A 55108-nucleotide genomic window follows, 5' to 3' on the forward strand; every position below is an offset into this window, starting at 1 on the left:
GAGCGCCGCCGGCCACCGTGCGCGGAGGTCACCCGCAGCAGCTGTGCTTCGCGGGCCCGGCGGGCTTCGGCCCGCTGTCGTACTCGTCGTGGCGGCGCCACCAGAAGCCGTTCTCGTTGCGGCCGAGCGGCGCGCGGTCGAGCCACTGGTACATGCCCCACAGCGCGTCCACACCCCGCTCGTACGCCGAGTACGTGTGGTAGACCTCCCCGCCGTCGCGCACGAAGGCGCTGACCCCCGGGCCCTCCTGCCGGTAGGTCGCCCAGTCCGTGCCCACGCTCGCGGCGATCTCGTCGAGGAAGGGGGTCTCCACGCCCTCCGGCGGACGGAAGTCCACCGTGCGGAAGTTGTAGTCGACGGCCCCCGACTCCCACTGCTCCCGGGTGTGCGAGGTCTTGAAGTCGTAGGCGAAGTCGCCGCCGGCGGTCGACACCCAGGGGAAGCTCCAGCCCATCCGTTCCTTGTACCGGCTCAGTTCGGCGAGCGGTGCCTGCGAGACGGCGCACAGCGTGACGTCGTGATGTGCGAGGTGGACGACGGAGCCGTCGAAGCCGTCCGCGATGGCCGAGCAGGACGGGCACCCCGCCGTGTACTCGGGGCCGAACATGAAGTGGTAGACGATCAGTTGGGAGCGTCCCGCGAAGAGGTCCGGGAGGGTCACGGTGCCATGGTCCGACTCGAAGCGGTACTCCTTGTCGATCCGGACCCAGGGCAACTCCTGGCGCTGCCGAGCCAGTTCGTCACTGCGCCGGGTCAACTCCTTCTCCGCTTCGAGCAGTTCCAGCCGTGCCGAGAGCCACTCCTTACGGGTTCCGGTCCGATGAGCGGTCATGACCTGCCTCCTCTCGCTCCGCCGCCTCGGCGACGCGTTTGATGTTCGCCAGCCTCCGGTCCCACTCGCTCGCGAGTGCGGCCATCCACCGCGCCGTCGCGTCCAAGGGCGCGGGGCGCACCGCGTACCGCACCTCCCGCCCGACCCGGCCGCCGGTCACCAGCCCGGCGGCGTCCAGGACGGCGAGGTGCTTGACCACCGCCTGCCGGGAGACCGGCAGGCGTTCGGCGAGGGTCGTGGCGGTGGCCTCGCCCTGCGCGGCGAGCAGTTCGAGCAGGTGCCGCCGGGTCGGGTCGGCGAGCGCGACGAGGACGTCGTCGAACGCCGCGGCGGCACCGTCACGTGCCTCCGTCACACCGACCGTTCCGCGCGCGTCTTGAGGGCGTCGAGCTCCAGCGGCCAGCCCTCGGTGTGCTCCTTGTGGTTCTGGGCGCGCAGGTCCTCGGCCCCCGCCAGCTGTGAGAACCCGCTCTCGACGACCCGCAGCCGCGTCCGGTCGCCTTCCTGGGCCAGCGTGAACTCCACCAGGGTGCTGTTGTCCTCGCGGAGCTCCTCGCCGGGGAACGCGCTGGTCCAGCGGTACGACAGGTACGTGGGCGGCCGGACCTTCTCCACCCGCACCGGGAAGTCGCCGTGCTCGGGGTTCCGCGCCACCATCGTCTCGCCCTCCCGGGCCACGGTGCCGGGCAGGTTGGCCTTGTCCGCCACCCAGAAGCCGGGCTGCGCCACCAGCGACCAGACGCGCTCCAGGGGTGCCTCGATCAGCGTCTCGCGTTCGATCCGGTCCTCGCTCATGGCCGTACTCCTTCTTCGTGGTCGTCATCGGGTGCAACTCCACGGTTGCACGTCCAGGCTCTACACGCAACCCCGGAGTTGCACGTCACTTCCGGGCCGCCCGGATCTGCTGTCAGCCGATTCCCCTGGGCGTCCGGAACCGCCGCTGCTTCGCTGGGGGCATGGAGATCCTGATTCTCGGCGGTACCGCCTGGCTGGGACGCGAGCTGTCGCGCCAGGCGATCGGGCGCGGCCACCACGTGACCTGCCTCGCCCGGGGCGCCAGCGGCGAGGTCGCGGACGGAGCGGAGCTGGTACGAGCGGACCGGCACGAGCCCTCGGCCTACGAGCCGCTGGCCGACCGGACCTGGGACGCGGTGATCGAGGTGTCCTGGCAACCGGGGTTCGTCAGGCAGGCGCTCGACGCGCTGGGCGCCGGGGCGCGGCACTGGACGTACGTCTCGTCCATCAGCGCCTACGCCTCGCACGCCCTGCCGGACGCCGACGAGTCCTCGCCCCTGCTCGCCGCCACCGACCTCGCCGAGGCCGGCCGCGCGCTCTACGGCGAGGCGAAGGTCGCCTGCGAGCAGGTGTCGGCCGCCGCCGTGGGGGACCGCCTCCTCGTCGCCCGCGCCGGCCTCATCGGAGGCCCCGGCGACGACAGCGGACGGTCCGGCTACTGGGCGGCCCGCGCCGCACGCGATCCGCACGCCCCGCTCCTGGTCCCCGCCACGCCCGCCCTGCCCACGCAGGCCGTGGACGTACGCGATCTCGCCGCCTGGCTGCTGGACGCCGCCCGGGACGGGACCACCGGCACGTACGACGCCGTCGGGCCGGCCGTACCGCTGGGGGAGTGGATCGGACTGTCCCGCTCCCTGGGCGGGCACACCGGTCCCGTCGTCACCGCCGACCCGGACTGGCTGCTCGCCAACGGCGTGGCCGAGTACATGGGGGAGGAGTCGCTGCCGATGTGGGTGGCCGACCCGGACTGGCAGGGGTGGTCGGCCCGGAGCGGGGCCGCGGCGCGGGCGGCCGGTCTCACCCACCGGTCCCGGGCGGATCTGCTCGCCGACACCCTGGCGTGGGAACGCGAACGAGGACTGGGCCGGCCCCGCCGTGCCGGCCTCAGCGCACGGCGCGAGCGGGAGTTGCTCGACGCGCTGGGGTGAGCCCTCGGCGGGAGCCCGCGGCCCGCGTCGGACGCCTGGCCGTGGGACCGCCGCGGGTCAGCGGCTCAGCAGCCGTCGCAGCCACGCCAGCCGGGCCGCGCGGGCCTGCCGGGACAGGGCCGCGTCCGGCACCAGCGCGTCGAAGCCGTGGAAGCCGCCCGGCCACACGTGCAGCTCCGCCTCACCGCCCGCCCGCCACATGGCCTCCGCGTAGGCGATGTCCTCGTCGCGGAAGGTCTCCGCGGAGCCCACGTCGAGGAAGGCGGGCGGCAGGCCGCTCAGGTCCTCCGCCCGGGCCGGGGCGGCGTAGGGGGAAACGTCGCCGGAGCCCCGCCGCTCGCCCAGCAGCGCCGTCCAGCCGGTGTCGTTGGACGCCCGGTCCCACATGCCCCGCCCGGCCATCTGCCGGGCCGAACAGGTGTCGTTGCGGTCGTCGAGCATCGGAGACATCAGCATCTGCCCCAGCAGCCGGGGGCCCTTCTCGTCGCGGGCGCGCAGCGCCAGGGCGGCGGTGAGCCCGCCGCCGGAGCTCTGCCCGGCCACGACGATCCGGTCGGGATCGCCGCCGACGAGGGACGCGTTGCCGACGGTCCACTCCAGGCCCGCGTAGCAGTCGTCGACCGGGGCCGGGTGCGGGTTCTCGGGGGCGAGCCGGTACTCGACCGAGACCACGACCAGCCCCAACTCCTCGGCCCAGTCCAGCGCCTCGTCGACGCCGAGCCGGTTGTGGCCCGTGACCATGCCTCCGCCGTGCACGAAGTACACGACGGGCAGCGGGCCCCGGGCGGCGGCCGGGCGGCAGACGAGCAGGGAGACCGCGGGCGCGCCGGGGGGACCGGGGACCTCGCGGTCCTCGACGGTGAAGGTTTCCTCGCGGCTCAGTGCCTCGTCGGTGGGCCGGAGCGCGGCCCCGACCTCGCGGCTGCCGGGCACCAGCTCGGGCGTGAGGGGGGACGGCGCGAACTCCGTGAGCGCGACGGCGAGTTCCCTGTCGAAGGGCGGGGGTGTCATGGTCACGGCTCACACTCTCCAGGTCGCGGCGCGCGTCCCGCGGAGCGACGCGCGGATCGGCCGGATCGCGGTGGGGGCGACGACCGGCCCGGGACACCTTCTGTGCTGCCCCGTCACGAGGCGGTCATGTCGGCGGCCCGCCGACGGCCCGTGCGGACTGTCCGGCCGCCGGAGACCCGCTGCGCTCCGGCGCCGGACCTGGTGAGTGATCCCCCTCTGTCAGCCGTCAGCCGTCAGCTGCCGGCGAGCAGTTCGAGGGTGTCGATGACCCGGTTGGAGAAGCCCCACTCGTTGTCGTACCAGGCGACCACCTTGATGTGGCGTCCGTCGACGCGGGTGAGGGCCGAGTCGAAGATCGAGGAGGCCGGGTTGCCGGTGATGTCCGAGGACACGAGCGCGTCCTCGGAGTACTCCAGGATGCCGGCGAGGGGGCCCTCCGCAGCGGTGCGGTACGCGGCCAGCACGTCCTCGCGGGTCACGTCGCGGGCCACGGTCGTGTTGAGCTCCACGATCGAGCCCACGGGTACCGGCACCCGGATCGAGTCACCGGACAGCTTGCCGTCCAGGTTGGGCAGCACGTGCCCGATCGCCTTGGCGGCACCCGTCGTCGTCGGCACGATGTTGGAGGCGGCGGCGCGCGCACGGCGGGCGTCGCGGTGCGGGCCGTCCTGGAGGTTCTGCTCCTGCGTGTAGGCGTGCACCGTCGTCATGAAGCCGTGCTCGATACCGGCGAGTTCGTCGAGCACCGCGGCCAGCGGGGCGAGCGCGTTGGTCGTGCACGAGGCGTTCGAGACGATGGTGTGCGCCGCGGGGTCGTACGCGTCGGTGTTGACGCCGAACGCTAGCGTGACGTCCGCGCCGTCCGAGGGCGCGCTGACGAGCACCTTCCTCGCGCCCGCGTCCAGGTGGGCCCGCGCCGCCTCGGCGGACGTGAAACGGCCGGTCGCCTCCAGCACGAGGTCGACCTCCAGTTCCGCCCAGGGCAGCTTCGCCGGCTCACGCTCGGCGAGCACCTTGATGCGCCGGCCGTCCACGATCAGGGTGTCCCCGTCGACGGTCACCGGCCGGCCCAGCCGCCCGGCCGTCGTGTCGAAGGCGAGCAGCCGCGCGAGGGCGGCGGGCTCGGTGAGGTCGTTCACGGCCACGACCGTGAGGTCGGTGTCGCGTTCGAGCAGCGCGCGCAGCACGTTGCGTCCGATGCGGCCGAATCCGTTGATGGCGATACGAGTCATGAGTGGTGTCCCTTCGTCTCCCCACCAGGTTGGCTTGCGTCCGCGCGGCGTGGCAGCGGCGCGAATGCCACGATCCGAAAGGATCGCGCCAGGCACCTGACGGTCCCGGTGCGAAGGTGGGTCAGGTGCCTACCGGTCCTGGGCGAAGGTGCGCCGGTACTCGCTCGGGGTGGTGCCCAGGACGCGCTGGAAGTGCAGCCGCAGATTCACCCCGGTGCCCAGGCCGACGTCCGCGGCGATCTGCTCGACACCGCGCTGCGAACGCTCCAGCAGCTCCCGTGCCATGTCGATGCGGGCGCGCATGACCCACTGCATGGGCGTGTAGCCGGTGTCCTCCACGAAGCGGCGTGAGAGCGTGCGCGGCGAGACTCCCGCGTGCCGGGCGAGGACCGTGAGGGTCAGGGGATCGCCCAGCCGGTGCAGCGCCCACTCCCGGGTGGCGGCGAACCGCTCCCCGAGCGGCTCGGGCACACTCCGCGGCACGTACTGCGCCTGCCCGCCGCTGCGGTAGGGGGCCGCGACCAGCCGCCGGGCCGCGTGGTTGGACGCGGCCACCCCGAGGTCGCCGCGCAGGATGTGCAGGCACAGGTCGATGCCCGAGGCGGCGCCCGCCGACGTCAGCACGCTGCCCTCGTCGACGAAGAGCACGTTCTCGTCGACCCGGACGAGCGGACGCTTCGCGGCGAGGGCCCGCGTGTAGTGCCAGTGGGTGGTGGCGCGTCTGCCGTCGAGCAGCCCGGTGGCGGCGAGCGCGAAGGCACCGGTCGAGATGGCGGCGAGCCGCGCGCCCCGTGCGTGGGCTGCGGTCAGGGCGTCCAGGACCGCCCGCGGCGGGTCGTCCCGGTCCGGGAAGCGGTACCCGGGCACGAACACGATGTCCGCCCAGGCGAGCGCTTCGAGACCGTGGGCGACGGCGTACGACAGTCCGTCCCCGCCGGTCACGAGCCCGGGCGCGGCGCCGCACACCCGCACCTCGTAGGGCATGCTCGCCCGGGTCGTGAACACCTGGGCGGGGATGCCCACGTCGAGCGGTTTCGCACCCGCCAGCACAAGGACGGCGACGCGTTTCAGTGGGGAATCCGGCACGGGAGAAGCGTACGAGGGGTGCGGCGCCGAGCCGCTCGCCCCCACCGGCGACGGGAAGCCCGTCAGCCGGGGGACGAGTCCCCTTCCACTGTCCCGCCCGCGCCGGGACTCAGAGCCAGCCGTTGCGGCGGAAGGTCCGGTGCAGGAGGGCGGCGGCGGTCACCATGACGGTGATCGCGAGGGGATAGCCGTACGTCCAGCTCAGCTCCGGCATGTGCGCGAAGTTCATGCCGTAGATGCCGGCGACGAGGGTGGGGGTGGCCAGGATGGCGGCCCACGCCGAGATGCGGCGCATGTCGTCGTTCTGCCAGGTCCCGACCCGGGCGAGGTGGGCGTCGAGGACGGAGTTGAGCAGCTCGTCCAGGGAGCGCACCTCGGTGTCGGTGCGGTGCATGTGGTCGGACACGTCGCGGAAGTACGGCAGCATCTCCTCGGGCCACTCCGCACGGGGCCCGGCGAAGTCCTGCACCACGGGCACCAGCGGCTGCACGGCGTCGAGGAACTCCAGGACCTCCCGCTTGAGCGAGTAGATCTGCTCGGTCAGGTCCTCGCGGCCGGATGCGAAGACGCGGCGCTCCAGCGTCGTCAGGTCGGTGCGGACCTGCACGGACGCGTCGATGTAGGAGTCCACGACGGTGTCCAGGACGGCGTGCAGCACGGCGGCGGGCCCGAACCGCAGCATCTCCGGCGCGTCGCCCAGCCGCCGGGACGCCTCGGCGATGGGATCGGCCGCGCCGTGGCGGACGGTCAGCGCGAACCGGGGGCCGGTGAAGACCATGACCTCGCCGGTCTCCACGTCGCAGCCGTCCTCGACGTACCAGAGCGTCTTCAGCGCGACCACGAGCACGTCGCCGTAACGCTCCCGCTTGGGGCGCTGGTGCGCCTGGACGGCGTCCTCCACGGCCAGGGGGTGCAGCCCCAGCGGAACGGCCAGTTCCTCCAGGTCGGCCGGGTCGGGATCGTCCATGTGGACCCAGCAGAACTCGTGCTCCCCGACCCGCTGCACACTTTCCAGCACGGCCTTCAGGCCGCCGTCGGTCCGGTCGCAGTCGACCTGCTCGGGTGCGTCCTGGGACGCGCGGTAGACAAGACACCTCATGACACACACCTGCACCGACGCGGCGATTGCATGCCTGTGAGGTCGAACGGGACGTCGCGAGGCCCCCTTGCGGGGGATGCGCCGTACCGGCATTCCGCCACCGGAACCGGGCAGCCGGAAACGACGGTCCGACTGAGGAGGTCAGATGGTGGATGCGCGCACCCTCGCCTACAAAGGGCTCGAATTGATGCCCACCTGGTTCCAGGTCCTGGCGGTCGTACTCGTCGTGATCGGTATCGCCCTGGCGGCGGTCCGAGGAAACCGGCGCTGAGGACGCCCGACAGCGTACGGGGACGCCCGTCCGCGCTCAGGCTTCCGCGAATCCCTCGCCGGCGCCCTCGGCCGGGCCGCCGCACGCGTCCCGCAGGGCCGTGCGGGCCCGCGCGCGCAGCCAGGCGTGGGCCGGGTCGTTGTCGTAGCGCCGGTGCCAGGCGAGGTGGACGGGGATGCCGGGCATCGGCAGCGGCAGTGGCCGGACCACGAGGCCGAGCCCCTCCAGCAGGGGGCGGCTGACGAGTTCGGGGACCGCCACGACGAGGTCGTGATGGCGCACGAACTGCAGCGCCGTGGCGTTGGTGGGGGCGGCGGCCACCACCCGTCGGCTCATGCCCCGGGCCTCCAGCGCGTCGTCCAGGGGGTCGCGCAGCCGTCCCCGCCGGGAGACGGTGATGTGCTCGGCGGACGCGTAGTCCTCCAGGGTGAGCGGTCCGTCGTGGCACAGGGGATGCGCCGGGCGCAGGACGAGGACGAGCCGGTCCTGGCCCACGACCTCGTGGCGGAATTCGGGCGCGGACGGTTCACCGGCGCCGGCCTCCAGGTCGACGTCCCCGCGCCGCGGGTCATGGGTGTCGGTGGCAGCCTCGGCGAGGAAGCGCAGTCGCGCCCCGGGAGCGTCGGCACGCAGCGCGCGGAGCAGGGCGGGACCGGCCGCGGCGGCGAGGGCGTCGTGCCACTTCAGGACGAACGTCCGCCGCAGCGCCGCCAGGTCGACCTCGGTGTGCGGGGACAGGACGGCTTGCGCCTGCTGCACCAGCTCGTGCACGGTCGCGCGCAGGGCCAGGGCACGCGGGGTGGGGGTCATCGTCCGGCCGGTGCGGACAAGGATCTCGTCCCCGGTGGCCCGGCGGATGCGGCCCAGGGTCCGGCTCATGGCGGGGGTCGAGACGTGGAGGCGGGCGGCGGCGTCCGTCACGCTGCCTTCCTCCAGCAGCGCGTCGAGCGCGGTGAGCAGATTCAAGTCCAGTTGCATCGTGGTAAATCCAGTCATAACTAGATTGCATTTGATGTTAATGATGCCTGGTCCTAACGTCGAAGGCGAGCGGCCGGGAGGCCGCGTCCCCCTTCGTCTGGAGCGCTCATGAACGCCTTCTCCGACTCCCGTACCGCCGCCGCCACCGAGCCCGCCGAGCCCACCGGGCTCGAAGCGGTCCTGGCGGACGCCGTGACCGCCTTGCGGACAGCCGGCGCGCACCTGCGTGAGCGCCACGACCTGGCCGCCCGCCCCGGCGACCTCGACGAGATCGTCCGCGCCATCGACGCCAACGACGAGGCCGTCCTGGCACTCGTCCAGCAGCCGCTGCTCGCCGCGCGTCCCGGGTCCCGGTGGGCGGAGGACGAACTGGCCGGCGGCCCGCTGCCCGAGGGCGAGTGGTGGGTGGTGGACGCGGCCGAGGGCAACATCAACCACATCCACGGCATGACCGAGTGGGGCGTGACCGCCACTCTGGTGCGCGACAACGTCCCGGTGCTGACCGTGGTCCACCTGCCGCTGACCGGCGACACCTACACCGCGCTCCTCGGCCGGGGCGCCTTCCTCAACGGCGAGCGGCTGCGCGCGTCCGCGAAGACCGACCTGAAGGCGGCGCTGGTGGGCACCGGCCAGGCCAAGCCGGGTGAGGCCGAGGAGGCACTGCGCCGCATGGGGGCCTCGGTGACGGCCATGCTGCTGAACGCCCTGGTGGTGCGGGTCTCGGTGCCCGCCACGATGCAGCTCATCCACGTCGCGTCCGGCCGCATGGACACCTTCTGGCAGTTCTCCGACGTGCGCTCGGGCCTGCTGCCCGGCGCGCTGCTGGTCTCCGAGGCGGGCGGCTCGGTCACCGGGACGCGGGGCGAGCCGTGGACCCTGGGCGACCCGGACTTCCTCGCCTCGGCGCCCGGCGTGCACGGCCAGGCCGTGGCGGTCCTGTCCGGCCTCGGCTGACCCGCACCGCCCGCCCGACCCGGGCCGGGCCGCCCAAGCTCCGGCTCGCCCACTCCCACCGCCCTCACGACTGGAGACCTCGTGAAGATCGCCGTACTCGGTTCCACCGGAAGGACCGGCCGCCTCGTGGTCGCACGTGCCCTGGAGCGCGGGCACGACGTCATCGCCCTGGCCCGCACACCCGAACAGGCCGGGACCCACGCCTCGGGAAGCCTGCGAGTGGTCCGGGCCGACGTGACGGACCCCGGCAGTGTCGCCGCCGCCGTGGCCGGAGCGGACGTCGTGGTCAGCGGCCTCGGTGTCACCAGAAGACAGGACCCCTCGGTACTCGTCGACGGCGCCCGCCAGATCGCCTCGGCCGGACCCCGCGTCATCTGGCTGACCTCGCTCGGCATGGGAGCCACCGCGGGAGCGCTCGGCGCAGTCAACGGAGCCCTGCTCCAGCGCATCCTGCGCCATGAGTGGGAGGCCAAGGACCTCGCGGGCCGCGCCGTCCGCGAGGCCGGCGGGACCACCGTGCACGCCGGGCCACTCACCGACCGTCCCTACCGGGGCGACGGAGAGCTGGTCCGCGCGGCGGGGTTCAAGCCCCGCCGGCTGCCGCCCAGGGCGCCGCGCGCGGGGATCGCGGCCCTCATGGTCGCGGAGGCGGAGACACCGCGCTTCGCGGACACGGACACCATCGCCCTCTTCGAGGCGGATCCGCGCTGAACCGGCGTCACGTCACGCGAACGGCGGGCGGGCACGGGCGAACGGCCCTCGCGCGTCACGCCCGAAGCGCGTGCGAGCGGAACGGTCGTCCGGCGGCCGGATCACCCCGTGCCGAGCCGTCCCGTGGGCAGGAAGGTCACGCCGTCGGCCGAGGACCCCTCGGACGTGCCCGGGAAGACCCAGTACCCGTTCTCCTCACGCGGACGGTTGAAGCCGACGTAGCCCACGACCAGTTCGTCCCGGCCGTCGGCGTCCAGGTCGGCGAGCGCCACGTCCCAGCCGAGGTAATCGCTGTCCGCCTCGTGCGAGGGGCCTCCCGGCAGGTCCAGGACATGGCGGTCGAAGGAGCTCTGCGCCCGGGCCGACGGACCCCGGTCCCCACCCAGATGGACGGTGACCCTCCCGACCGGGTGGCGGCGGCCGTACGACGCCTCCACGAGGTCGTCACGGCCGTCGCCGTTCACGTCGCCCACGGCCGCCGCCCGCAGCGCGGGAACCCTGGCGGTCCGGCCGGTGGCGTCCAGGAAGCCCGCGCCCCCGAACCGTGCGGTCGTCCCCTGGAGCACGTCGTCGGCGCCGTCCCCGTCGAAGTCCCCCAGGGACAGGGGCCTGGCGTCGAGCGGTTCACTCCAGGGCGCGATCCCGGGCGGGGAACCGGCGTGCGCGAAGCCCTCCGTCGTGCCGACGTACAGCTCCACATGGTCGGACGCCGCGGGTTCGTCGGCCTCGTCGGCGGGGTCCGGGTCGCCGACGACCGACTCGGCGAGCAGGTCCGTACGCCCGTCACCGGTGAAGTCGCCCCAGACCACCTGGCGCGTGCTGACCGTCCCGCCGAGCGAGAGGTCCACCGCCGTCACGCGGGCCGGGTTGCCGTCCGCGCGGAACGGGCCGCGCAGCACGAAGAAGGTGTCGCACCGGTGCTCCTGCGAGAGGTCCCACAGGCTGTCCGGCGGCCGGAACGCCAGCGCGTCCGGGGTGCCGTCCCCCTGGACGTCGGTGACCCCGGCGGCGTCGAACTCCGGCAGTGTGCGCGACAGTTCGGCGACGCTCCCGATGCCGTGCCTGCCGCCACGGGCGAGGTACTGCACGACGCGCGATTTGCGCTTCCCCTTCTCCAGACCGTGCACGACGACGTCCGCACGGCCGTCGCCGGTCAGGTCCGCCGCGGGCAGCACACCCCCTGACCCGCTGCGGGGACTGCCGTGCCCCTCCTGCACGAGGGCGTCACCCCGGCTGCGCAGGGAGACCCCGCGGGACGGTGTGACCCCGCCGCCCTTCGACCCGGGCAGGTAGACGGGGTTGCGTCGCCAGCCGCCCCCGCCGACGGGCCGGTACCAGCCGTCCACGAAGAGGTCCGTGACACCGTCCCCGTCAAAGTCGCCGGGCCCGGAGGCGGCGCCGGACGCCTTCACACGCGCGTCCGTCTGCGCCCCGGTGGCCTTCGGCGGGGTGACGCACTCCCTCGGCACCTTGCCGTCGGCACCGTCACGCCGTACCTCCCCGCCGTCGCCGGCGCAGTTGCCGCGCGTGACACACGCCTTCGGCGCCGCGCTGCCGGCACGGTCACGCGGGGCGTTGCCGTCGTCGGTGCAGCCGTGGCCGCCTGCCGCCAGGAGGACGAGGGCACAACTCAGGGCGAGAAGTCGTGGACGCGGACGCATCGCACGAGTATGCGCTGCGCCCTGTCACGGGCCAAGACGGGTCCGTGAAGCTGTGCCGCCCACCATGTGCGGCCCGCCGCCCGGGGTTTTGGTTCCGGCGGTGGAAGCGGGCGCGGGCGGTCCGTGTCCGCCCGTCGCTCGTCACTTCTCGCGTCGGCGTTGCGACACTGGTGGGGTGACCGACACGGAACGGCAGACGGAACGGCTCCTGGAACGGGCCATCCTCGACCTGCTCGAACAACGCCGGCCGACCGCCACGATCTGCCCCTCCGACGCCGCGCGGTCGGTGTACGAGGGGGACGGCGACGGTTGGCGCGAGCTGATGGAGCCGGCGCGCCGGGCGGCCCGGCGGCTGGTGGACGCAGGCGAGGTGGAGATCACGCAGGCGGGGCGCCCCGTCGACCCCGCGACCGCCCGCGGCCCGATCCGTATCCGCCGCGTCCGCTGACCCGGCCGGGCGGCGGGCCGTTCAGTACGCCGCGCCGTCCCGGCGCAGGAGTGCCTCCAGGGACGTGGCGGGGTGACCGGTGAGGCGGGGGATGTCGTCGGTGACACCGTCGAGCTCCCCGGCGGCGACGGCCGTGTACGTCGACACCCAGGCGTCGAGCTGCCAGTCGGGTGCGCCGTAGCCGGCACGGGAGCGGTAGGCCTCGTCGAGCGTCTCGGGCTCGTAGCGGACGGCGCGGCCGGTCGTCTCGGTCAGTACGGCGGCGATCTCCGCGAACGTCAGGGACTGCGGCCCGGTGAGGTCGTACTGGGCTCCGGCGTGCTCGTCGGCGTGGGTGAGGACGGCGGTGGCGGCGTCGGCGATGTCGTCCTGGGCCACGACGGCGGCACGCCCCGCTCCGCCGGGACCGCGGATGACGCCGTCCTCACCGACGAGTGCGGGCGCGAAGTCGGCGTAGAGGTTGTCTCGCAGGAAGGTGAACCGCAGGCCGCTCGACCTGATGTGCTGCTCGGTGCGCCAGTGGTCCCGGGCGAGAGTGAAGGTCGCCTCCGGAGCCGCCCCGAAGAAGGAGATGTACACCAGGTGTCCGACACCGGCCTCGGCGGCGGCGTCCACGAAGGCGCGGTGCTGCTCCAGCCGGTCGGGGGACTCGGAGGCGGAGACCATCAGGACCCGGTCGATGCCGCGCAGGCCCCGTACGACGGCGTCACCGTCCGCGAAGGCACCGGGGACGACGGTGGCGCCGGGCAGCGAGGGCGCCCGCTCCGGAGTCCGGGCCAGCAGGGTCTGGGGGATGCCGGCCTCGGCCAGCCGTCGGGCGACGCGTCCGCCCAGGCGTCCGGACGCGCCGGTGACGGCGTACGTGGCTTCGGTCTTGGCCATCTGGCAGATCCTTCGTTCCGGGAGAGGTCGGCGGTGCACCCCGACAGGCCGATGATCGTACGGCGGCGACCCGACGGCACGCCGGGCCGAGCGGTCGTCCCCGCCCGCCGGACCGCGCGACGCCGGCTCGATCCGAACGACCGGGCTCTAAGCGTCCAGGGGGCGCAGGAAGCGTCGCTCGTAGCGCTTGATGCAGCCGGTCGTGCGGGCCAGCTCCAGCGCCTCCTGGCACTCCGGGTCGGTCGCGCTGTCCGTCCGGTACCGCTCGTACGCCGCGAAGCCGGGGAAGGAGAACAGGGCGTACGCGATGTCGCTGTCGCCCTCGCTGGGCAGGAAGTAGCCGTGGTGGGTCCCGCCGAAGCGGTTGACGAGCCCGACCCAGCGGCGGCCGTACTCCTCGAAGTCCTCGATCTTGTCCGGGTCGATCTCGTACTTCAGATGAATGGTGATCATGAGAGCGATTATGGGACAGGGGGGATTGGGCTCGGTCGTCCGACGGTGCCGGGGCTGTCCCGCACGGCTGCGAGCATCGTGAGGCGGGGCCGGGCCGAGCCGAGTACCTTGACCTCGGCGACGGACCGCGAAGGCCCCCTGTTACGTTCCCGGGGGCCGGGCGGAAGCGGCGCCTCCGGCCGGCTGCGGATTGGTGTCGAGAATTCCGGTGTTCTTCGGCATCGGGGGTAGAGGCTGGACGGAAACGGTCATGGCTCAGGAAGCGGGCGGATCGCGTGGATGAGGCTGCCCAGGAAAGGGCTCGGCTGAGGGATGACCGACTGGTCAGAGCCTCTGAGGCGTACGAGGGCAGACCCGGCGACATCGCCCGGGCGCGCGAGACGGCACGTGTTTTTCTGAAGAGAGTGCAGGCCGAGCACGGGTTTCCCGTGTCCGACCGCGCCATGGACATCGTCCAGCTGGTGGTCAGCGAACTGCTGACGAACGCCTGCAAGTACGCGCCGGGCCCTTGCCTGCTCGACGTGGAGCTGGTGGCGGGCCGTGTGGAGGTCACCGTCTGGGACAGCGCTCCGGTACTGCCGGTGGCGCGGGCCGCCGATCCGGGCCGCGTCGGCCAGCACGGCCTGGAGATCGTCATGGCCGTCAGCCAGAGCTTCGAGGTGCATCGTGAGCCCGTGGGCAAGCGGACCGTGGCGGCGGTCGTGCTCGCGGACGACCCGGACGGGGACGTGACCGGCCACAGCCCCTGAGAAGCCGGCAGCCACCGGGAAGCCCGCGGCCCCTGAGAAGCCCGGCACGCGTCACGTGGCGCGTCGCCCACACCGGGCGCCGTACGCGGCCGCCGGACGCACGGCGCCGACGGTGACCGGCGGGCCGGGACACTCCGAGCGCGCGTCGGCGCAGCGCCCGTACCCGGGCCGCCGACGGCACCCTCACGCACGTGCGGTACCAAGGTCCGTATGAACGATCAGACCCGGCCGGCCACCGTGCGCGTGTTCATCGCCCTCGCCCCGCCCGACGCCGCGAAGGACGAGCTGGCCCGGGAGCTGCGGTCCGCCTGTGCCACGCACCCCCACGTGCGGTGGAACCGTATCGAGGACTGGCACATCACCCTGGCGTTCCTCGGGGAGCTGCCCGCGGCGACGGTTCCGGTGCTGCGCCCGCCCCTCGCCGCCCTCGCCGCGGACCGCGCCCCGCTCTCCCTGGCACTGCGCGGCAGTGGCAGTTTCGACGACCGGGTGCTGTGGAGCGGGGTCGACGGGGACCTGGACGGACTGCACGAACTCGCCGCCGACGTGCGTACGCTCGTCCGGGACTCCGGCATCTCCTTCACGGAGCGACCCCTGCGCCCCCACCTGACGCTGGCCCGCGCCCGCAGGGGAGACGCGTCCTCGGCGGGCGAGATCGCCGACGGGATCGCCGGGTTCACCGGCCGTCCCTGGCGGGCCGAACGCCTGCACCTGGTCGGCAGCAACGGCGGCCGAGGTCACGGACCGATCCACTACCGCGACATCGAGGCGTGGCCCTTCGGCACCGCGAGGACCTCCGAAGTCGGGGAGCCGACGGCCGACTGACCCGAGCGGCCGGGCGGCGGTACCGGTGCCGGGTGCCGCCCGGCGCGCTCGCGGGCAGACTCGTGCACGTGACAGCAGACGCGCGACCGGACCGCACCCCCGACGGGCGGTTCATCATCGTGGGCGGACGGCGCTGGCGGGCCACGGACCCCCGCATTCCCGAGGACGTCGCCGCCCGGCTGCGCTCGCACCTGATGGCGGCCCGGCGAGCGATCGCGGCCGCCCGGCGCGCCGAGGACCGTGAAGCCGAGCGCGCCGCCCGCGCCCGCGTCCAGCTGGCCAAGGTGGCCCTGGGGGAGCGCGGCACACCCTGGTGGGAGCAGAGCGACCCGCAACGCCGTGTCCGCTGGAGCGAGGGCCTGGCGGAACTCGACGGGCCGACGCACCCCGGCTGACGCGCTCGACGCCCCGGCCCGCACGGCAACCGGCCCGGGACCGGGAGCGGTTGCTCGCGGTCCCGGGCCGGTCCCGGGAGGCAAAGGGGTGGCGGTGTTGTCATGCCTCCCTGTTGCGAGGCGCGCACAGGGCCCAGATGACGAACCCGTTGATGGTGATGAGGGCCAGCGCCCAGAACGGCGCGTACGGCAGCCACAGGAAGTTCGCGAGCATGCTCAGGCCCGCGAGCGCGACGCCGACGACCCTGGCCCATGTGGCGCCCTGGAAGAGGGCGCATCCCGCGAGGAACACGACGACGCCGAGGATCAGATGGACCCAGCCCCAGCCGGTCAGGTCGAACTGGAAGACGTAATTCCGGGTGTTGACGAAGACGTCGTCGTCGGCGATGGCGGAGATGCCCGCGAAGATCGCCATGAGACCGCCGAAAATCATCAGCACGGCGGCGAAGACGGTCCACCCGCCGACGAATGCGCCCGTCTCCGACCTCTGTCCCACATGGGGGCGGGCTTGGCTCGCATGACTCGTCATGGTGCGCTCCTTCGATGGGTCCGACGGCCCGAAGCGCGAGTCCTCTACGCCGAACGGGCTCTCTCCAATCTGTACCTGGACAAGGCGTCCCGCATCTCAGAGGCGAAGGGCCTGGTGGGGGCCCGAGGGTGGGGTGACACGGGCTGGGCGCGCCGGGTGACGGAGGCTCGCCTTCCGTCAGGTGAAGGCCCGTCGGCGGTCACCGGTCCGGACCCCCGTCCGGCGCGGTCACCGCCGCCGGGCCGGGCCTCTGTCCGGGGTGGTCATCGGCCGCCGTTCGGGACCGGCGACTTGCGTGGTCACCCGCCGCCCGCCCGGACCGGTGACCGGCGTGGTCATCGGCCGCCGTTCCGTGGCGTAGGGTGGAGTCAACGACGCGGGGTGGAGCAGCTCGGTAGCTCGCTGGGCTCATAACCCAGAGGTCGCAGGTTCAAATCCTGTCCCCGCTACTCGAAGACGAGGGCCCGGCAGCTGTGCTGCCGGGCCCTCGCGCATGCCCGGGCCGTGGTGGCGGCCCGCCGGGTTCAGGCCTGCGCGTCCTCGTCGAAGCTGGCGTAGTAGGCGGCGGCCATGTCCTCCTCGCCGTGGCCCTGTGCGGCGGCCCGGGCCAGGCGCGCGGCGCCCGCCTCGGCGACGTCCAGGCGGACACCGCTGCCCCGGCCCGCCTCGACGATCAGGCGGGCGTCCTTCGCGGCGGTGGACACGGCGAACGCGGGCGGAGTCAGCCCCCCGTCCAGGATGAGGCCCGCCTTGGCGTGCAGGTAGCCCATGTCGAGCGGGCCGCCCGCGATCGCGTCGAAGAAGCTCTGCGGGTCCACGCCGAGTGCCTGCGCCAGGGCGAGGACCTCGCCGGTCGCGTTGGTGGCCGCGAGGACCCAGCTGTTGGCCACGAGCTTGAGCCGGGTGGCGCTGCCCTTCGCGCCGTCCTCGCCGGTCCACACCGTACGGGCGCCGACGGCGTCGAAGACGGGCGTCACGGCGTTCCGTCCCTCCTGCGGGCCCGCGGCCAGGATCAGCAGCTGCCCGGCCTCCGCGGGCTGCCGGGTGCCGAGCACGGGGGCGTCGAAGAAGGCGAGCCCGTGCTCGCCCGCGAGGGCGGCCAGGCCGGCGATCGCGTCGACGCCCGCCGTCGTCGACTGCACCCAGGCCGCGCCCTCCGTGAGGGCGGGAGCCGCCTGCCGCATCACGTCGAGGACGGCTTCCCCGTCGTACAGCATCGTCAGGACGACGTCGGCACCGCGTACGGCGTCGGCGGGAGTGTCGGCGATCCACGCGCCGTCGTCGGCAAGGGGCTCGGCCTTGTCCCGGGTGCGGTTCCAGACGCGGACGGTGTGTCCGGCCCGGGCGAGGTTGCGGGCCATCGCCGCGCCCATGATGCCGGTGCCCAGGACGCTTACGGTGAGCTTGTCGGTCATGACATCAACTTCCTGATCCGAGTCGTGCGTTGGCTGTCTTCCGTGCCTTGCGGGCCGGTGCTCGCCCGGCCGCGCGGTCCGGGGTCTCCCGGGCCGCCGTGTCACGTGTCGCGGGGCACTCGGCCGGTCAGCCGGCCGCCTGGTCGTTGTCCTTGTGGCCGCCCCAGCCGTGCCAGCGGTCGATCTCGATCCAGCCGCTGACCCGGGCGCGGTCGCGCTGCGTGTACGGCCGGCCCAGATAGTGCTGGGACAACCGGTCGATGTCGGCCAGATCCGTGTCGTCCCGCAGCTCCGTGACGCGCCCGATGAGGGTGACGTGGGTGTACCAGTCGTCCCCGTCGAGCACCGTCAGCGTGACCCTGGGGTCGTGGCGCAGATGGTCGAGCCGCTTGCGGCCCTCGTCCATGTTCACCAGCACCCGGCCCTCGTCCCAGAGGTACCAGGTGGCCGTCGAGACCGGCTGGCCGTCCGGGCGCAGGGTGGTGATCACTGCGGGGTGCGGCCTGCTCAGCATGGCGACCGTGGCCTCGGGCAGCGGCGGCTTCGACATGGGGTCTCCTCTTCCTCACGTTCTCTCAGGTGGGGTCTTCGCGCCGTGGCGACCGACCGCACCGGGTGATCGACAGGACGCCGTTCCACGCTGCCACACGAGCGGTACGACGTGATGTCCCGGTAGCCGTGTCGGCGCCCGGGAATCGCGACGAGGTGGTCGCATGGACGGTCACCTGACGGGCTGCAGACCGCGTACCCCGGTACGGGTGTGAGCTGCCGGTCCTCCGGCGCCTTCCCGAAATGGTTGACCGGAACACCACGACTGAAAGAACATCCATGGTTTTGCGCAAGACTTGCAGCGACTGGGAGAGTTGCCGACCTCAACGTCCCTAGTCAGCAACGGTTTTCGCGCTGTTGCAAGACACCGTCCCTCTGGAGAGTCGAGACATGTTCTTTCCGCGCCGTCTCCCCCTCGCCGCCTGCCTGGTGACCGTCCTCGCGGCGCTCCTCGCGACCCTGGCGCCGGCTCGCCCCGCGCGCGCGGCCGACGCCTCGGACGGGAGCACGTCCGTCCCCGACTGCGTGCGCCTCTACCCGAGTTGGCGGTACACCACGGTCGACAACGCCTGCGCGGAACCGGTGACGCTCACCGTGGAGTACACCGACGGCCAGTCCGTCCCGTGCCGGACCCTGCTGCCCGGTGACCTGGCGACGTTCCCCGGCTACGGTCCCCAGCTCAACTACGTCACGGGCCTCCGGACCTGCCCGACCGAGTCCGCGTCCAGGTGAGTCCTGACCGGGGCGGCCCCGGGCCGGCCCGGAAGCCGGAGTGAGCGGCAACTCACGCGTACGAGACGCGGGTTGCCGCTCATTCGTTCAGAGGCCGCGCAGCCAGTCGTCCAGGAGGCGGTAGTCCGGGTCGGTGAGCCCGCGTTCCGGGGCGACGCGGTGGAGGAGGGCCCGTTCGTCGTGGTGGGCGGACACGTGGGCGCGGTCCCTGTCGGTGATCTCGTCGTCGACCCAGGCGAAGGGCCGCCCGGCCGCCATGTGCAGGATCGCCCGGGTCTTCCAGTGCAGTCCCTTCCGCGCGTCCCGCTCTTCCTCCTCGGACGGCTCGGGCCATGGCAGCACCGGCAGTCGGGGCAGTCCGAGGCGGGGCGCGACGCACTCGTTCGCCTCCTCCATCCAGGTCGTGGCCCACACCAGCTCGCAGGGCAGGCTCCGCAGTCTCGGCCCGTGGGCGGGGTCCAGCCGGGCGAGCAGGGGATTGGCGTCCGGCGCCGAGGCGGTGGGGTCCGGCGCGAACGCGGGGTATCCGCCCCCGTGCGGGGCCGGTGAGCCGCCGAAGGGGATCAGGGGGCCGTCGACGTCGAGGAAGAGGACGGGCAGGGGCGCGGGACCGGGCATCGGGGAAACATAGCCGCTCGCGGTCCGCGCCGACACATGGAGGCCGCGGGCAGGACCGGCCCCGGTGGCGTTCAAGCCGTGAAGCCGACGTGGCGGGACCCGTGACGGGGTCCTCGCAGGTCACGTGGCCCAAGTCGTCCCTCGTCAGCGGCCCCGCGACGGAGCCGATGCAAATAAGTCATGTCGGAGGGGTTGCCGTCGCGTTGCCTCATTACTTAAATCAAACCCTGAACTAAGTAGCCGCGTACGACCGTTCACGCTGTCCGGGTCCATGGACCCGGTCCGGTGACGCCTTGCGGTGCACACCCCGGGCGAGGTGTTTGTCATGCCTCGATCATGGTGCGGCACCGGAACCCGCTCTCCTTCATCCGCACGGAGTGGACCACATGAGATTCAGATCCTGGGGGATCGCGCTCGCCACAGCGGCAGCGCTGGTGACCATCCCCGCCCAGACGACACCGGCGAGCGCGGCGGAGTCCCTGCTCTCGCAGGGCAAGACCGCCACGTCCTCCTCGGACGAGAACGCCGGCACCGCCGCCTCGTACGCCGTCGACGGCAACACCGGAACCCGCTGGTCGTCGGCCGGCACCGACACCCAGTGGCTCCAGGTAGACCTGGGCGCGACGGCCACCCTCACGAAGGTCGTCCTCAACTGGGAGGCCGCCTACGGCAAGGACTACCGGATCCAGGTCTCCGGCAACGGAAGCACCTGGACCGACATCAAGACCGTCACCAACGGCGACGGCGGGACCGACACCCTCGACGTCTCCGGGCAGGGCCGCTACGTACGCCTGTACGGCGTCTCCCGTGCCACGCAGTACGGCTACTCCCTCTGGGAGTTCCAGGTCTTCGGTGACGCCGGCGGCACGACGCCCACCGCCTGCGGCACCGCCAACGCGGCCAAGGGGAAGACGGCCACCGCCTCCTCCACCGAGAACGCCGGCACGTCCGCCGCGAACGCCTTCGACGGCGACAACGGAACGCGCTGGTCGAGCCAGGCCTCCGATCCGCAGTGGGTCCAGGTGGACCTCGGTTCCGCCCAGGACATCTGCAAGGTCGATCTGAACTGGGAGGCCGCCTACGCCAAGGCGTTCAAGATCCAGGCGTCCGCCAACGGCCAGGACTGGACGACGCTGAAGGACGTCACCAACGGCACCGGCGGCACCGCCTCCTACGACGTGAGCGGCTCGGGACGCTACCTCCGCGTCCTCGGTACGACACGCGGCACCGTGTACGGCTACTCACTGTGGGAGGTCGCCGTGCACACGGGCTCCGGCGGCAACCCGCCGATCGAGGGCGGCGGCGACCTGGGCCCGAACGTCATCGTCGTGGACCCCGGCACGACCAACCTGCAGGCCAAGTTCGACCAGGTCTTCAGCAAGCAGGAGTCGAACCAGTTCGGCTCCGACCGCTACCAGTTCCTCCTCAAGCCCGGCACCTACAACGGCATCAACGCCCAACTCGGCTTCTACACCTCGATCTCCGGACTCGGGCTGAACCCCGACGACACGAAGATCAACGGTGACATCACCGTCGACGCGGGCTGGTTCAACGGCAACGCCACCCAGAACTTCTGGCGCTCGGCCGAGAACCTGTCCATCAAGCCCGTCAACGGCACCGACCGCTGGGCCGTGGCGCAGGCCGCGCCGTTCCGCCGCATCCACGTCGAGGGCGGCCTCAACCTCGCTCCCAACGGCTACGGCTGGGCGTCCGGCGGCTACATCGCCGACTCGAAGATCGACGGCACGGTGGGCCCGTACTCGCAGCAGCAGTGGTACACCCGGGACAGCTCCGTGGGCGGCTGGACCAACGGCGTCTGGAACATGACCTTCTCGGGCGTGCAGGGCGCGCCGGCGACCAACTTCGACACCGGTCCGTACACCACGCTGGACACCACGCCGGTCTCCCGCGAGAAGCCGTTCCTCTACCTCGACGGCAACGACTACAAGGTCTTCGTGCCGGGCAAGCGCACCAACTCCCGCGGTGTGTCCTGGCCGGCCAACGCGGGCGGCACGTCGCTTCCGCTCAGCCAGTTCTACGTCGTCAAGCCCGGCGCGACGGCCTCGACCATCAACGCGGCGCTCGCGCAGGGCCTCAACCTCCTGTTCACCCCCGGGGTCTACCACCTCGACCAGACCGTCAACGTGACCCGCGCCAACACCGTGGTCCTCGGCCTCGGACTGGCGACCATCGTCCCGGACAACGGCGTCGACGCCATGCACGTCGCCGACGTCGACGGCGTACGGCTGGCCGGCTTCCTCATCGACGCCGGACGCACCAAGTCCGACACGCTCCTGCAGATCGGCGGGGCCGGCGCCTCGGCCGACCACGCCGCCAACCCGACCACCATGCAGGACGTATTCATCCGCATCGGCGGCGCGGGCCCCGGCCTCGCCACCAACTCGGTGGTCGTCAACAGCGACGACGTCATCGTCGACCACACCTGGGTCTGGCGAGCCGACCACGGCGAAGGCGTCGGCTGGGAGACCAACCGGGCCGACTACGGCCTCGTGGTCAACGGTGACGACGTCCTCGCCACCGGTCTGTTCGTCGAGCACTTCAACAAGTACGACGTGCTCTGGAACGGCGAACGCGGCCGGACCATCTTCTACCAGAACGAGAAGGCCTACGACGTGCCCAGCGCGGCCGCCGTCACCCACGACGGGATCGTCGGGTACGCCGCCTACAAGGTGGCGGACACCGTCGACACCCACGAGGCCTGGGGCCTGGGCAGTTACTGCAACTTCACGTCGGACCCGACCATCGTGCAGCAGCACGGGTTCCAGGTGCCGGTGAAGACAGGCGTCAAGATGCACGACATCCAGGTGGTCTCCCTCGGCGGCAAGGGCCAGTACGCCCACGTCATCAACAACACGGGAGCGCCGACCTCGGGAACGGACACGGTTCCTTCCAAGATCACCCTGTTCCCGTGACACCAGGTGACCGGCCGGCCGGCTGACGGACCCACCGGCTGACCGGCCCCCGGGGCCCGCCGCACCCGCGGCGGGCCCCGGATCCGTTTCCGGAGGACGGGATCAGTTGGTCCTGCGCTCCGGACCCGCCAGGATCCGGCTCTCCAGCGCCTCGTACTCCTTGCGCTGCCGCTCCGCGCTGCGGCGTCCCGAGAGCATCGTGCCGAGCCAGCCGAACGCGAAGCCGACCGGGATGGACACCAGGCCGGTCGTCGTGAACGGGAACCAGTTGAAGTCGACGTCCGGGAAGGCGGCCATCGGCGTCCCCGACACCAGCCTGGTCCCGGGCATGAGCAGCAGCACCGTGACCGAACCCCCGATCAGCGTGCACAGCAGGCCCGTTCGCGTGTAGCGGCGCCAGAAGAGGCTGTAGACGAGAGCCGGGGCGATGGCCGAGGCGCCCAGGCAGAAGGAGACGGTCGCCAGCGGCTGCAGACTCCGGTCCTGGACCAGACTGGCCAGCAGGATCGCCGGCAGGCCGACGACGACCGCGCAGACCCGGGCGAGCCCCATCTCCCGCCGCGGCGCGAGCGGCTTGTCACGGCTGCCGAAGACGTCGTGTGCCAGCGAGTTGGCGCAGGCGAGGATCATCCCCGCCACCGAGGCGAGCAGGGTCAGGAAGATCGCCGTAGTGACGGTGGTGAACAGGAGGGTCTCGGCCCTCGACAGATGTGCACCGAGCACCGCCCGTGACCCCAGCAGATACGCCGTGTGGCCCCTCGGGTCGGCCGCGGTGAGACCGGCCCGGCCCACCAGGGCCGCCGCACCGACGGCCACGACGGTGATGATCACCACGAACAGCGCCACGGACGACACCGCCCACGACATCGCGCGACGGACCTGCCCGGCACTGTCCGCCGTGAACATGCGCATCGTGACGTGCGGCAGGCACGCACCGCCCAGCACGATGGCGAACTGCGAACTGATCATGTCGAGTTCGCTGTGCGGGCCGCCCGCGAACTGGAGTCCGGACCGCAGGTACGCCGAGCCGCCTCCACTGCCGCCCGACGCGGCACTGAACAGCGCCCCCAGATCCCATCCGAAACCGCGCAGGATCAGCACGGTGACCACGGCGCCCGAGCCCAGGAGCATGACCATCTTCAGGATCTGGACCAGCGCGGTGCCCTTCATTCCGCCGATGGCCGCGTAACTGATCATCAGCGCGCCCACGCCGATGACGCACCCGGTCTCCATCGTGCGGCCGGAGAACCCGAGGATGTACGCCAACAGGTGCCCGGTGCTGGCGAGTTGCACCAGCATCATGGGCATCAGCGAGGCGATGGTGACCGCACACGTGGTGATGCGCACGGCACGCCCCGGCATCCGCCGCGCGAGCGCGTCGCCCATGGTGAAGCGCCCGGTGTTGCGCAGGGGTTCGGCGAGCAGGAACATCAGCAGCACCAGGGACAGCAGGGTGCTCAGGGCCAGCACGATGCCGTCGTAGCCGCACAGGGCGATGACCCCGCCGATGGTGAGGACGGTCGCCGCGGAGATGTAGTCGCCGGCGATGGCGAGGCCGTTGCGCATCGGCGGCAGGGAGCGGTAGCCCGTGTAGAACTCGTCCAGGTCGTCGTGGTCCGGGCCCGTCATCACGCACAGCAGGAGCGTCACGGTCACGACGGCGAAGAAGGCCACGAGCGACCAGGACTGCGCCGCGCCGCCGAAGTCCGTCATCGGCCCGGCTCCGGCGGGCCGAGCCGCCCTCTCCTGCGGCGCAGACGGCGAGCGAGCGGGTCGACGTAGCGGCGCGCCGTGAGTTCGTAGAGGACCACGGCCAGCCAGGTGACGGGGAGCTGGAGCAGACCGATCAGCATGCCGGTGGTCAGGCCGCCGGTGACGGGGTCGGTCATGACGGAAGGGGCGAAGGCGGAGAGGCACAGGAAGGTGGTGAAGTAGCCGAGTGCCGCCAGGGTCGCCACCCGGCGCTGCCAGCGGTACGCGCGCCGGAGGACGCGCAGGTCCCTGTGGTGGCCGACCGGCGAGCGCAACGAGGACCAGCCGCGTAAGGGCTCGGCCGAGGGCTGCTGGTCGCGGGGGACGGGGGAGGCGGAATGCCGGGCGCTGTGCGGTCGGGCTGGGTACGACTCGGACGGGTCGTAGGACATCCCGGTTCTCCTAGCACGGCTCGGGTCCGGTGGGTACGGACCGCGGGAGGTGGGGGGAGCGGTTTCGATTTCAAGTTCGAGTCACCGCACGCTATTCGGGGAAATGCGCGGCTCGCCGGACTTTCCGCGAACTGGCTGGTCGGACCGGCCGCACCCCGCTGACCTCGCATGTTGGCCCTGTGAAGGCTGAGGTTCCTGCGGCTCAAGGGGCCGACGAAGCCCTCGCGCCGACGTCTGCGGACGGGCGGCGCGCGGGGGGCTGCGAGGTCCCCGGGGCGGGTGGTGCCGACGGTCGAGAGGGGGCGGCCGGCCTTCAGCGGCCGGCCGGTGCGGGGGAGCGGGTGTGCGTCACGGGCGCCAGTACAGCGACGGGTCGGGATGGTCGGTGAAACCGAGGGCGCGGTAGAGGGGTTCGCCGTCCCGGGAGGCGTACAGGTCCACGCGGGCGACCTCCCGTTCCCGGAACCAGCCGAGCAGACCCCGCATGATCGCCCGGCTGTGGCCGCGCCGCCGGTGCGCGGGGTCGGTGACCACGCCGATCACGTGGCCGATCCGGCCGTTGCGCAGATGCGGTCCGGGCAGGCGCTGCTCGATCGTGCCGATGCCGCAGGCGGCGAGGCCGTCGTCGCCGCGCACGACGAGGATGCGCACGTCCTTCGCCGACACCTGTTCCTCCAGTACGGCGGCGAGGGCCGGCTGCCAGTCACCCTCCGCCGAGGGCGAGTTGAAGAAGTCGCCGCCGAGGGTCTCGAAGAGCAGGGCCCGCAGGCGTACGAGTTCGGGCACGTCGTCCGCGGCTGCCTGCCGCACCAGTGACATGTAATAAGCGTAGGTGTCCTTAGGGTGTTACGTCCAGGGTGTCGGGGCTGCCCTTCGACCGGGGCGCGATGCCTCGGACGCGCAGGTCCACGGCGGAGGGCCGGGGTCCTGGACCGTGGGGCGCGTTGCCGCCCCGGTGCGGCAACGCCTCACGTGTGCCGACAGGTGCGGCAGGAGATTTCTGTGAATTCCAGGGGCGGTTGAACACGCCGGGGTCCCCCTCCGTACAGAAGGTGGCCATGCCGGCCCGGCAACGAAGCGGTAGGAGTACTTCCTTGGGACGCAACACGCGGAGACGTCCGACAGGTGCACGACGCGCCAGCTTTGCGGCGGTCGCGCTGATGTTGGGCGGAGGCGGACTGATGGCGGTGAACGTGTACGCCACGGCCTCCGAAGGGGACGCGGCGGAGCCGGACCGGAGCCGGACCGCGCAGGTCCTGGCAGCCGGAGGGGCAACGATCGACTGCCCGGACGTCGGCAGCCGGCTGACGGCGACACCCGACGGGGCGAAGGCGGAGGTGGACAAGGAACTCGCCCTGTTGGACCAGCAGATCACCGAGGCGTACGCGCAGTTGCAGGACGCGACGCGGGACGGCGGGCAGGACGCCTCCTTCGCCGACAACGCGATCATGACGCCGCTGAAGGACAAGCGGGCCGCGACGATCGAGCGGATCGCGGTCGCCATCGACCGGGTGGGCGACCGGCCGCAGGGCCTCGACGCCTTCGCGCCCTGCACGCTCCGCGCCTCCGGCAACCAGGACCAGCAGGGGAACGGGCAGACGGAAGAGCCCGGTTCGGAGGGTCAGGACGACGCAGGCGAGCAGGACGGCCAGGGCCAGGACCAGGAAGGCCAGGACCAGGGCGACGGCGGCAACGGGGGCCAGGCGGGCAACGGCCCCGTCGCCGCCGACTTCCAGGACATCAACACCGTCCAGCCGAACGTGCGCACCCCCGACCCGCAGGGCGACGCCTCGCGCGGCACCTTCGGCACCAGCTGCGGCGTGAACGCGAACGGCCTGTTCAACTCCGACAACGTCATCGTGGCGCCGGGTGTCTCCAACGGCGCCCACCACTTCCACGACTACGTCGGCAACCAGGCCAACAGCGCCTTCGCGAGCGACGACGACCTCGCCGGCGGCGAGACGACCTGTGAGGACGAGGGCGACAAGTCCTCCTACTTCTGGCCCGTGCTGCGCGTGCAGAACGGCGCCCAGGAACAGGACGCGGACGCGCCCGGCGGCGGCGTCGAGGGCAACGCGGGCGAGATCGTCACGCCCAAGCAGGTCACGATGACGTTCGTGGGCAGCCCGCGCGGCGAGGTCACGGCCATGCCGAGGCTCCTGCGCATCATCACCGGGGACGCCAAGGCGTTCGTCAACGGCACCGCCAACGCCAACGCGTCGTGGAGCTGCACCGGGTTCGAGGACCGGCAGCTGAAGGACAAGTACCCGCTGTGCCCGCAGGGCAGCGACGTGGTGCGCACCTTCAAGTTCCAGAGCTGCTGGGACGGCCGCAACATCGACAGCGCCAACCACCGTACGCACGTGGCGTTCGCGGACGCCGAGGGCAACTGCGCGGGCGGCTTCCGTGCCATCCCGCAGCTCGTGCAGCGCATCGTCTACGACGTCGACGCGCCCAGCCTGGAGGACGGGGGCAGGACGACCCCGCTCTTCGGCGTGGACTCGTTCCCCGAGCAGCTCCACAAGCCGGTCACCGACCACGGCGATTTCATCAACGTCTTCGACGAGGACCTGATGCGGGAGATGGTGGACTGCATCAACGACGGCCGTAAGTGCGGCGCGGGAGCCGGTGGCGGCGGCGGTGGCGGCGAGGAGCCGGAGCCGACCGAGAAGCCGGAGCCGACCGAGAAGCCGGAGCCGACCGAGAAGCCGGAGCCGACCGACAAGCCGGACCCGACGCAGAAGCCGGAACCCACCGCGACGGCCCCTTCCCAGGCTCCGTCCGGCGGTGGCGACAAGGACGACCCGGCGGACACCGGTACCGACCCCGCCCCCAGCAAGCCCGCCGAGGAGCCGGCGGGCGGCTCGGGCGGCGACGAGGCGACGCCCAAGGCCGACACGTCGCCCTCGGCCGTCCACCGCGACCCGGTCACCACCTCGGACGAGGCCGGCAGCGAGGCGAGCGCCGTCCCCGGGCCGGAACCGACCGAGGTCGCGCAGGGTGAGCAGTCCGGTGGTTCGCAGGCCGAAGCGCAGGCCACCGGCGGCCTCGCCGACACCGGAGCCCAGCTGTGGCCGGCGGCGGCCGGGGCGGTGCTGCTGATCCTCGGCTTCGTCCTGCTGCGGCGCGTCAACCAGAGGTAGGGCCGCAGGCCGGCCAAGGGCGAGCGGAACCGCGCGGCGGTCCCGCTCGCCCTTGGCCTTCCTCCGACGCGACCGGACAGGCCCGGAACGGGGACCGCCCGATCATCGTGTGAGATGAAAGACCGATCACCGGCGCGAGGTCACACGTAAAACGCCGCTGATGGCACCATGGGCGTATGGATGTGGCGAGCAGGAACAATGTCGTGGTCACCGGCCGCGAGGACGGGCCGGTGATCGTGCTGGCGCACGGCTTCGGCTGCGACCAGAACATGTGGCGCCTGGTCGTACCGGCTCTGGCCGAGCGGTTCCGTGTGGTGCTCTTCGACTACGTCGGCTCCGGTTCGTCGGACGTGTCCGCCTGGAGCGAGGAGCGCTACGGCTCCCTGGACGGCTACGCCCAGGACGTGATCGACATCTGCGAGGAGCTGGACCTGCGGGACGTGACGTTCGTGGGTCACTCCGTGAGCGCCATGGCCGGAGTCCTCGCCGCCGCCCGGGCCGGGGAGCGGTTCGCCAGGCTGGTCCTGCTGGTGCCCTCCCCCCGCTACATCGACGACGGTGACTACAAGGGCGGTTTCAGCGCCGAGGACATCGACGAACTGCTGGAGTCGCTGGACTCGAACTACCTGGGCTGGTCGGCGACCATGGCGCCGATCATCATGGGCAACCCCGAGCGGCCGGAACTGGGGGAGGAGCTGACCAACAGCTTCTGCCGCACCGACCCCGACATCGCCCGGGTCTTCGCCCGCACCACGTTCCTGAGCGACAGCCGCGCGGAGCTGGCCTCGGTGCGGCAGCCGACGCTGGTCCTGGAGTGCGCCCAGGACGTCATCGCCCCGCAGGGCGTCGGCGCCTACGTGCACGCGTCCATCGCCGGCAGCCACCTGGTCACGCTGGACGCCACCGGTCACTGCCCGCAGCTGAGCGCACCCGAGGCCACCGCCGAAGCGATCATCACCTTCGCGGCGCCGTCCCGATGACGTGCCGCACGGATCAGGATGCGGAACCACCCGGGCACCCCGATAAGCAGCCGGAGAGCACCACAAGAGCCCATGACGACCGCCCGGCCGACGCGGCGTTCAGCGCGTTGCTGGAGGACGATGTGGAAGATCTGTACGAGAACGCGCCCTGCGGTTATCTGTCCACCCTCCTCGACGGGCAGATAGCCAAGGCGAACGGGACCCTGCTGAGCTGGCTGGGCCGCAGCCGCGAGGAGACGGTCGGCCGCCTGTACTTCGCCGACCTGCTCACCGTCGGCGGCAAGCTCTACCACGAGACACACTTCGCGCCGCTGCTGCGTATGCAGGGCGAGGTGAACGGCATCGCCCTGGAGCTCAAGGCGGCCGACGGCACCCGTCTGCCCGTGCTGGTCTCCTCCAAGGTCAAGAAGGGCGGCGACGGACAGCCCCTGCTGATCCGTACGACGATCGTCGACGCCCGGGACCGCCGCGCCTACGAGAACGAGCTGCTGCGACGCCGGCGGGAGGCGGAGGAGGCCCGTGAGGAGACCGAGCGGGCCCGGCGGGAGGCGGAGCGCGACAAGGAGCGCCTGCAGAGCGTGCTGGCCGTCCTGCAGCGCAGCCTGGTCCCGCCGTCCCTGCCCCAGGCCCCCGGGATGGAGGCGGCCGCCTACTACCACACGGCTTCCGCGGACCAGCTCGGCGGCGACTTCTACGACGTCTTCGCCCTGGGCGACGGCCGTTGGGGCTTCTTCCTGGGCGACGTGTGCGGCAAGGGCCCCGAGGCGGCCGCGGTGACGTCGCTGACCCGCTACACGCTGCGCGCGGCGGCGATGCACGACGCGGACCCGGTCACGGTGCTCACCACCCTCAACACGGTCCTGCACCAGCACTACATCCGCGGCGACCCCCGCTACTGCACCGCCGTCTTCGGCACCCTCACCCCCCACGCGTCCGGCGTGACCGTGCACCTCGCCAGCGGCGGTCACCCGCCCGCGATCCTGATGCGGGCCGACGGCGTCGCCGAGTACCTGCCGACACCGGGCGGTCTCCTCGTGGGTATCCTGCCGGACGCCCCGTTCAAGGACGTCACACGGGAGCTGACAGCCGGGGACACCCTGCTGCTCTACTCCGACGGCCTGACCGAGGCCCGTATCGGCCCCGAGGGCGCCCGCTACGGTGACGAGGCCCTGCTCGACTTCACCACCGACCTGGCGCCCGCCGGCGCCGACAAAGCCGTCTCCGCCGTCACCACCCTGCTCGAAAGCTTCGGCGACGGACTGGACGACGACACCGCCGTCCTGGCGATCGGCATCCCCGCACCCACCACATCCGACGAAGAACTGACGTGACAGAGCTGACCACCACCATCCGGAACACCCCGACCGGACCCGTGATCACCGTCGGGGGCGAACTCGACCACTACAGCGCCGGACAACTGCGCGAGACCATCCGCGGCCTGACGCTGCGACCGGGGCAGCTCCTCGCCCTGGACCTGCACCGTCTGACGTTCTGCGACTCCAGCGGCATCTCGGTCTTCGTCGCCGCGCACCGCCAGGTCCTGGCCGCGCAGGGCCGTATGGCCCTCGTCGCCGTGCCCGCCATGATCACCCGGACCCTCGGGATCGTCGGCCTCGACCAGGTCCTGGACGTCCACCCGGACCTGGAGCAGGCCGTCCGCTCACGCTCGGCGTGAGCGGTAGCGGTCCCCTGCGGTGACGCTCGGCGTGAGCGAGAATCAGGCCGTGCGGTGACTCTCGGCGTCCTCCGCTCAGGGTAGGCGTGAGCGCGAGGCGGACCGCGCGCTGATCACGCCGCCGGACCGCCGACTTCGCGCGACAGTCCCGTCACGGTCCCCGACCCGGCGGCACGCCCCCGGAGACGGAAGGCGAAGCGCTGCCCCTCCTCCAAGGGGACGGCACGCTCCAGCCCGATCGTCACGGCGGCCACGTGGAGCGGCGCCGGCGTGTCGAGACCCGGGGGCAGCGTCACGGTGCCGGCCACCGCGGTGAAGCGCAGGTGGCACCACAGGACACCGCCCGTGGGCAGCTCCGTACCGCCTTCCGCCTCGGGCAGCAGGACGATGTCGGCGGTGAAGACCGCGTGCGCGCCGATCGAGCCGGGCGCGGCCAGCACCTGCCCCCGCTCCAGGGCCGAGGTGACCGAGCCGGGAAGCAGCAACCCCAGGTTCGAACCCTCGCCGGCCTCCTCGACGTGCTGTGCGCCGAGCCTGATGCCGCCGACGCGGGCGAGGGCGCCGGCACCGGACCCGACGACTTCCACCTCGTCGCCGGTGCGGACGCGGCCTCGTTCCACCAGGCCCGTCGCCATGACCGACCTGCCCTGCCGGAGAGGGAAGACGTCCTCGACGGGCATCAGGAACGGACGCGAGACGGCGCTCACCGTTCACGCCCGGCGAGTCCGCGGGCCGGGGCCGGCCGAGGCGTCACAGCCGGCTGAAGGGCTCGGCGTACTCGAGGGTGCCCCGTACGGCGGGGTCGTACGCGGTCAGGGTGCGGACCTGGAAGTACTCACCCCAGGCGGGGTCCGGCGGGTCGATGCCATGGTCCGTGCCGGCGCGGAAGCCGTAGCGGCGGTAGTAGGCGGGGCTGCCGAGGAGGCCGACCAGGGGCTCACCGAGGGCGTCCGCTGCGCCGAGCACGGAGTGCACGAGCGCGAGACCGACGCCGCGCCGCTGGTGGGCGGGGTGGACGCTGAGCGGGCCGAGGCCCAGGACGGGTGCCGTGCCGACGTGCGCGCGCGTGCAGACCACGTGGCCGATGACCTCCCCGTCGTCGTCCAGCGCCACGAGGGACAGCGCGGGCAGCCAGCCGGCACAGTCACGGAGGGCGTCGAGCAGGGTCACCTCGACGGGGACCGGAGTGTCCGGTGCGGCGAAGGCGGCGGCGGTGACGGCACGCACGGCAGCGGTGTCGGCGGGCACCTCGCGTCGGATCAGCACCGGCACAGTCTGGGGCAGCCGGAACCGGGGCGCAAAGGAATGGGGGCGGGTCTCGCCGCCGGTGGACTCCGGGCACGTGTTCGAGCTGTCGTGGAGGCGGCAGCGGATCGCCCCGTGTGAGTCCAACCGTGGGCTTCTCCTCGGATGCGCCCATCCGCGCGCTGCCGAGCCCGTCCGTCCCCGCTGGTGTCCCCGGCCGTCCCGCTCGGGACCGCCGCGCGGCGTGCCGGCGCCTGACCCTCCCTCATGTCGAGTTGCGCGGCGGCTCCGTGGCTGATGTATGCTCGATCTTGAGCGTGCCGCCGAGTTCATCGGAGCCGCGTCTCGCGTCGATGGTCCAAGGAAAGGCGCCCCGCTTCCTGCGGGGAGATGCAGGTGCAAGGCCTGCTCGGCGCTCGATGAAGCCCCATCCCGGTTCTCCGGGGTGGGGCTCTTCTCTGTGCGCTCCCGCCGGTGCACCGGAGTGGCGCAGTCCGTGGACCGGCGGTTTCCCGCCGTCCTCCACCGTTCGGCCGCGCGCGCGATCGTCCCCGTCCTACTCTCCCTCGCATGCTGCCTCGCCCCGTGTCGCGAATGGTCCTGGTCCTTGCCCTGGCGCTCGCAGCCGCCCTGACCGGGGTGGCCGACGGCGGCGCCCGCACGGCTCGCGCCGATACACAAGGGCACGCTCCCGGACGGCAGTTGCTGTTCTTCAACCACGCCTACGGAGTGCTCGACCGGGAGACCGCCGATGCCATCGAGCACTCCGGTTATCTGCGCGAGTTCGCCGACTTCCAGGTCCGCACGACCACCGGATCGGGCGGCCAGACCTGGACCGGCCGCTACCTGATGGGCCGTGAGACCTACCTGGAACTGTTCGGGGTCGGTGACCTGCCCGGCCAGGACGGCACCTTCGGGGCCGGGGGCAGGGGGGTCTCGACCGAGCGCTCCGGAGATCTCAGGACGGTGCTGGACCGTCTGCGGGACGACGAGGGTGTCACCGACCCGGTCGAGTTCCGCCAGACCCGCGACTTCGGCGACGGGATCCCGGTGCCGTGGTTCGACGCCGTGTTCACCACGGCTCAGTACGACACCTTCGGGGCCTGGGCGATGGAGTACCTGCCCGAGTACTTCGCCGACCCGCGCAGCAACACCGAGCCCGCCGGTCACCCCGGCGACGTCGGGCGGGAGCGCTACCTTTCCGACGTCTACCGCGACCACCTCATGCGTGACGTCGCCTCCATCCGCCTCGCGGTCTCCGAGCGCGACCTCGCCGCCACCGTGCCGCTGCTGCGGGCGGGCGGTTTCGTCGTCCGTCCGGTGCCCGGCGGCGGTACGGTCGCCCGGCGCGGCGGCACCACCATCCGGTTCGACGCCGTTCCCGTCGGTGAGGTGGGACTGCGCGAGGTCACGTTCTCGCTGAACCGGCCGGTGGCGGACCGGCACGAGGAGCGCATCGGCCGCTCGACGCTCGTCGTGGGTCCGGGCGCCCGCGCCGTGTGGACCTTCGCCGGGACCCCGTAGCGGCGCAGCGCCCTACGTTGCCCCTGATTCGGCGAGCCTGACGTCACGTCGATCCCCGAACGATGCTGCCGACGGCTGGGCACGGTCCAAGGGCGAGCGCATCCTCCAATGGTCAACGTGGCGCCGAGGACGCCAACATGAGGGCCGGCTGGGTCACTGCAAACGACGCTGACACAGCCCCTGGAAACTGCCCAGCACTCGGAACAAGCACCGTTGCCGTGCTAGCGGGACGAGGGGCCGGTGAGGTGGCCGCGGTGGCTGTCGGTGAGGGCGAGGCGGGCCGTGGTGCGTTTGCCCGACGGGGCGGGGCGCACCTCGTACTCCTGACAGACCGCCAGGACTATTTCCAGGCCGTGCTGGCCGATGCGGGCGGGATCGGGGCCGCGGGGGGTCGGCAGGGTCGGTTCGCCGTCCCAGACGGTGATCTCCACGCTGCCGTCCACGACGCGCAGGTCCAGTCGGCTGGGCCCGGGGGCGTACCGGCAGGCGTTGGTGACGAGTTCGCTCACGACCAGTTGCGCCGTGCTCAGCGCCCGGGCGGTGACCGGGACGCCGTGGTCGGCCTGCACGCGCGTCAGATAGGCGGTGGCGAACCGGCGCGCGGCGCCGATGCAGCGGGTGTCCCCGTCGTAGGCGGCGCACGCCGCGGGGGCGGAACGTGCGCCGGGAGCCTTCTGCTCGTTGTCGTGCGCGGTCTGGTCCATACGGTCGCCTCGCGTTGCCTCGGTCACATGGCCCCGTTGGACGCGTACCCCTGAAGCGTGCCTCCACGTGACTGTCTGGCCGGTCTTTCGCCTCGGCGGCAAGGCCGCGGATCGGTCCAGGCTGATGGTGACATTAACAGGCGGCCGGTTGACACCAGCGTGATTGTTCCGTTTGCGTGGACGCAGCGTCGGCGGAAAGGCCGCTGAAGACGATGAGGGAGATGGCATGAACGCCGCCCGTCTGATCATCTCCCGCCACGTCACCCCAGAGGGCGTGAGCGTGCTGGGAATGGCGGGGGAGATCGATTTCACCACCGTCGGCGACTTCCGCGAGGCCCTCGCCGACCGTGAGGGCGCCGAGGGGTATCGCACGGTGGTGGACTTCAGCCGGGTCACCTTCATGGACTCCAGCGGGATCAACGTCCTGGTGGCCGCGAACCGGGACGCGGCCCGGGGCGGTGGCTGGATCCGGCTGGCGTGCCTGCCCGCAGGAGTCCACGACGTCCTGCACATCGTGGGACTCGACGAGGTGCTCCCGCTCTACCCGACCCTGGACCTCGCCCTGACCTCCTGAGAGACGGCACCGTCCGGGGAGCCGCACGCGCCGGGCCTCGGCGGTGGGGGACGTAGAATCGCGGTCCGCCCGCGAGGCGTCCCCGCCCCGCAGATCCCGTCCCGTGGAGTCCGCCGTGTCCCGTCCGCGAAGCACGCCGCGCACCGTGGCGAACCCCGCTCCGGAGGCGTTCACGCTCCAGCGGCTGCTGGAGGCGCTGGCCGACCCGGTGCGGCGCGCGGCCGTGCGCCGGCTCGCCCGGGCCGGTGAGGACCTGAGCTGCGGCAGCTTCGAGATGCCGGTCGCGCCGTCGACCGCCACGCACCACTTCAACGTCCTGCGGGAGGCCGGCGTGGTCCGGCAGTACTACGTGGGGACGACGAAGATGAACGCCCTGCGCGCCGACGAACTCGAGGCGCGGTTCCCCGGACTCGTGTCCGCCCTGCTGTCGGCGGAGGACAGCGAGCCGGACGCGCGGGCGGACCGCTGAACCGGGCCGGCGCGCGCCGCGGTCAGTGCCGTACGGTGACCACGATCTTGCCGACCTGGGCGTTGGACTCCATGTAGCGGTGCGCCTCGGCGATGTCCTCCAGGTCGAAGGTCCGGTCGACGACCGGGGTGAACGACCCGGTGGACAGCCCGGCGTTGACGAAGGCGACGCCGCGCGCCAGGCGCTCGGGGTCGGAGGTGACCTCGAAGAGGGTGTAGGTGCGGGTGCTCAGCGCGGGGTAGTCCCGGGCGTTGGGCAGCGGGGTGGTCCGCGGGTCGAGGGTGCCGTAGACGATGAGCCGGCCGCCCGGCGCGATGCCCAGGGCGATGGTCTCGACGCCGGGTCCGGCGACGGGGTCGAAGGCGGTGCGCACGCCGGTGCCGCCGGTGATCTCCTTCAGCCGGGCGGGCAGGTCCTCCTCGTCGGTGACGACGACGTGGGCGGCGCCGGCGTCGAGCAGGCGCTGCTTCTTGCCGGCGGTGCGGGTCGTCGCGACGGGGACGGCGCCGATGTGGTTGGCGGTCTGGATGGCGGCGAGTCCGACGCTGCTGGAGGCGGCGGTGATCAGGACGTGGTCCCCGGGGCGGGTGTGGCCGTCCTCGACGAGCGCCCCGTAGGCGGTCAGGTAGGCCATCCACACCGCGGCGGCGCTCTCCGCGCCGACGCCGGCCGGGCGCGGGACCGTGGCGGACGCGGGGACCAGGACGTGATCGCCGTAGGTGCCGTAGTCGGTCTGAAGGAACGACGGGACGACGCCGACGGGGTCCCCGACGGCGAAGCCCGTGACGCCGGGGCCGACCGCCTCGACCACGCCGGCGGCCTCGTAGCCCAGTCCCGAGGGGAAGACGGGCTGGTAGAAGTACGAGCCCTCGCGGAACATCAGCTCGGCCCGGTTCAGCCCGATCGCGTCGACGCGGATGCGCAGCTCGCCGGCGCCGGGCTCGCCGAGCTCGACCTCCCGCACCTCCAGGACCTCGGGCCCTCCGGTCCTGTCGAACTTCACTGCCTTGGCCATGAGGGCTTCCCGTTCCTTCGTCCGTGGTGACAGGGCGGTGCCCGGTCGCGTCGTGCGGCGGGCACACATCCACCAAACCTCAAACTACGACGAACGTCAAACTACGACGCGAGTCGAACTTAAAGGCTCTCGGGGTGGCGTGCGGCGGGAGGTGTCACGTGGGACGGGAGGGGAGTGGCCGACGCGGCCGGCCCCCGCGTGCCGGGGGCCGGCCGGTGGTCAGTCGGACCTGAGGTTCTCCAGCGTCGACTTCGTGTCGGTCTTCACCCAGCCGGACACGTCGGTGACGTCGGCCGGTGTGCTGCCGTAGGACGAGGCGTAGGCGCTCCAGCTCATCTGGTACGTCATCCAGCCGTCGCGCACGGCGAGGATCACCGACTTGCTGCCGCTGGTTCCCGAGCCGGACGTGGTGTCCTGGGTCACCAGGTAGGCCTCGTCACCGAAGCCGTCGACCTCGTCCACCTCGTAGTCGTCGTACCGCTGGTCGTACTCCGACCACAGGGCCGTGAACTCGGCGGCGGGGTCCGTCTCCTTGTGGAGGTCCATCTGGACCGACAGGTACGCGTCCGAGTACGAGGAGGCGGAGGATTTCTTCAGGGAGATGCTGCAGTAGCTCACGTCGAGGGCGTCGTGCTCCAGTGAGTTGTGGCTGGGCGCCGAGTCCTCCTCCGTGTACTCGGTCCGGAGCGACGAGTAGTCCACCGCGGAGCAGAGGTTGGACTTGGCCCGGTATCCGGCCAGGTCCGCCTTGCCGCCGTCGCCCACGTCCAGCAGGAACACCCCGCCGGCCCACAGCGCGCTGGCGAGCAGCGCCCCCACGGCCGCCCACACGACGGCGTGCCCCGCCGTGCCCTTCCCCCCTGCCCGCGGCGGCGGGGGCTGAACGTAGCCCGGCTGCGCGTACGGATGCTGCTGCGTCGGCACGGACACGGGTGGAGGCCCGTAACCGCCCGGCTGCTGAGCCGTCGCGTAGGGGTCGGCGGCCGGTCTGGGTGGCGGCGGCCCCTGCTGGGCGCCCGGTTGCCCCGCGGGTGCGGCCGGCATGGCGATCAGCGTGGGGTCGGCGTGTATCGCGGAGCCCGCGGGCGGTGACGCCTGGGGCTGGGGGGCGGCCTGGGCCGGAACGTCGTCGGGCCGATCCTTCATCGTTCTGCTCCTTCTCCATGGTCGGTGGAGACGCACAGGGCCCGGGGTGTCGCTCCCCGGGCCGCTTGGGCCGTCGTCCCGCGGGCGCGGTCGGTCCCCGGTCGGCGGAATCGGGCGGGCACGGAACCAGCTCGGACGATCACGACATCTCCCCGTGAGCCTCGGGACCGGATGGCGGAGCCGGGTACAACACGCGCGGATGGCTCAACCAGCCGATTCTAGAGGGAAGTTCGACCTGCCGCCGCATTCCGGGAATGGTCGACTCGCGGGTTCTGTTCCTCTCCGTGAAGCCTCTCCGTGTACGTGGATCCGGGCACGGCGAGGGCGAGGCGCTCGGTGCACGGAATCGGTCTCGCCGTCTTTCCGGGAGGTGACGTCCGGCCTTCGAGGCGGGACGGACGGAAGCCCGGAAAAGGGATCCCACGAGGCGGGAATGCGACGGCGGAGGGCGCTGTTACACCACACGTAGCTGACATGAGCGAGTCAAGAATCGCGAATGTGGGCGGAAGGAGAACCCTCATGGCACGCACCACCGCACGCCCCGTCGTCACCCTGAGGTCGACGGCCGGAACCGGAGTCACCTACGTGACCCGCAAGAACAGCCGGAACAACCCCGACCGGCTCGTCCTGCGCAAGTACGACCCCGTGGTCGGCGAGCACGTCGAGTTCCGCGAGGCCCGCTGAACCGGTCCGGCGTCACCAGGCGAACAGCCGCGAGGAAGGACAGCCCCATGAAGCCCCGCATCCACCCCGAGACCCGGCCCGTCGTCTTCCGCGACAGCGCCGCGAACGTCTCTTTCCTGACCCGTTCGACCGCGCGGTCCGACAGGACCGTCGCCTGGGAGGACGGCAACACCTATCCGGTGATCGACGTCGAGATCTCGTCGGCGAGCCACCCGTTCTACACCGGGACCTCGCGCGTCCTGGACACCGCGGGCCGAGTGGAGCGCTTCGAGCGCCGCTACGGCCGCGCGCCCTCGGTCGGCCGCTGACCGCGCGCCCGGACACGGGCGAGCAGAAGGAGAGCAGAGCCATGAAGGTACGCAAGTCCCTGCGCTCGCTGAAGTCCCTCCCCGGGGCTCAGGTGGTCCGCCGCCGCGGTGTGACCTTCGTGATCAACAAGAAGAACCCGCGTTTCAAGGCCCGCCAGGGCTGACGCCGCTTCTTCCGGCCCGCGTCGGCGACGACGCGGGCCACCGACGACCGAGTGCCCGGGCCCAGTTGGGCCCGGGCACTTCGGTGTTCCGGGCGTGCGCCGAGCCCGTGGGTGCTTCGGTGTTCCGGGCGTGCGCCGAGCCCGTGGGCACTTCGGCGCTCCGGCCGTGCACCACGCCCGTGATGTGCCCGCCATGCGGCACCCAGCACTCGGCGGTGAGCGCCGGGCGCCAGGTACCGAACTCCGCACGCCAGGAGATGTTTCGGCGAGACGGGCGGGCTCAGGCTCCGGGCTCCCGTGCCGGACGCGGACGTGATCGCGTTGTCAGTGGTCGCGTCTATGTTCAGTGGTGTCCCCGCCGGTGTGGCGGAAGGCTCCCTGGTGCATTGGAGATGGTGCGTTGTCGGAGTGGGAGAGGTCGAGCACGGCACGGGTGACAGCACCCGCGCAGCCCCGCAAACTCGCCAAGGTCCCGTTCGTGGAACTGGCCGACGGACGGGTGCAGGGTGTGGTGTCCAGCGGATCCGACATCGAGCGGGTCTATGTCTCGTCGGTCGCGTCGGGCACCTACGCCTTCGCGTGCAGCACCAACAACAACCGGCCGTGCGGAGGCGCGCGAGGGTCGTTCTGCAACCACATCCGCGCCCTCGTCACCGAAGCGGTCCTGCAGTACGGGGCCGCCCGCGTCGCCCGCTACCTGAGAGTCGACACCGGCGACCAGGAACCGAGCGCGCCTGTCCTCACCGCGGTCATGACCGCCACGGGCCCGGCACAGGGCGACACCAAGGCCGCGGCGCCCGTCTTCAGCCGGTTCCTGCGCCACCTCGCCTATCTGGAACTGGCGGCCAGCACCGCCCCGTTGCCGGAGATGCAGTGGTTCCCGCCGACCAGGACGGCCGCCTGATGCGCGCCGACCTGCTCGCCGACAGCGGCAACCACACCGAGCTCGACGAAGCCCTCACCGCCGTCGACTCCTTCGACCGGGTCCTGGTCGCCGGCCTGCTCCGCCCCCAGCCCGCCCAGGCCGCCGGGCTGGCCGCGCTCGCCCGGGCCGTCTCCGGGACGCCGCTCGCCGCCCGCGTCGGCGAGGCCGCCGACAAGACGGCCGCCGGAGCCGCGGGCGAGGACCATTTCGTCGCCCTCGCCGCCGCCCGTACGGCGCTGCTCGGCTCCGTCCACGACGCCCTCGTGAGCCGCGTGGACGAGGCGACCGGCCGCAGCCGCGGTGAGGCGCCGGCACCGGTGGCCGCCGAGCGCCGCGAGGTCAACGTGCTCGCCGCCGCCCGCTCCTGGCTCTGCGACCTGGTGCGCGCCGGATGGCAGGGCATCGACCACGAGCTGGTGTCCGGCTCGGCGCAGATCGTCTCCGCGATGCTGCCGGACCCCGGTCTGCGCCGCCTGGCGACGCTGCTCGACGGCTTCTCCGCGGAACTCGCCGCGTCCTGCCCGGGTGCCTCCCTCGAACGCGTCCCGGTCCGCCGCTGGGCCGACCTGTGGTCGCGTGCGCTGCTCCTGACGCTGCCCGGCGCGGCCGACGTGCCGGCCACCGTCACGCTCACCGGCCGTCTGCTGCCCCTGGGCATCGACCTCCAGGAGCACCCGACCGCCGTACAGGCCCAGGTCCACGCGGTGTTCGAGCCCGCCGACGGCTCCGCGTCCCGCCTGGTGCGCGCCGGCGTGTCGGCGCCGAAGCCCGACACGGTCGTCGGAGCCGGCCTCTGGCAGCTGCTGCGCCCCCACATGTCCCTGCTGGCCGCCGTGAGCGAAGGCCGGTCGATGGAGCTGACCGACATGCCGGCCACCGACGCGGGCGACCTCCTGTGGAGCGACGGGCACGCGCGCGCCGGTGAGCCCGCCGACGCCCTCGCCACCGCCCGGGTCGCCCTGCCCGCCGCCACCGACCCGGCGACGGCGCCCCTGGACCGGCACCCGGCCGGGATCGCCGTCCCCGTCTTCCTGGAGGGCTACGAGAGCCGGCGGGAGGACGGCGTGCTGACCTTCACCGTCGCCGGACACCCGCTCCCCGTGGACACCGACCGCATCCCGACCGCCGGGCCCCTCACCCCCGAGGCCGTCGCCACGTCCGGCGCCTGCGTCGGACTGCTCCGCTGGGACGCGGGAGCCTTCCACGTCCAGCCCCTGGTTGTGGAGACGACCGTGCGGAAGAAGGCGGTGGCGGTCCACGCCGGGGCCTGGGCGGGCGGCACCGCCGACAAGGCCGCCGTCAAGGCCGAGAAAGCCGCCACCGACGCCGTCTCGGTGCTGCGCGAGCGCGCGGGAAGGCTGCTGCGGAAATGACCGAGTACAGCGGTCCCGACACCGCCTCCGCCCCCGAGGCCGACTCCGACGAGAACCGCCGCCAGGCCCTGTACTGGCTGCTCCTCGCCCGCCTCTTCGACCCCGAGGAGCAGCCGACGCTCGAGTCGGCCGGCCTCGGCGTCGTCGAGGACCTCGGCCTGCCTCCCGCCCTGCTCGACCCCCAGTCCTCCATCGACGCGATCGTGCAGCGCCACCCCGCTCTGGCCGACGAGTTCGACGCCCTGATGGTCCCCGCGCCGGACGACGGCGGACGCGACCGGGCCGCCGAGGTACGACGCGCGGCACTGGTCTCCAAGGTGCTCCTCAACACCTTCGACACCGGCTCCGGTGCGGTCACCGCGGAACAGCTGGCGCGCTGGCAGTCCGACGCCGGCTGGCTGGAGCGCGCCCTCGGCTGCCGGCCCGGCGAACTGCGCGGCGGCCGGGCGGGCGCGGACGCCGCCGGTGAAGGCGCGGGCCGGGACGCCGCACACGACGCGGGTACGACACCGGACCTCACCCGCCTCGTCCCGGCGATCGGTCCGGAACTGGCCGGCATCGAGGCCGACCTGGTGCGGCGGATGAAGCTGCGCGAGGTGCTGGCCGACCCGAGGCTGGCCGCCCGGCTGACCCCGAGCATGTCGCTGATCGAGCAGCTGCTGAGGGACAAGAGCAACCTCTCCGGCGTGGCGCTGGCCAACGCCAAGGCGCTGATCCGCCGCTTCGTCGACGAGGTCGCCGAGGTGCTGCGCACCCAGGTCGAGAAGACCACGGCCGGCGCCCTGGACCGTTCCGTCCCGCCCAAGCGGGTGTTCCGCAACCTCGACCTCGACCGCACCATCTGGAAGAACCTCACCAACTGGAGTCCGGAGGAGGAGCGGCTGTACGTCGACCGCCTCTACTACCGGCACACCGCCCGCAAGACGACACCCCAGCGGCTCATCGTCGTCGTGGACCAGTCCGGCTCGATGGTCGACTCGATGGTGAACTGCACCATCCTCGCGTCGATCTTCGCCGGGCTGCCGAAGGTGGACGTCCACCTGATCGCCTACGACACGCAGGCGCTCGACCTCACGCCCTGGGTGCACGACCCCTTCGAGACGCTGCTGCGCACCAAGCTCGGGGGCGGCACCGACGGCACGGTCGCCATGGCACTGGCCCAGCCGAAGATCGCCGAACCCCGCAACACCGCGGTGGTGTGGATCTCCGACTTCTACGAGTGGCAGTGCGAGCCGCTCTTCCAGAGCATGGCCGCCGTCCACCGCTCGGGAGCCAAGTTCATCCCCGTCGGCTCGGTCACCAGCGCCGGCCGCGGCAGCGTCAACCCGTGGTTCAAGGAGCGCTTCAAGGACCTCGGAACGCCCGTGCTCTCCGGCCACATCCGCAAGCTCGTCCACGAACTCAAGACGTTCCTCGCCTAGAAACGGATCCCGAGATGTCCGACCTGTTGCGCGCCCCCGCCGAGATCAAGTACGCCGAGGAGCTGGACTGGCTGGAGTCCGTCGACGACAACCCCAAGCCCTTCTCCTGGCGCCTGTCCCCGAAGATGGTCCGCCTGTTCGTCCTGGGCTCCGAGCGCTCCGACGGCCTCGACCGGGAGATCGCGCCCAAGTGGTTCGGCGACCGCAGCTTCGTCGAGCGGTCCATCGTCACGCTCGCCTCCGACCGCGGACTGCTGCTCATCGGCGACCCCGGCACCGGCAAGAGCTGGCTGGCCGAGCTGTTGTCCGCCGCGATCTCCCGCAACTCGACCCTGGTCGTCCAGGGCACGGCCGGCACCACCGAGGACCACATCAAGTACTCGTGGAACGTGTCCATGGTCATCGCCAAGGGCCAGTCACGCGAGTCGATGATCCCCTCGCCCATCATGACCGCCATGGAGACCGGTGCGATCGGCCGCTTCGAGGAACTCACCCGCTCCACCAGCGATGTCCAGGACGCGCTGATCTCGATCCTGTCCGAGAAGTACATCTCGGTGCCCGAACTGGACAGCGACAGCATCGTCTTCGCCAAGCCGGGCTTCTCGATCATCGCCACCGCCAACAGCCGCGACCGGGGCGTCAACGACCTCTCCTCGGCACTCAAGCGCCGCTTCAACTTCGTCCGCATCCCCGTGGTCACGAACAAGAAGAGCGAGGTGGAGATCGTCCGCTTCCGCACGGAGGAACTGCTCCGCCGCCACCAACTGGAGCTGGACGTACCGCCGACACTCCTCGACGTGCTGCTGCAGAGCTTCGCCGACCTGCGCGCCTCGGCGGCCGCGGCCGGGAGCGACGACGAGAAACTGGAGTCCGCGCTGTCCACCGCCGAACAGATCGGCGTACTGGAGGACGCCATCCTGCACAGCAACTTCTTCGGCGAGCGGGCCCTGACCGCCCGGACGCTCGCCTCCTCGCTCGTCGGCTCCCTGGCCCGGCGCGAGCCCGAGGACCTCGCCATCCTCAACAAGTACCTGCACGGCGTCGTCGAGCCGCGCAGCAAGCAGGAGGGCGGTTCCTGGCCCGAGTTCCTCGAAGGCGGGCGCGACGCGATCGCCACGCTGTCGTGAGCGCCCACGAGGAGACGTTCACCGCGCTGCGGGGCCAACTCCACGAGGCGGCACAGACGTTCGCCGACGGGCCCGACGCCCTGGAGGGCATCCTCCTCGGCATCGTCGACGACGTCGACCGCGCGGTGCGCGAACCGCTGGAGATCTTCCCCGTCTGCCACCACTCGCCCGCCTCGGCGATCGCGATGGCGCGGCGCCTGCGGGAGAAGCAGCCGAAGGTCGTGTACCTGGAGCTGTGCGAGGACATGGCGCCCCTGCTGACGGAACTGCGCAACTGCAAGCTGCCGGTGGCCGTCCAGGCGTTCGCCAGCGAGGTCGACGGCTTCCCGGCCGAGTGGTCGCCGCTGTCGGTGGTCGCCCCCGTGACGGAGGCCTCGGCCGAGTACCAGGCGATCGCCTACGCCCTGGACACACCGGGCGTCGAACTGGTCCTCGTCGACCGCTCCTCCGACCACGTCTTTCAGTGGGACGCCCGCGCGTCCGACGACGCGGGCGAGCCGGCCGACCCGGACGCACCGCCTGCCGACGAGGAGGCGGCGCTGCACGGCGACGCGGTCGGCGTGGAGATCGGCGACCTGCGTCCGCGCTTCGCCGCACTGGAGGAGCACCTGCTGCGGCACGGCAAGGTGCGGCACTGGTCGGAGTGGTGGCACCAGTACGTGGAGCTGCCGCTCGGCGACAGCGACCACGACACCTACCGCCAGGTCATGTTCCTGATCGGCAGCCTGTTCCGGCGGCTGGCGCCGGGCGACGCCCACCGGGTACGCGTCGACGAGGACCGCGAGCGCTTCATGTGGACCAGGATGCGTGAACACCTGGCCGCCACCGGCACCGACGTGGAGGACTGCCTCTACGTCTGCGGCGCCTACCACGCGGCCAGCCGTGTCGCCGAGTTCGGTGTCCACGGCAGCGACACCTTCGCCATCGGCCCGCGCAGCGCCACCGAGTGGCGGTACGGCCTGATCCCGTCCAGCCACGCGGCGATCGAGGCGCAGTTCGGCCTGGCCGCCGGGTCGGTGTCGATAGCGGCGACGGTCTGGGCGAAGAACCTGCGGCGGACGCGCGTGCGGCCGTACCGGCTGGCGGGCCAGGCCGGCACGAAGAAGCCGCGGAAGGCCGTGGCGGCGACCGCTCCCGTGCCGGCGCCGGAGCCCTCGGACAGGCTGACCGGCTTCCTCCAGCGGCCGCCCGTCCTTGACCGCCTGGACGAGAGCGAGTTGCTCGGCTGGTCGGTGGACATCGTGCGGGCCGCCCGCCGCAACGGCTACCTCGCCTCCACCGCCGACGCCATCGCGGTGTTCGAGACGTCGATCCTGCTGGCCGGGATGCGTGACCGGGCCAAACCGACGCCGTACGACTTCCAGGACGCGGCGGTCACCTGCATCGAGAAGGACTCCGTGCCGGGCCGGCGCGACGTGCGCCGCCTCGTGGAGATCATGATGGGCGGCGACCGGGTCGGCCAGGTCGGCTACGACGCCCTGCCGCCCCTGGCCCGCGACGTGCACGACAGGCTCGCCCCGCTCGGCCTCGGACTCCAGCAGCGCGGCGTGCAGCGGGCGTTGCTGGACATCGCGTCCGAACCGGGGCTGGAGCGCTGCTCCGACGTGCTGTGGATGCTGCGGTACCTGATGCCGCAGGGCGCCGCCCGCCCGATCATGGGGCAGCGGAGGCTGGGGGAGCGGCCCATCCAGGAGTCCTGGGACCTGGCGCTCGGCACCCACCAGCGTGCGCTGATCGAACTCGGCTACGAGGGCGTCAGCATCGAGCAGGTCCTCGAACAGCGGCTGCGCCGCACCGCGTACAGCGCGCAGGCGACCACGGCGACGGTCCTGGAGGCGGTCGAGGACGCGACGCTGTACCTGCGCAGCCAGCGCCTCGCCGACGAACTGGGCACACGGGCCCTGGACGTGCTGTCCGCCGAGCGCGGCGTCGACGGAGCGCCCGAAGTGCTGCGCCGGGTGCGGCGGTTGCTGGCGTACTACCGGACCAGCCGGCCGGTGCTCCCGTCGTGGATCGAGTCCTTCGTCAAGGCGGGTTACGCGCACTACTGCACCCTGCTGCCGACGGCGTTCACCGACGAGGACGCCACCGTCCGCCAGGTCGGGGCCATGCTGGGCTTCCTGTTCAGCATGGAGGGGCTGGCTTTGTCGCTGGGCTGCGACCGGACCCAACTGGAGCTGGCGGTGGCCCAGTCGCATCCCCGGGACCCGTCGAAGACGGCACTGCTGTGGGCGGCGCAGGTGCAGCTCGGACAGCTGTCCCGCACGGACCTCAGGGCGAGGTGCGACGAGCTGCTGGGCAACCCCTTGGTGGTGCCGGCCTATCCGCGCTACCTGAGCGGACTCGTGCACGCGCTGGAGCCTGTCCCCGGACTCGCCGACTTCGTGGTGGAGGCGGTGTCGAACGCCTTCGGGCGGCTGCCCGACCCGGTGCTCCTGCCGTGGCTGCCGACGCTGATCACGACGCTGCGGGCCGGCGGTGCCGAGTCGGCGCCGCTCCTCGTCCGTGAGGCCGGGCGGATGTTCCCCGGCCGGCTCGCGGCGCTGGACGCGTGGGTGCCGCCGTGGCGGGCGCAGCCGGAACCGGCGGCGGGCCTGCCTCCGGCCGAAGCGGCACGGGGCGGCGGCTGCGCTCTCCTCGCCGCCCATCCGGCGACGTGCGACGCCGTGGCGGAGCTGCTGGGCTGCGAGGGGGCCTGGGAGACACCGGACGAGGGTCCGGCGGGGGCGGCGCTGGCCACACGCCACCCGGCGACGGCCGAGGCGCTGGCGGCGCTGCTCGACAGCGCATGAGCTTCGGCGCACCCCGCTCCCGCCGCCGACGGTCACCGCCCGTCCGGGACGGGCGCCCGACACCGTCACCGCCCGTCCGGGAGCGACGCCCTCACTCGGTACCGGGGCACGCTCCTCTCCGCCCTCGCCGGCCCGGTACCGGAGCGTGTGCCTCGGTCCCTCGCGGGCCGCGGCTTCCTAGAATGACGTCCGTGACGAACACGGGGGGAGCGCGGCGGGGCCGCAGGCCGGGGAGCTCCGACACCCGGGCCGCGATCCTGGCCGTCGCCCGGCGACGATTCCTCCAGGAGGGCTATCACGCGGTCACCCTGCGGTCCGTGGCGGCGGAGGCGGAGGTCGACCTGGCGCTGATCAGTTACTACTTCCGTTCCAAGAAGGGGCTGTTCGGGGCCGCCCTCGCGCTGGGCGCCAACCCGGCCGAGGTCCTCGCCGAGCTCCTCGAAGAGGGCGACCTGGCCACCTTGCCGGAACGGGTCGTGCGGCAGGTCGTCACCGTCTGGGACGATCCCGTCTCCGGGCCGCCGCTGCTGGCCATGCTCAGGAGTGCCGCGGGCGACGAGGCGTTCGGGGAGCTGCTCAAGGAAGCCGTGGAGCGCGAGATCGTCGAACGGGTCGCGGCCCTGCTGCCGGGGAGGAGCGCGCGGCAGTACGCCGGTGCCTTCACCACCGTGATCGCGGGCCTGATCACCACCCGTTACCTCCTGCGGCTCGAACCGGTCGCCTCGATGAGCCCGGAGGAGGCGGTCCGCTACCTGGCGCCGCAGGTGCGGCTGGCCCTGCGCGGCCCGGCACGCCCGCCGACGGCTCCGCGCCGCCCGCGCTGAGCCCGACGACCTCGGTACCTGTGCCCAGGCCACCGTCGATGCCCCCGGTGCCTCCGCCACTGTCGCCCCCCCCGCGGAAGTCAGGTCGGCCGGTCCCGGCAGCGCGGAACCGGCGCCTCCCGTCAAGCGAGGGAGACGCCGGTCGCCGGACTCACCGGTACGAGTGCTGCTCCTGAGCCGTGGCGGGAAGTGAACCCGCAGCATCGGCTGGGGAGTTGTCGTCGCTGTAGGACGTTGTGGAGTGGGCGGCGGAGCGCAGCAGGAGGGTGACGGCCAGGGCGGCGAGCGCGGCGGCCCCGGCGGCGCCCAGCAGGGCGAGGTGCATGCCGTCGACGAACGCCGTCGTGGCGTGGCCGGCGACGGGGTCGCCCATGGCGTGCGCGGCGGCGAGGGAGGAGCGGGCGGCCTCGGCCGCGTGGTGCGGCAGACCGGGCAGGTCCAGCTGCTCGCGGTAGGTCGCGCTGAGCAGGCTGCCGAGGACGGCGATGCCGAGCGCTCCGCCGAGTTCGCGCGAGAGGTCGTTCATGGCGGACCCGACGTTCTGCAGGGCGTTCGGCAGCGCGTCCGTGATGCAGGTGGTGGCGGGCGTCATGGCCAGGCCCATCCCGGCGCCCAGGGGCAGGAGACCCGCGGCGATGAGCCAGTACGAGCTGGACGCGTCCAGCCGCGACAGGACGAGCATCCCGCCCGCCACGGCCACCAGACCGGCCGTCCAGGGGCCCCGGACACCGAACCGTGCCACCAGGTGCGGGGTGGCGCGGGCGAGCGGGATCATGCCGGCGGCCATCGGCAGCATCGCGACCGCCGCCATGAGCGCACTGTCCCCGCGCACCAGTTGCAGGTACTGCATCATCACGAAGATGAACCCGAAGAAGACGAAGAACTGGAGGGTGATCGACAGCGAGCCCGCGGTGAAGTGGCGGTTCCGGAACAGCCGGGGGTCCAGCAGCGGGTGCTTCCGGCGCAGTTCGAAGCGCACGAACCCCGTCAGGACGACCAGGCCGAGGGCGATCCCGCCGAGCGTCGCCGCACTGTCCCAGCCGCGGGTCGGAGCCTCGATGACGGAGTAGACGAGGGCGACGAGACCGGCCACCGAGAGGAGCGCGCCACCGATGTCGAGACGGGGCTGACGGGCTTCGGCCGACTCGGGCACGAAGAGCAGCGTCCCGACGAGGGCGATCAGTGCGAGGGCGACGTTCAGCAGGAACACCGAGCGCCACGACCATTCCTCCAGGAGCGCGCCGGTGGCGAACAGGCCCACCAGGGCGCTCGCTCCGGCGACGGCGGCCCAGACACTGACCGCACTGGCCCGCTGCGCCCGCGGGAACGTGCTGGTGATCGTGGACAGGGTGGCCGGCATGACCAGCGCCGCCCCGGCGCCCAGGACGGCGCGCAGACCGATCAGCAGGGAGGGGTCGGTCGTCAGCGCTGCGGCGGCCGAGCCCCCGCCGAAGAGGGCCAGCCCCGCGAGCAGCGCCCGCCGACGGCCGAAGCGGTCACCGAGGGCGCCCGCGGGCAACAGGAGGGAGGCGAAGACGAGGCTGTACGAGTCGATGATCCAGGAGAGCTGGGTCTGGGTCGCGTGTGTTTCCCGGGCGAGGTCGGGCAGAGCGACGTTCAGTGATGCCATCGCGGCGACCACCGTGCCGAGAGCCAGGCACGTGACCACCAGAATCAAGTTGTGCCGTACGGCCGGAGCGGGGCCGGCGGCGTCGGCGCGCGTGGACGACATGTCGGTCTTCCTTCGTCGAGGCGGTCCGGGAGACCCCGGTGTCCTGGCTCCACACTCGGCCGCCCGCCCGCCCGTTTCCATGCCGATGAATTAACGGGAGCGTGTGCCGGGGGTGGGGGACAGGCTGCGGCCGAGCCGCGCACATCGCCGTCGCCGACGAGTTCTCGCTGGTGAGAGCCCTCAGCCGGACGGGAAGCCGTCGCCCTTCGCGTGGCGGCTTTCCCGCCAGGGTGACCGCGTCACCCGGCAACTCGCGCGCCTGTTGAATTCGCGCCGAGGGCGGGACCGGGCGCCGGGTGGCTGCGACGGGACCTCGATGCGGTGCGGCTCGGTGGCTCCGCTCACTCGTGCCCCACCGGCGACCTTCGTCCGAGGCGCCCTGGGCCGGGCGGATGGAATGACGGACGTGGCCGAGGCGACGTTGTCCAAAACCTGGCTCAGGAACCTACCTGCCGGTATACAAGCGACGTAGGTCTCGCGGAACAGCGGTTCTCCACGTCACCGCGGTGGCGCATGCCCGCGTGCGCTCCGTCGGGAGTCCGGCATGTCCCGCGGACGGTCACCGCTTCAGGGGAGGGGCACGATGGATCAGGAATCGCGCGAGGGCGGCGCTGTGCCGAGACGGCGGCGCGCCGTCGCACTGGGGGCCGCTCTCAGCAGCTGTGCCCTGGTGGCCGGCTTCGCACCCGCGGCCTCGGCCACGGACGGCGCGGGACACTCCGGGCATCGTACGGACTACGTGGCGCTCGGCGACTCGTACACGTCCGGTCCGCTGATCCCGCGTCAGGTCGACGCCAACTGTGCCCGTTCGGACCACAATTACCCCTCGCTCGTCGCCGCCGCCCGCGAGGTCGCCACCTTCACCGACGTCAGCTGCGGCGGCGCGACGACCGCCGAGATGTGGAAGGCGCAGGGGACCAACGGTCCTCAACTGGACGCCGTACGCCGCGACACCGACCTGGTGACGGTGCAGATCGGCGGCAACGACATGGGCTTCGGCTCCATCATCGGCACCTGTGCCGCCCTTAGTTCGAAGGACCTGTCGGGCAACCCCTGTCAGCAGTACTACGGTTCGTCCGGCACCGACCAGCTCACGCTCAACATCCTGGAGACGGCGCCGAAGGTGGCCCGCGTGCTCCGCGCCGTGCACGCCAGGGCGCCGCACGCCCGCGTCGTCCTCGTCGGCTACCCCGATCTCCTCCCGGAGGACGGGAGCGGCTGCTACCCGTCGGTCCCGTTCGCGGCGAAGGACTTCCCGTACTTGCGGGACACCGGCAAGCGGCTCAACCTGATGCTGCGCACGGTGGCGCTGCTGAACCGGGCGGAGTACGTCGACACGTACAAGCCGACCGTGGGCCACGACATGTGCAAGGCGCCCGCCGACCGCTGGATCGAGCCCCTACGCCCCGCGGCGCCCGCCGCCCCCGCGCACCCGAACGCGACGGGCATGGAAGCCATGGCGGGAGCGGTGCTGGCACGTCTGGACCGGCACGGCGGACACCGCTGACGGCACGCGGGCGGGCGGGGCGTCGCGACGGCGCTCCGCCCGCCCGATGCCGGCGTCCCAGGCGGGGTTCCGCTCACTGGCACCAAGTAGGTACCATCGCTGTATGCCATCGCTCAACGTGTCCTTCACCGACGAGGAGCTCGAGGGGGTCCGCGCCGCCGCCGCCGCCGCGGGCAAGAGCCTCAAGCAGTACCTCCACGACCTCGGGGTGCGCGAGATGCAGCGCAAGCAGTTCGTGGACGGCGCGGGCGTGTGGGCCGAGCGGCTGCGCGGCGAGTTCGACGACGCGTTCCCGGACGAGGTGCCGCCCTCCGAGCGACGTGACGGCGCTGCGGCTGCCTGATGCACTTCTACGTTGACGTCGCCTGGCTGCTCGACGTCCAGGAGACCGCCCTGCTCAGCGAGGACATGTCCGTCGCGGACTACTCCGCGCTCGTGGCCGCCGTCGCCCGGCACCGGACCAAGCTGCCGACGCTCGCCGCCGCCGACCCCGATGCCGCGTGGCGGGCCGCCGCGCTGATGCACACGATCGTGCGCCTGGAGCCGCTCCCGCACCGCAACAGCCTCTTCGCGGCGTTCGTCGCCGCCCAGTACATGGACCAGTCCGGCGAGGGCATCGACCCGCCCTACGGGGGCCTGTCCGACCTGGTCCGCAAGATCCGTGACACTCGTCTCGGCATCCTGCCCGTCGCCGAACAGTTGCGGGCGTGGAAGGTCTGAGTCCTCGCCGGGACGGGCGGGGTCCTTTCTCCCCGCGCTGAGCACGGGAGCTGTCCTCACGCCGAAGATCTGGTCGAAGCCCCGCAGCGCGTGCCCAGCCTCAGGCTGAGCGCAGCGTGCCGAGTTCGGGCTGAGCGCAGGTGCCGCGTTCCAGGCCGGTCGCAGCGTGCCGCGTCCAGGCCGGCCACGGCGTGCCGAGAGGCCGTGGGCTCAGCGGGCCGGGGGCCGCTCCAGGAGGTCGGTGACGTGCCGGCGGACCACGTCCCAGGCCATGGGGTGCAGCGCGCCGACGTCCGTACGGGTCAGGGCCTGCACGACCTGCTCCGCCTCGGTGCCGGGGTCGTACACGGCGCTGTCGGCGAGCACCTCGTAGCCGTCCCGGACGGCGACGCGTATGCGGTGGCTCCCGTCGGCGTCGGTGTGCACCGCGGCGGCGACGACCAGAGGCGGCGGGCCGCCCGCGTCGCCCTCCAGCTTGAGGTACGCGCCGGCCGCCGGCTCGCGCCAGTGGAGGCTCAGCAACAGGGGCCGCTTCGCGACCAGTTCGGCCAGGTCGGTCTCGTACACCCCGTCCGGCGTCAGCACGCGCGCGCGGGCGTCCAGGACGAGGGCGGCCGGGAGCAGGCAGCGCAGGGTGCTGCCGACGATGTTGCCGCCGACGGTGGCCGTGCGGCGGACCGCTCCGGTCCCGACCGAGGCGGCGGCCAGGCGCAGCACCTCGGGCACGCGGTCGTCGACGCGGTGCAGCAGCACCGCCCCGCCCAGCGCGTCACCTGCGACCACGTTGGCCTCCGGCAGGCTGCGCAGGGACATCGCCTGTTCGGGGAAGCCGTCCCGCTGCCAGGTCGCCCACACCAACGTGGCCCCGCCTACCGGCACTGCTCCCTCGGTCAGGTACCCCTGCGCTTCGGACACGGACGTGGGCAGACGCAACTGCACGACAACCGACCTTCTTTCCTGGGGAGTCGGGGGCGGCGGGATTCCGGCCGAATGGCGCCGACGTGGCGCATTCTGCCCACGCCCGCGGGGGCGCGTACAGGGCTCATGACCTCAAGCTGTGCGCCCCTCGCATGGGGCTGAACGCGCGTGACGTCGCGGTGGGCGCGTGCCCGGGGAGCCCGCCGTGGTGGCGGACCGCTCCACCAACTCCCGCTGCCGGCGGGGCCGGCAGTGAGTCAGTCGCCCCCGCCGCCCCCGCAGGACGAGCCGCCGCCGCACGACGCTCCGCCCCCGCAGCCGAAACCGCCACCGTCACCCTGCCACGAACCGCCACGCCGCCGCTTCGACGACGGCTTGCCGGCTCCCCGCACCGCCGAGATCAGCACCACGACGAGCGCGAACCCGACGATCATCACGTAAGCCACGTCCCCCACCCCGTTCTCTGTCCGTTCGGCCGTTGAAGGGGCAATGCCCGGCACCGACCCCGTCCTAAGCCGGACTTGAGGAACTGTAGAGCTTCGAACTCGTGTCTGTGCGTGGCGACCTCACGTACCCGCGGTCCGACTTGCGCACGTGCGGTACGAACCCGTGTGCGTGCATTTCAACTCGCGTACGTGAGCTACGAACTCGCGTACGGATTTTCGGAATTGCCCACGGAAGACGCCCGCCCATTCCAGGAAACCGGGCAACGGTCGCGGTTGGTGCCCGCAGATGCCTTGTGTTCGCGGCCGAGCTGCCCGGCCGTGCACGTGACGGAGTGAGAAATTCTGGGTGCCGGGACCGCATTCCCTGGGGTTCAGGCGAAGGCGGCTCGGCCGGGCGGTCGAAATATGTTTGCCTCGGACAACCTGTGGCGGGAACGATGGGGTATTCGCCGGCCCTCGATGGGGGAATGTGTTATTCCATTGCAGAGCTGTGATGTGAGTGACCGGAGGAGAATCCCATCGTCATCGTGGAGGGATCTCGGGAGAAGCAAGAAGCGCGCCAAGCCGCAATCCGGACAGCGGTGACGAGTGACCGCCTCTCGCCAGGGGAAATCCCGCGCGTTCCCGCTCCATCCTCCCGGTACCTGCGGTTCCGCTCATTCTTTCTCTCGCTCATATGACCGAAATTAGGCGCCTGATCCGGTAAGGGCGAATGCCTCTACCCCTCAATTCCTCATACATGACGGCGGACGCCGGGTGCGCGTGCAGCACGAAGAGCGGCCGGAAGCATGCGCCGACTCCGGTGTGCTCCGGCCGGCTCGCTCGCGCCGTTGTGGCGAGCGAAAACCACGTCTAGCTTTGTGCCTTGTATCGACCGGCCGATCGGAAAAGACGGCCCGTCGATTCGCGGAAAACGGTGCTGCGTTCAAAGGAATCAGTGCCGAATTCACCGACGAAGGGATACGACGATGGCGTACGAGCGTCCCACCCTCATCAAGGCCGGCAGCTTCCACAAGACGACCGGCCTGGCCGGCAAGGGCAGCCCCGACCTGCTGGGCGGCCACAGCCTGCTCTGATCCAACCGGCCGCGCCTCCTCCCTGTCACCGGCGTGAGCGGGTGGCGAGGGCGGAGGCGACGGTCATGAGCGTGGGCGGCCTGGTGCCGCCCACGCTCGCCCGTTGGAGCGCGGACGCGCATCGGCTCGGGGGCGGACACGCGTCGACCTCGCCCGTACAGGGCGGACGCGCATCGACTCCCGTAGAGCGCGGACATGCATCGACTCGCCTGTACGGGCGGACCGCATCGGCTCGCCCGTACAGCGCCGACACGCAAGTGACTCGCCGTACAGCGCGGACACGCATCGAGCGGAAGGGCCAGCCCATGGCGACCGGCACGTCATTTCCCACCACGTCCAGCTGGTTCGTCGTCCTCCCGGACACCGGGGCCGTCGCCGGTCACGCGGCACGGCTGCGTTCCTGCGCGCCGCACGAGATCCCGCACGCCTCCGGCCGGCCCTGGCTGGTCGGCCGCTGGTCCCCGCAGACGGTGACGACAGCGCGGTGCGGCGGCAGCCGTGTCGCCGTGATCGGGCAGCACGCCGTGACGGCCGAGGAAGCGGAACGCGCCGCGCGTACCGGCTCGGCGGCGGCCGTCGAGCGCACGGCCGCCCGATGGCCCGGCAGTCACCACCTGCTCGCGAGCCTCGACGGGCAGGTCCTCATCCGCGGCACCGTCACAGGGGTACGCACCGTCTTCTTCGCCGCGACGCGCGCGTCCGGTGCCCACCTCGCCTCCGACCGCGCCGACGTCCTCGCCGACCTCGTCGGCGCGGACCTGGACGAACGCCGGCTGGCCGTCCAGCTCCTCAGCCCCGGCATCCTGCATCCCCTGACCGCCCAGAGCGTCTGGCACGGCGTCGAAGTCCTGCCCGGTGACCGGCGTCTCCAGCTCGACCGCGACGGGCGCGCCCGGACCGGCCGGTGCTGGTCCCCGCCCCCACCCGAACTGCCGCTGACGGAGGGCGCCCGGCTGGTCCGCGACCGGCTGGCGGCCGCCGTGGCGGCGAGGACCGGAGGCCGCGGCCCGGTCAGTGCCGACCTCGGCGGTGTCGACTCCACCGCGGTGGTCAGCACCGCCGTACGGGCGGACGTGAAACTCGTCGCGTACACCGCCGCGGTCCACGACGTCCTCGGCGACGACGTCACCTATGCGCGGCGCACGGTCGAGGCACTCGGGGGAGTCGAACACCATGTGGTGCCCGCCCGGTCCGTACCCCTGACCTTCGACGGCGTGGACACCCTCGACGACACCCTGGACACACCCTCGCTGTACACGGTCAACCGGCACCGGCGCATGTACATCGTCGAGCAGGCCGCCCGGAACGGTTCCCCCCTGCATCTGAGCGGGATGGGCGGCGACGAGTTGTTCAGCGGCGCCTCCGCACAGGTCCACGGTCTCCTCACCCGCCATCCGCGCACGGCCTGGCGGCACACCCGCGGCTTCGCCTCGAAGCACCGCTGGTCCCGGCGCGCGGCACTGCGGCAGCTGCTCGACCGGCGTTCGTACGGCAGTTGGCTGCGGCTGGTGGCGCGGGACCTCACCTCTCCGCAGCCCGACATGTCGGTGCCCATGTTCGACTGGGGCATCCCGCCGAGGCTGCCGCCCTGGGCCACCGCACGAGCGGTGGACGCCGTCCGCGACCTGGTCCTCGAACAGGCCGGGACCGCGGAGGCGCTGGACACCGGGCACGGCGGACACCGCGAACTCGCCACCCTGCGCACCCTCGCCCGCTTCTCGCGGCACGTCGACCAGATGTCCGAACCCCTCGGCACCGCCTTCGCCTCGCCCTACTACGACGACGCGCTCGTGGAAGCCGCACTCGCCGTCCGGCCGGAGGAACGGGTCACGCCCTGGCGCTACAAGCCGCTCATCGAGGAGGCCATGCGTGGGGTCGTCCCCGAGATCAGCCGTCACCGCACCACCAAGGCGCACGCCGCGTTCGAGGAGGAGACCGGGCTGCGCCGCCACCGCGCCTCGTTGCTCGCTCTCTGGGAGGACTCGCGGCTCGACCGGCTGGGACTCGTGGACGTCGACGCGCTGCGCGACTGGTGCCTGCGGCCACTCGCGGCCGACCTGGAGAGCGCGCTCCTGCATCCGACGGTCGGCTGCGAGGTGTGGCTGCGCTCACGCGAGAGCCGGCGCCCGGGCCGGACCCCGCGCTCCGGCGACGACACCGGCCCGG

At 72.3% G+C, this 55108-nt stretch carries 57 protein-coding genes and 1 tRNA gene (1 of these 58 cut by a window edge); 32 read left to right on the top strand and 26 right to left on the bottom strand.

Translation table 11 applies throughout. The annotated features are described in order from the left end of the window. Positions 1-28: 28 nt before the first annotated feature. From ACWGIS_RS29035 to ACWGIS_RS29045, 3 genes are read right to left on the bottom strand one after another with little or no spacing between them, the layout of a single operon-like run. Entirely contained in the window at positions 29-832 is an 804-nt protein-coding gene (locus ACWGIS_RS29035; protein WP_453365425.1) for a DUF899 domain-containing protein, read from the bottom strand. Beyond that, a complete protein-coding gene (locus ACWGIS_RS29040) occupies positions 804-1187 on the bottom strand; it encodes an ArsR/SmtB family transcription factor (RefSeq protein WP_453365426.1) in 384 nt (127 codons plus the stop codon). The genes ACWGIS_RS29035 and ACWGIS_RS29040 overlap by 29 nt, the downstream gene beginning before the upstream one ends. Beyond that, the gene (locus ACWGIS_RS29045) at positions 1184-1627 is read right to left on the bottom strand and encodes an SRPBCC domain-containing protein (protein WP_453365427.1); all 444 of its coding nucleotides are present in this window, start codon (positions 1625-1627) and stop codon (positions 1184-1186) included. The genes ACWGIS_RS29040 and ACWGIS_RS29045 overlap by 4 nt, the downstream gene beginning before the upstream one ends. A 161-nt stretch (positions 1628-1788) precedes the next feature. On the opposite strand from ACWGIS_RS29045, the gene ACWGIS_RS29050 reads away from it, so the two are divergent. Then, complete coding sequence (locus tag ACWGIS_RS29050; protein ID WP_453365428.1) at positions 1789-2775, top strand: oxidoreductase; 987 nt, start codon at positions 1789-1791, stop codon at positions 2773-2775. A 57-nt stretch (positions 2776-2832) separates the two neighbouring features. Here the strand turns inward: ACWGIS_RS29050 and ACWGIS_RS29055 are convergent, their stop codons facing one another. From ACWGIS_RS29055 to ACWGIS_RS29070, 4 genes are all read right to left on the bottom strand, one after another. Continuing rightward, a complete protein-coding gene (locus ACWGIS_RS29055) occupies positions 2833-3792 on the bottom strand; it encodes an alpha/beta hydrolase (RefSeq protein WP_453365429.1) in 960 nt (319 codons plus the stop codon). 227 nt (positions 3793-4019) lie between these two features. Then, positions 4020-5018 (bottom strand): type I glyceraldehyde-3-phosphate dehydrogenase, encoded by a 999-nt coding sequence (gap, locus tag ACWGIS_RS29060; RefSeq protein ID WP_453365430.1) that lies wholly within the window; start codon positions 5016-5018, stop codon positions 4020-4022. Between the two features lie 129 nt (positions 5019-5147). Further along, entirely contained in the window at positions 5148-6104 is a 957-nt protein-coding gene (locus ACWGIS_RS29065) for a GlxA family transcriptional regulator (protein WP_453365431.1), read from the bottom strand. Positions 6105-6213: 109 nt separating this feature from the next. Beyond that, positions 6214-7203, bottom strand: a complete 990-nt coding sequence (locus ACWGIS_RS29070) for a magnesium and cobalt transport protein CorA (protein ID WP_453365432.1) — start codon at positions 7201-7203, stop codon at positions 6214-6216. A 145-nt stretch (positions 7204-7348) separates the two neighbouring features. Between ACWGIS_RS29070 and ACWGIS_RS29075 the strand changes: the two genes are divergently transcribed. Beyond that, positions 7349-7474 carry a hypothetical protein gene (locus ACWGIS_RS29075; RefSeq protein ID WP_453365433.1) on the top strand — a complete coding sequence of 42 codons (126 nt, stop codon included), beginning with the start codon at positions 7349-7351 and terminating at the stop codon, positions 7472-7474. A gap of 36 nt (positions 7475-7510) precedes the next feature. Here the strand turns inward: ACWGIS_RS29075 and ACWGIS_RS29080 are convergent, their stop codons facing one another. Then, positions 7511-8452 carry a LysR family transcriptional regulator gene (locus tag ACWGIS_RS29080; protein ID WP_453365480.1) on the bottom strand — a complete coding sequence of 314 codons (942 nt, stop codon included), beginning with the start codon at positions 8450-8452 and terminating at the stop codon, positions 7511-7513. A gap of 108 nt (positions 8453-8560) precedes the next feature. Here ACWGIS_RS29080 and ACWGIS_RS29085 point away from each other — a divergent pair, with 108 nt between their 5' ends. Together ACWGIS_RS29085 and ACWGIS_RS29090 are read left to right on the top strand one after the other, a co-directional pair. Then, a complete protein-coding gene (locus ACWGIS_RS29085) occupies positions 8561-9406 on the top strand; it encodes an inositol monophosphatase family protein (RefSeq protein ID WP_453365434.1) in 846 nt (281 codons plus the stop codon). Between the two features lie 81 nt (positions 9407-9487). After that, a complete protein-coding gene (locus tag ACWGIS_RS29090) occupies positions 9488-10117 on the top strand; it encodes an NAD(P)-dependent oxidoreductase (protein WP_453365435.1) in 630 nt (209 codons plus the stop codon). Positions 10118-10218: 101 nt separating this feature from the next. Here the strand turns inward: ACWGIS_RS29090 and ACWGIS_RS29095 are convergent, their stop codons facing one another. Continuing rightward, positions 10219-11778, bottom strand: coding sequence for an FG-GAP repeat domain-containing protein (locus ACWGIS_RS29095; RefSeq protein ID WP_453365436.1), 1560 nt, complete (start codon positions 11776-11778; stop codon positions 10219-10221). Between the two features lie 175 nt (positions 11779-11953). On the opposite strand from ACWGIS_RS29095, the gene ACWGIS_RS29100 reads away from it, so the two are divergent. Next, on the top strand, positions 11954-12226 hold the full coding sequence (locus ACWGIS_RS29100) for a DUF3253 domain-containing protein (protein ID WP_453365437.1): 273 nt from the start codon (positions 11954-11956) through the stop codon (positions 12224-12226). A 21-nt stretch (positions 12227-12247) separates the two neighbouring features. Here ACWGIS_RS29100 and ACWGIS_RS29105 read toward each other — a convergent pair whose 3' ends face one another. Beyond that, positions 12248-13108: an SDR family oxidoreductase gene (locus tag ACWGIS_RS29105; RefSeq protein ID WP_453365438.1), complete on the bottom strand. Its 861-nt coding sequence runs from the start codon at positions 13106-13108 to the stop codon at positions 12248-12250. Positions 13109-13255: 147 nt separating this feature from the next. Next, a complete protein-coding gene (locus ACWGIS_RS29110; protein WP_453365439.1) occupies positions 13256-13561 on the bottom strand; it encodes an NIPSNAP family protein in 306 nt (101 codons plus the stop codon). Between the two features lie 275 nt (positions 13562-13836). Between ACWGIS_RS29110 and ACWGIS_RS29115 the strand changes: the two genes are divergently transcribed. The 3 genes from ACWGIS_RS29115 (at position 13837) to ACWGIS_RS29125 (ending at position 15530) form a co-directional block, all read left to right on the top strand. Further along, positions 13837-14310, top strand: coding sequence for an ATP-binding protein (locus ACWGIS_RS29115; RefSeq protein WP_453365440.1), 474 nt, complete (start codon positions 13837-13839; stop codon positions 14308-14310). A gap of 210 nt (positions 14311-14520) precedes the next feature. Continuing rightward, the gene (gene thpR / locus ACWGIS_RS29120; RefSeq protein ID WP_453365441.1) at positions 14521-15135 is read left to right on the top strand and encodes an RNA 2',3'-cyclic phosphodiesterase; all 615 of its coding nucleotides are present in this window, start codon (positions 14521-14523) and stop codon (positions 15133-15135) included. A gap of 68 nt (positions 15136-15203) precedes the next feature. Beyond that, complete coding sequence (locus ACWGIS_RS29125) at positions 15204-15530, top strand: hypothetical protein (protein WP_453365442.1); 327 nt, start codon at positions 15204-15206, stop codon at positions 15528-15530. Between the two features lie 100 nt (positions 15531-15630). Here the strand turns inward: ACWGIS_RS29125 and ACWGIS_RS29130 are convergent, their stop codons facing one another. Continuing rightward, positions 15631-16059: a DUF7144 family membrane protein gene (locus tag ACWGIS_RS29130; RefSeq protein WP_453365443.1), complete on the bottom strand. Its 429-nt coding sequence runs from the start codon at positions 16057-16059 to the stop codon at positions 15631-15633. Between the two features lie 375 nt (positions 16060-16434). Here ACWGIS_RS29130 and ACWGIS_RS29135 point away from each other — a divergent pair. Then, positions 16435-16508 (top strand) — tRNA-Met (locus ACWGIS_RS29135). A gap of 75 nt (positions 16509-16583) precedes the next feature. Here the strand turns inward: ACWGIS_RS29135 and ACWGIS_RS29140 are convergent. Together ACWGIS_RS29140 and ACWGIS_RS29145 are read right to left on the bottom strand one after the other, a co-directional pair. Further along, entirely contained in the window at positions 16584-17474 is an 891-nt protein-coding gene (locus ACWGIS_RS29140) for an NAD(P)-dependent oxidoreductase (protein ID WP_453365444.1), read from the bottom strand. A 127-nt stretch (positions 17475-17601) separates the two neighbouring features. Continuing rightward, entirely contained in the window at positions 17602-18024 is a 423-nt protein-coding gene (locus tag ACWGIS_RS29145) for a PPOX class F420-dependent oxidoreductase (RefSeq protein WP_453365445.1), read from the bottom strand. Positions 18025-18413: 389 nt separating this feature from the next. Here ACWGIS_RS29145 and ACWGIS_RS29150 point away from each other — a divergent pair, with 389 nt between their 5' ends. Next, the gene (locus tag ACWGIS_RS29150) at positions 18414-18755 is read left to right on the top strand and encodes an alpha-amylase (protein ID WP_453365446.1); all 342 of its coding nucleotides are present in this window, start codon (positions 18414-18416) and stop codon (positions 18753-18755) included. Positions 18756-18842: 87 nt separating this feature from the next. Here the strand turns inward: ACWGIS_RS29150 and ACWGIS_RS29155 are convergent, their stop codons facing one another. Next, positions 18843-19373, bottom strand: a complete 531-nt coding sequence (locus ACWGIS_RS29155; protein WP_453365447.1) for an HAD domain-containing protein — start codon at positions 19371-19373, stop codon at positions 18843-18845. Positions 19374-19759: 386 nt separating this feature from the next. On the opposite strand from ACWGIS_RS29155, the gene ACWGIS_RS29160 reads away from it, so the two are divergent. Further along, on the top strand, positions 19760-22306 hold the full coding sequence (locus ACWGIS_RS29160) for a discoidin domain-containing protein (RefSeq protein WP_453365448.1): 2547 nt from the start codon (positions 19760-19762) through the stop codon (positions 22304-22306). A gap of 102 nt (positions 22307-22408) precedes the next feature. Here ACWGIS_RS29160 and ACWGIS_RS29165 read toward each other — a convergent pair whose 3' ends face one another. The 3 genes from ACWGIS_RS29165 to ACWGIS_RS29175 form a co-directional block, all read right to left on the bottom strand. Continuing rightward, positions 22409-24019, bottom strand: coding sequence for a sodium/solute symporter (locus tag ACWGIS_RS29165; protein WP_453365449.1), 1611 nt, complete (start codon positions 24017-24019; stop codon positions 22409-22411). Beyond that, on the bottom strand, positions 24016-24450 hold the full coding sequence (locus ACWGIS_RS29170) for a DUF485 domain-containing protein (protein WP_453365450.1): 435 nt from the start codon (positions 24448-24450) through the stop codon (positions 24016-24018). Before ACWGIS_RS29170 ends, ACWGIS_RS29165 begins: the two co-directional genes overlap by 4 nt. 348 nt (positions 24451-24798) lie before the next feature. Beyond that, positions 24799-25269, bottom strand: a complete 471-nt coding sequence (locus tag ACWGIS_RS29175) for a GNAT family N-acetyltransferase (protein WP_453365451.1) — start codon at positions 25267-25269, stop codon at positions 24799-24801. 362 nt (positions 25270-25631) lie between these two features. On the opposite strand from ACWGIS_RS29175, the gene ACWGIS_RS29180 reads away from it, so the two are divergent. The 4 genes from ACWGIS_RS29180 (at position 25632) to ACWGIS_RS29195 (ending at position 30248) form a co-directional block, all read left to right on the top strand. Beyond that, entirely contained in the window at positions 25632-27593 is a 1962-nt protein-coding gene (locus tag ACWGIS_RS29180; RefSeq protein ID WP_453365452.1) for a DUF1996 domain-containing protein, read from the top strand. Between the two features lie 176 nt (positions 27594-27769). Further along, on the top strand, positions 27770-28573 hold the full coding sequence (locus tag ACWGIS_RS29185; RefSeq protein ID WP_453365453.1) for an alpha/beta fold hydrolase: 804 nt from the start codon (positions 27770-27772) through the stop codon (positions 28571-28573). Further along, positions 28570-29904, top strand: coding sequence for a PP2C family protein-serine/threonine phosphatase (locus tag ACWGIS_RS29190; RefSeq protein ID WP_453365454.1), 1335 nt, complete (start codon positions 28570-28572; stop codon positions 29902-29904). The genes ACWGIS_RS29185 and ACWGIS_RS29190 overlap by 4 nt, the downstream gene beginning before the upstream one ends. After that, positions 29901-30248 carry an STAS domain-containing protein gene (locus ACWGIS_RS29195; RefSeq protein WP_453365455.1) on the top strand — a complete coding sequence of 116 codons (348 nt, stop codon included), beginning with the start codon at positions 29901-29903 and terminating at the stop codon, positions 30246-30248. Before ACWGIS_RS29190 ends, ACWGIS_RS29195 begins: the two co-directional genes overlap by 4 nt. Before the next feature lie 113 nt (positions 30249-30361). Here the strand turns inward: ACWGIS_RS29195 and ACWGIS_RS29200 are convergent, their stop codons facing one another. Both ACWGIS_RS29200 and ACWGIS_RS29205 read right to left on the bottom strand, forming a co-directional pair. Beyond that, positions 30362-30955, bottom strand: a complete 594-nt coding sequence (locus ACWGIS_RS29200) for an EF-Tu/IF-2/RF-3 family GTPase (RefSeq protein ID WP_453365456.1) — start codon at positions 30953-30955, stop codon at positions 30362-30364. 43 nt (positions 30956-30998) lie between these two features. Further along, on the bottom strand, positions 30999-31514 hold the full coding sequence (locus ACWGIS_RS29205) for a GNAT family N-acetyltransferase (protein ID WP_453365457.1): 516 nt from the start codon (positions 31512-31514) through the stop codon (positions 30999-31001). A gap of 573 nt (positions 31515-32087) precedes the next feature. Here ACWGIS_RS29205 and ACWGIS_RS29210 point away from each other — a divergent pair. Further along, positions 32088-33017, top strand: coding sequence for a DUF5829 family protein (locus ACWGIS_RS29210; protein WP_453365481.1), 930 nt, complete (start codon positions 32088-32090; stop codon positions 33015-33017). A gap of 221 nt (positions 33018-33238) precedes the next feature. On the opposite strand, the gene ACWGIS_RS29215 is transcribed toward ACWGIS_RS29210, so the two are convergent. Then, complete coding sequence (locus tag ACWGIS_RS29215; protein WP_453365458.1) at positions 33239-33721, bottom strand: ATP-binding protein; 483 nt, start codon at positions 33719-33721, stop codon at positions 33239-33241. 226 nt (positions 33722-33947) lie between these two features. Here ACWGIS_RS29215 and ACWGIS_RS29220 point away from each other — a divergent pair, with 226 nt between their 5' ends. Continuing rightward, on the top strand, positions 33948-34295 hold the full coding sequence (locus ACWGIS_RS29220; protein ID WP_453365459.1) for an STAS domain-containing protein: 348 nt from the start codon (positions 33948-33950) through the stop codon (positions 34293-34295). A gap of 115 nt (positions 34296-34410) precedes the next feature. Further along, on the top strand, positions 34411-34764 hold the full coding sequence (locus ACWGIS_RS29225; protein ID WP_453365460.1) for a helix-turn-helix domain-containing protein: 354 nt from the start codon (positions 34411-34413) through the stop codon (positions 34762-34764). A 22-nt stretch (positions 34765-34786) separates the two neighbouring features. Here the strand turns inward: ACWGIS_RS29225 and ACWGIS_RS29230 are convergent, their stop codons facing one another. Beyond that, positions 34787-35779 carry a zinc-dependent alcohol dehydrogenase family protein gene (locus ACWGIS_RS29230; RefSeq protein WP_453365461.1) on the bottom strand — a complete coding sequence of 331 codons (993 nt, stop codon included), beginning with the start codon at positions 35777-35779 and terminating at the stop codon, positions 34787-34789. Positions 35780-35998: 219 nt separating this feature from the next. Continuing rightward, the gene (locus tag ACWGIS_RS29235; protein WP_453365462.1) at positions 35999-36925 is read right to left on the bottom strand and encodes a hypothetical protein; all 927 of its coding nucleotides are present in this window, start codon (positions 36923-36925) and stop codon (positions 35999-36001) included. 519 nt (positions 36926-37444) lie between these two features. Here ACWGIS_RS29235 and rpmG point away from each other — a divergent pair. The 9 genes from rpmG to ACWGIS_RS29280 all read left to right on the top strand — a co-directional run bounded on the left by rpmG (position 37445) and on the right by ACWGIS_RS29280 (position 46543). Then, positions 37445-37609 (top strand): 50S ribosomal protein L33, encoded by a 165-nt coding sequence (gene rpmG, locus ACWGIS_RS29240; protein WP_453365463.1) that lies wholly within the window; start codon positions 37445-37447, stop codon positions 37607-37609. A 47-nt stretch (positions 37610-37656) separates the two neighbouring features. Next, positions 37657-37917 carry a type B 50S ribosomal protein L31 gene (locus ACWGIS_RS29245; RefSeq protein WP_453365464.1) on the top strand — a complete coding sequence of 87 codons (261 nt, stop codon included), beginning with the start codon at positions 37657-37659 and terminating at the stop codon, positions 37915-37917. 41 nt (positions 37918-37958) lie between these two features. Continuing rightward, entirely contained in the window at positions 37959-38081 is a 123-nt protein-coding gene (ykgO, locus tag ACWGIS_RS29250; protein WP_356172343.1) for a type B 50S ribosomal protein L36, read from the top strand. A 385-nt stretch (positions 38082-38466) separates the two neighbouring features. Further along, positions 38467-38985, top strand: a complete 519-nt coding sequence (locus tag ACWGIS_RS29255) for a hypothetical protein (protein WP_453365482.1) — start codon at positions 38467-38469, stop codon at positions 38983-38985. Continuing rightward, on the top strand, positions 38985-40379 hold the full coding sequence (locus tag ACWGIS_RS29260; protein ID WP_453365483.1) for a hypothetical protein: 1395 nt from the start codon (positions 38985-38987) through the stop codon (positions 40377-40379). The genes ACWGIS_RS29255 and ACWGIS_RS29260 overlap by 1 nt, the downstream gene beginning before the upstream one ends. Further along, entirely contained in the window at positions 40376-41800 is a 1425-nt protein-coding gene (locus tag ACWGIS_RS29265; protein ID WP_453365465.1) for a vWA domain-containing protein, read from the top strand. The genes ACWGIS_RS29260 and ACWGIS_RS29265 overlap by 4 nt, the downstream gene beginning before the upstream one ends. Positions 41801-41814: 14 nt before the next feature. After that, on the top strand, positions 41815-42927 hold the full coding sequence (locus ACWGIS_RS29270; protein WP_453365466.1) for an ATP-binding protein: 1113 nt from the start codon (positions 41815-41817) through the stop codon (positions 42925-42927). Further along, the gene (locus tag ACWGIS_RS29275; RefSeq protein ID WP_453365467.1) at positions 42924-45719 is read left to right on the top strand and encodes a hypothetical protein; all 2796 of its coding nucleotides are present in this window, start codon (positions 42924-42926) and stop codon (positions 45717-45719) included. The genes ACWGIS_RS29270 and ACWGIS_RS29275 overlap by 4 nt, the downstream gene beginning before the upstream one ends. Positions 45720-45910: 191 nt before the next feature. Continuing rightward, positions 45911-46543 (top strand): TetR/AcrR family transcriptional regulator, encoded by a 633-nt coding sequence (locus tag ACWGIS_RS29280; RefSeq protein WP_453365468.1) that lies wholly within the window; start codon positions 45911-45913, stop codon positions 46541-46543. Positions 46544-46694: 151 nt separating this feature from the next. On the opposite strand, the gene ACWGIS_RS29285 is transcribed toward ACWGIS_RS29280, so the two are convergent. Continuing rightward, complete coding sequence (locus ACWGIS_RS29285) at positions 46695-48275, bottom strand: MFS transporter (protein WP_453365469.1); 1581 nt, start codon at positions 48273-48275, stop codon at positions 46695-46697. A gap of 583 nt (positions 48276-48858) precedes the next feature. Between ACWGIS_RS29285 and ACWGIS_RS29290 the strand changes: the two genes are divergently transcribed. The 3 genes from ACWGIS_RS29290 to ACWGIS_RS29300 all read left to right on the top strand — a co-directional run bounded on the left by ACWGIS_RS29290 (position 48859) and on the right by ACWGIS_RS29300 (position 50502). Beyond that, positions 48859-49782 (top strand): SGNH/GDSL hydrolase family protein, encoded by a 924-nt coding sequence (locus tag ACWGIS_RS29290; RefSeq protein WP_453365470.1) that lies wholly within the window; start codon positions 48859-48861, stop codon positions 49780-49782. Positions 49783-49885: 103 nt separating this feature from the next. Then, on the top strand, positions 49886-50125 hold the full coding sequence (locus ACWGIS_RS29295; RefSeq protein ID WP_183117239.1) for a hypothetical protein: 240 nt from the start codon (positions 49886-49888) through the stop codon (positions 50123-50125). Continuing rightward, a complete protein-coding gene (locus ACWGIS_RS29300; RefSeq protein ID WP_453365471.1) occupies positions 50125-50502 on the top strand; it encodes a toxin Doc in 378 nt (125 codons plus the stop codon). Before ACWGIS_RS29295 ends, ACWGIS_RS29300 begins: the two co-directional genes overlap by 1 nt. Positions 50503-50712: 210 nt before the next feature. On the opposite strand, the gene ACWGIS_RS29305 is transcribed toward ACWGIS_RS29300, so the two are convergent. Both ACWGIS_RS29305 and ACWGIS_RS29310 read right to left on the bottom strand, forming a co-directional pair. Continuing rightward, a complete protein-coding gene (locus tag ACWGIS_RS29305; protein WP_453365472.1) occupies positions 50713-51441 on the bottom strand; it encodes an FAD binding domain-containing protein in 729 nt (242 codons plus the stop codon). A 236-nt stretch (positions 51442-51677) separates the two neighbouring features. Next, on the bottom strand, positions 51678-51866 hold the full coding sequence (locus ACWGIS_RS29310) for a hypothetical protein (RefSeq protein WP_453365473.1): 189 nt from the start codon (positions 51864-51866) through the stop codon (positions 51678-51680). Between the two features lie 968 nt (positions 51867-52834). On the opposite strand from ACWGIS_RS29310, the gene ACWGIS_RS29315 reads away from it, so the two are divergent. Both ACWGIS_RS29315 and ACWGIS_RS29320 read left to right on the top strand, forming a co-directional pair. After that, positions 52835-52942: a keywimysin-related RiPP gene (locus tag ACWGIS_RS29315; protein ID WP_355787710.1), complete on the top strand. Its 108-nt coding sequence runs from the start codon at positions 52835-52837 to the stop codon at positions 52940-52942. A 305-nt stretch (positions 52943-53247) separates the two neighbouring features. Next, on the top strand, positions 53248-55108 hold the 5' portion of the coding sequence (locus ACWGIS_RS29320) for an asparagine synthase-related protein (protein ID WP_453365474.1). It continues 116 nt past the right edge of the window; 1861 of the gene's 1977 nt are visible here — the first part of the coding sequence; it begins with the start codon at positions 53248-53250; the stop codon falls past the right edge of the window.

Source organism: Streptomyces sp. NPDC054842 (genome assembly GCF_053611025.1).

Coding starts and splice junctions, on each gene's coding strand:
- ACWGIS_RS29035 (WP_453365425.1), bottom strand. CDS start 832: ATGACCGCTCATCGGACCGGAACCCGTAAGGAGTGGCTCTCGGCACGG.
- ACWGIS_RS29045 (WP_453365427.1), bottom strand. CDS start 1,627: ATGAGCGAGGACCGGATCGAACGCGAGACGCTGATCGAGGCACCCCTG.
- ACWGIS_RS29050 (WP_453365428.1), top strand. CDS start 1,789: ATGGAGATCCTGATTCTCGGCGGTACCGCCTGGCTGGGACGCGAGCTG.
- gap (WP_453365430.1), bottom strand. CDS start 5,018: ATGACTCGTATCGCCATCAACGGATTCGGCCGCATCGGACGCAACGTG.
- ACWGIS_RS29070 (WP_453365432.1), bottom strand. CDS start 7,203: ATGAGGTGTCTTGTCTACCGCGCGTCCCAGGACGCACCCGAGCAGGTC.
- ACWGIS_RS29075 (WP_453365433.1), top strand. CDS start 7,349: ATGGTGGATGCGCGCACCCTCGCCTACAAAGGGCTCGAATTGATGCCC.
- ACWGIS_RS29080 (WP_453365480.1), bottom strand. CDS start 8,452: ATGCAACTGGACTTGAATCTGCTCACCGCGCTCGACGCGCTGCTGGAG.
- ACWGIS_RS29085 (WP_453365434.1), top strand. CDS start 8,561: ATGAACGCCTTCTCCGACTCCCGTACCGCCGCCGCCACCGAGCCCGCC.
- ACWGIS_RS29095 (WP_453365436.1), bottom strand. CDS start 11,778: ATGCGTCCGCGTCCACGACTTCTCGCCCTGAGTTGTGCCCTCGTCCTC.
- ACWGIS_RS29105 (WP_453365438.1), bottom strand. CDS start 13,108: ATGGCCAAGACCGAAGCCACGTACGCCGTCACCGGCGCGTCCGGACGC.
- ACWGIS_RS29110 (WP_453365439.1), bottom strand. CDS start 13,561: ATGATCACCATTCATCTGAAGTACGAGATCGACCCGGACAAGATCGAG.
- thpR (WP_453365441.1), top strand. CDS start 14,521: ATGAACGATCAGACCCGGCCGGCCACCGTGCGCGTGTTCATCGCCCTC.
- ACWGIS_RS29130 (WP_453365443.1), bottom strand. CDS start 16,059: ATGACGAGTCATGCGAGCCAAGCCCGCCCCCATGTGGGACAGAGGTCG.
- ACWGIS_RS29140 (WP_453365444.1), bottom strand. CDS start 17,474: ATGACCGACAAGCTCACCGTAAGCGTCCTGGGCACCGGCATCATGGGC.
- ACWGIS_RS29145 (WP_453365445.1), bottom strand. CDS start 18,024: ATGTCGAAGCCGCCGCTGCCCGAGGCCACGGTCGCCATGCTGAGCAGG.
- ACWGIS_RS29150 (WP_453365446.1), top strand. CDS start 18,414: ATGTTCTTTCCGCGCCGTCTCCCCCTCGCCGCCTGCCTGGTGACCGTC.
- ACWGIS_RS29155 (WP_453365447.1), bottom strand. CDS start 19,373: ATGCCCGGTCCCGCGCCCCTGCCCGTCCTCTTCCTCGACGTCGACGGC.
- ACWGIS_RS29160 (WP_453365448.1), top strand. CDS start 19,760: ATGAGATTCAGATCCTGGGGGATCGCGCTCGCCACAGCGGCAGCGCTG.
- ACWGIS_RS29165 (WP_453365449.1), bottom strand. CDS start 24,019: ATGACGGACTTCGGCGGCGCGGCGCAGTCCTGGTCGCTCGTGGCCTTC.
- ACWGIS_RS29170 (WP_453365450.1), bottom strand. CDS start 24,450: ATGTCCTACGACCCGTCCGAGTCGTACCCAGCCCGACCGCACAGCGCC.
- ACWGIS_RS29175 (WP_453365451.1), bottom strand. CDS start 25,269: ATGTCACTGGTGCGGCAGGCAGCCGCGGACGACGTGCCCGAACTCGTA.
- ACWGIS_RS29180 (WP_453365452.1), top strand. CDS start 25,632: ATGGCGGTGAACGTGTACGCCACGGCCTCCGAAGGGGACGCGGCGGAG.
- ACWGIS_RS29185 (WP_453365453.1), top strand. CDS start 27,770: ATGGATGTGGCGAGCAGGAACAATGTCGTGGTCACCGGCCGCGAGGAC.
- ACWGIS_RS29190 (WP_453365454.1), top strand. CDS start 28,570: ATGACGTGCCGCACGGATCAGGATGCGGAACCACCCGGGCACCCCGAT.
- ACWGIS_RS29210 (WP_453365481.1), top strand. CDS start 32,088: ATGGTCCTGGTCCTTGCCCTGGCGCTCGCAGCCGCCCTGACCGGGGTG.
- ACWGIS_RS29215 (WP_453365458.1), bottom strand. CDS start 33,721: ATGGACCAGACCGCGCACGACAACGAGCAGAAGGCTCCCGGCGCACGT.
- ACWGIS_RS29220 (WP_453365459.1), top strand. CDS start 33,948: ATGAACGCCGCCCGTCTGATCATCTCCCGCCACGTCACCCCAGAGGGC.
- ACWGIS_RS29230 (WP_453365461.1), bottom strand. CDS start 35,779: ATGGCCAAGGCAGTGAAGTTCGACAGGACCGGAGGGCCCGAGGTCCTG.
- ACWGIS_RS29235 (WP_453365462.1), bottom strand. CDS start 36,925: ATGAAGGATCGGCCCGACGACGTTCCGGCCCAGGCCGCCCCCCAGCCC.
- rpmG (WP_453365463.1), top strand. CDS start 37,445: ATGGCACGCACCACCGCACGCCCCGTCGTCACCCTGAGGTCGACGGCC.
- ACWGIS_RS29245 (WP_453365464.1), top strand. CDS start 37,657: ATGAAGCCCCGCATCCACCCCGAGACCCGGCCCGTCGTCTTCCGCGAC.
- ykgO (WP_356172343.1), top strand. CDS start 37,959: ATGAAGGTACGCAAGTCCCTGCGCTCGCTGAAGTCCCTCCCCGGGGCT.
- ACWGIS_RS29260 (WP_453365483.1), top strand. CDS start 38,985: ATGCGCGCCGACCTGCTCGCCGACAGCGGCAACCACACCGAGCTCGAC.
- ACWGIS_RS29265 (WP_453365465.1), top strand. CDS start 40,376: ATGACCGAGTACAGCGGTCCCGACACCGCCTCCGCCCCCGAGGCCGAC.
- ACWGIS_RS29270 (WP_453365466.1), top strand. CDS start 41,815: ATGTCCGACCTGTTGCGCGCCCCCGCCGAGATCAAGTACGCCGAGGAG.
- ACWGIS_RS29285 (WP_453365469.1), bottom strand. CDS start 48,275: ATGTCGTCCACGCGCGCCGACGCCGCCGGCCCCGCTCCGGCCGTACGG.
- ACWGIS_RS29290 (WP_453365470.1), top strand. CDS start 48,859: ATGGATCAGGAATCGCGCGAGGGCGGCGCTGTGCCGAGACGGCGGCGC.
- ACWGIS_RS29295 (WP_183117239.1), top strand. CDS start 49,886: ATGCCATCGCTCAACGTGTCCTTCACCGACGAGGAGCTCGAGGGGGTC.
- ACWGIS_RS29300 (WP_453365471.1), top strand. CDS start 50,125: ATGCACTTCTACGTTGACGTCGCCTGGCTGCTCGACGTCCAGGAGACC.
- ACWGIS_RS29315 (WP_355787710.1), top strand. CDS start 52,835: ATGGCGTACGAGCGTCCCACCCTCATCAAGGCCGGCAGCTTCCACAAG.